Origin of the sequence: Paracerasibacillus soli (assembly GCF_042432965.1) — a bacterium.
Taxonomy (GTDB): Bacteria; Bacillota; Bacilli; order Bacillales; family Amphibacillaceae; genus Paracerasibacillus; species Paracerasibacillus soli.
Genome location: NZ_JBHLWL010000040.1, coordinates 282,270 through 323,444, shown reverse-complemented (window position 1 = coordinate 323,444; position 41,175 = coordinate 282,270). Strand labels below are relative to the sequence as shown.

47 protein-coding genes, 1 pseudogene and 1 other annotated feature are annotated in these 41,175 nt (G+C 36.3%); of the genes and pseudogenes, 24 read left to right on the top strand and 24 right to left on the bottom strand.

The genetic code is table 11. From position 1 onward, the window contains the following. Both ACFFIS_RS12750 and ACFFIS_RS12745 read left to right on the top strand, forming a co-directional pair. On the top strand, window positions 1-527 hold a 527-nt coding region (locus tag ACFFIS_RS12750), incomplete at its 5' end, for an RNA-guided endonuclease InsQ/TnpB family protein (protein ID WP_390187883.1). A 128-nt stretch (window positions 528-655) separates the two neighbouring features. Further along, window positions 656-1,108 (top strand): annotated as a pseudogene (locus ACFFIS_RS12745) (cbb3-type cytochrome c oxidase subunit I); the annotation flags it as partial. Window positions 1,109-1,225: 117 nt separating this feature from the next. Here the strand turns inward: ACFFIS_RS12745 and ACFFIS_RS12740 are convergent. Further along, a complete protein-coding gene (locus ACFFIS_RS12740) occupies window positions 1,226-1,723 on the bottom strand; it encodes a hypothetical protein (protein WP_320378628.1) in 498 nt (165 codons plus the stop codon). A gap of 469 nt (window positions 1,724-2,192) precedes the next feature. Between ACFFIS_RS12740 and ACFFIS_RS12735 the strand changes: the two genes are divergently transcribed. From ACFFIS_RS12735 to ACFFIS_RS12715, 5 genes are all read left to right on the top strand, one after another. Continuing rightward, window positions 2,193-2,339, top strand: coding sequence for a hypothetical protein (locus tag ACFFIS_RS12735; RefSeq protein ID WP_320378629.1), 147 nt, complete (start codon window positions 2,193-2,195; stop codon window positions 2,337-2,339). A gap of 23 nt (window positions 2,340-2,362) precedes the next feature. Further along, entirely contained in the window at window positions 2,363-2,824 is a 462-nt protein-coding gene (locus ACFFIS_RS12730) for a cytochrome c oxidase subunit II (protein WP_320378630.1), read from the top strand. Between the two features lie 15 nt (window positions 2,825-2,839). After that, on the top strand, window positions 2,840-4,516 hold the full coding sequence (locus tag ACFFIS_RS12725; protein WP_320378631.1) for a cbb3-type cytochrome c oxidase subunit I: 1,677 nt from the start codon (window positions 2,840-2,842) through the stop codon (window positions 4,514-4,516). 140 nt (window positions 4,517-4,656) lie between these two features. After that, complete coding sequence (locus tag ACFFIS_RS12720) at window positions 4,657-5,289, top strand: SCO family protein (protein ID WP_320378632.1); 633 nt, start codon at window positions 4,657-4,659, stop codon at window positions 5,287-5,289. A 3-nt stretch (window positions 5,290-5,292) separates the two neighbouring features. Continuing rightward, window positions 5,293-5,850 (top strand): hypothetical protein, encoded by a 558-nt coding sequence (locus ACFFIS_RS12715; RefSeq protein ID WP_320378633.1) that lies wholly within the window; start codon window positions 5,293-5,295, stop codon window positions 5,848-5,850. 130 nt (window positions 5,851-5,980) lie between these two features. Here ACFFIS_RS12715 and ACFFIS_RS12710 read toward each other — a convergent pair whose 3' ends face one another. From ACFFIS_RS12710 to ACFFIS_RS12680, 7 genes are all read right to left on the bottom strand, one after another. Next, window positions 5,981-6,196: a spore germination protein gene (locus ACFFIS_RS12710; RefSeq protein ID WP_390187882.1), complete on the bottom strand. Its 216-nt coding sequence runs from the start codon at window positions 6,194-6,196 to the stop codon at window positions 5,981-5,983. A 92-nt stretch (window positions 6,197-6,288) separates the two neighbouring features. Next, the gene (locus ACFFIS_RS12705; RefSeq protein WP_320378634.1) at window positions 6,289-6,672 is read right to left on the bottom strand and encodes a spore germination protein GerPE; all 384 of its coding nucleotides are present in this window, start codon (window positions 6,670-6,672) and stop codon (window positions 6,289-6,291) included. Window position 6,673: 1 nt separating this feature from the next. Further along, window positions 6,674-6,856, bottom strand: a complete 183-nt coding sequence (locus tag ACFFIS_RS12700) for a spore germination protein GerPD (RefSeq protein ID WP_390187902.1) — start codon at window positions 6,854-6,856, stop codon at window positions 6,674-6,676. Further along, window positions 6,840-7,448 (bottom strand): spore germination protein GerPC, encoded by a 609-nt coding sequence (gene gerPC, locus ACFFIS_RS12695; protein ID WP_390187880.1) that lies wholly within the window; start codon window positions 7,446-7,448, stop codon window positions 6,840-6,842. The genes ACFFIS_RS12700 and gerPC overlap by 17 nt, the downstream gene beginning before the upstream one ends. An 86-nt stretch (window positions 7,449-7,534) precedes the next feature. Continuing rightward, window positions 7,535-7,759 carry a spore germination protein GerPB gene (locus tag ACFFIS_RS12690; RefSeq protein ID WP_320378637.1) on the bottom strand — a complete coding sequence of 75 codons (225 nt, stop codon included), beginning with the start codon at window positions 7,757-7,759 and terminating at the stop codon, window positions 7,535-7,537. 4 nt (window positions 7,760-7,763) lie between these two features. After that, window positions 7,764-7,982, bottom strand: coding sequence for a spore germination protein (locus ACFFIS_RS12685; protein WP_320378638.1), 219 nt, complete (start codon window positions 7,980-7,982; stop codon window positions 7,764-7,766). A 325-nt stretch (window positions 7,983-8,307) separates the two neighbouring features. Further along, the gene (locus tag ACFFIS_RS12680) at window positions 8,308-9,504 is read right to left on the bottom strand and encodes an ornithine--oxo-acid transaminase (RefSeq protein WP_320378639.1); all 1,197 of its coding nucleotides are present in this window, start codon (window positions 9,502-9,504) and stop codon (window positions 8,308-8,310) included. A gap of 178 nt (window positions 9,505-9,682) precedes the next feature. Here ACFFIS_RS12680 and ACFFIS_RS12675 point away from each other — a divergent pair, with 178 nt between their 5' ends. Together ACFFIS_RS12675 and ACFFIS_RS12670 are read left to right on the top strand one after the other, a co-directional pair. Continuing rightward, on the top strand, window positions 9,683-10,063 hold the full coding sequence (locus ACFFIS_RS12675; protein WP_390187879.1) for a YisL family protein: 381 nt from the start codon (window positions 9,683-9,685) through the stop codon (window positions 10,061-10,063). Window positions 10,064-10,257: 194 nt separating this feature from the next. Continuing rightward, window positions 10,258-11,757, top strand: coding sequence for an alpha-amylase family glycosyl hydrolase (locus tag ACFFIS_RS12670; RefSeq protein ID WP_390187877.1), 1,500 nt, complete (start codon window positions 10,258-10,260; stop codon window positions 11,755-11,757). Between the two features lie 58 nt (window positions 11,758-11,815). Here the strand turns inward: ACFFIS_RS12670 and yppF are convergent, their stop codons facing one another. From yppF to ACFFIS_RS12655, 3 genes are all read right to left on the bottom strand, one after another. Further along, complete coding sequence (gene yppF, locus ACFFIS_RS12665) at window positions 11,816-12,004, bottom strand: YppF family protein (RefSeq protein WP_390187876.1); 189 nt, start codon at window positions 12,002-12,004, stop codon at window positions 11,816-11,818. A gap of 246 nt (window positions 12,005-12,250) precedes the next feature. Continuing rightward, entirely contained in the window at window positions 12,251-14,461 is a 2,211-nt protein-coding gene (locus ACFFIS_RS12660; RefSeq protein WP_390187874.1) for a beta-propeller domain-containing protein, read from the bottom strand. Window positions 14,462-14,665: 204 nt separating this feature from the next. Continuing rightward, window positions 14,666-15,526, bottom strand: a complete 861-nt coding sequence (locus ACFFIS_RS12655) for a fatty acid kinase binding subunit FakB (protein WP_320378646.1) — start codon at window positions 15,524-15,526, stop codon at window positions 14,666-14,668. Window positions 15,527-15,649: 123 nt separating this feature from the next. Here ACFFIS_RS12655 and ACFFIS_RS12650 point away from each other — a divergent pair, with 123 nt between their 5' ends. Beyond that, the gene (locus ACFFIS_RS12650) at window positions 15,650-16,495 is read left to right on the top strand and encodes a YitT family protein (protein WP_320378647.1); all 846 of its coding nucleotides are present in this window, start codon (window positions 15,650-15,652) and stop codon (window positions 16,493-16,495) included. Window positions 16,496-16,709: 214 nt separating this feature from the next. Here the strand turns inward: ACFFIS_RS12650 and ACFFIS_RS12645 are convergent, their stop codons facing one another. The 4 genes from ACFFIS_RS12645 to ACFFIS_RS12630 all read right to left on the bottom strand — a co-directional run bounded on the left by ACFFIS_RS12645 (window position 16,710) and on the right by ACFFIS_RS12630 (window position 18,589). Continuing rightward, window positions 16,710-16,973, bottom strand: coding sequence for a NifU N-terminal domain-containing protein (locus ACFFIS_RS12645; protein ID WP_320378648.1), 264 nt, complete (start codon window positions 16,971-16,973; stop codon window positions 16,710-16,712). Between the two features lie 331 nt (window positions 16,974-17,304). Further along, window positions 17,305-17,499 carry a DUF3813 family protein gene (locus tag ACFFIS_RS12640; protein ID WP_390187873.1) on the bottom strand — a complete coding sequence of 65 codons (195 nt, stop codon included), beginning with the start codon at window positions 17,497-17,499 and terminating at the stop codon, window positions 17,305-17,307. Further along, entirely contained in the window at window positions 17,500-17,649 is a 150-nt protein-coding gene (locus ACFFIS_RS12635; protein WP_320378649.1) for a hypothetical protein, read from the bottom strand. A 109-nt stretch (window positions 17,650-17,758) separates the two neighbouring features. After that, entirely contained in the window at window positions 17,759-18,589 is an 831-nt protein-coding gene (locus ACFFIS_RS12630) for a Cof-type HAD-IIB family hydrolase (RefSeq protein WP_320378650.1), read from the bottom strand. A 135-nt stretch (window positions 18,590-18,724) separates the two neighbouring features. Between ACFFIS_RS12630 and ACFFIS_RS12625 the strand changes: the two genes are divergently transcribed. The 4 genes from ACFFIS_RS12625 (at window position 18,725) to moaD (ending at window position 20,717) form a co-directional block, all read left to right on the top strand. Beyond that, window positions 18,725-19,489, top strand: a complete 765-nt coding sequence (locus ACFFIS_RS12625) for a prolyl oligopeptidase family serine peptidase (protein WP_320378651.1) — start codon at window positions 18,725-18,727, stop codon at window positions 19,487-19,489. A gap of 97 nt (window positions 19,490-19,586) precedes the next feature. After that, window positions 19,587-19,898 (top strand): metal-sulfur cluster assembly factor, encoded by a 312-nt coding sequence (locus tag ACFFIS_RS12620; RefSeq protein ID WP_390187872.1) that lies wholly within the window; start codon window positions 19,587-19,589, stop codon window positions 19,896-19,898. A gap of 76 nt (window positions 19,899-19,974) precedes the next feature. Then, window positions 19,975-20,463 (top strand): molybdenum cofactor biosynthesis protein MoaE, encoded by a 489-nt coding sequence (locus ACFFIS_RS12615; RefSeq protein WP_320378653.1) that lies wholly within the window; start codon window positions 19,975-19,977, stop codon window positions 20,461-20,463. Continuing rightward, the gene (gene moaD / locus ACFFIS_RS12610) at window positions 20,460-20,717 is read left to right on the top strand and encodes a molybdopterin converting factor subunit 1 (RefSeq protein WP_320378654.1); all 258 of its coding nucleotides are present in this window, start codon (window positions 20,460-20,462) and stop codon (window positions 20,715-20,717) included. Before ACFFIS_RS12615 ends, moaD begins: the two co-directional genes overlap by 4 nt. Before the next feature lie 127 nt (window positions 20,718-20,844). Here moaD and ACFFIS_RS12605 read toward each other — a convergent pair whose 3' ends face one another. Continuing rightward, window positions 20,845-21,537, bottom strand: a complete 693-nt coding sequence (locus ACFFIS_RS12605; RefSeq protein WP_320378655.1) for a Crp/Fnr family transcriptional regulator — start codon at window positions 21,535-21,537, stop codon at window positions 20,845-20,847. A gap of 190 nt (window positions 21,538-21,727) precedes the next feature. Here ACFFIS_RS12605 and ACFFIS_RS12600 point away from each other — a divergent pair, with 190 nt between their 5' ends. Then, on the top strand, window positions 21,728-21,964 hold the full coding sequence (locus ACFFIS_RS12600; RefSeq protein ID WP_390187868.1) for a DUF2249 domain-containing protein: 237 nt from the start codon (window positions 21,728-21,730) through the stop codon (window positions 21,962-21,964). A gap of 233 nt (window positions 21,965-22,197) precedes the next feature. Here the strand turns inward: ACFFIS_RS12600 and ACFFIS_RS12595 are convergent, their stop codons facing one another. Further along, entirely contained in the window at window positions 22,198-23,001 is an 804-nt protein-coding gene (locus ACFFIS_RS12595; RefSeq protein ID WP_320379760.1) for an undecaprenyl-diphosphate phosphatase, read from the bottom strand. Between the two features lie 100 nt (window positions 23,002-23,101). On the opposite strand from ACFFIS_RS12595, the gene ACFFIS_RS12590 reads away from it, so the two are divergent. After that, window positions 23,102-23,428: a hypothetical protein gene (locus ACFFIS_RS12590; RefSeq protein ID WP_390187866.1), complete on the top strand. Its 327-nt coding sequence runs from the start codon at window positions 23,102-23,104 to the stop codon at window positions 23,426-23,428. Between the two features lie 54 nt (window positions 23,429-23,482). Here the strand turns inward: ACFFIS_RS12590 and ACFFIS_RS12585 are convergent, their stop codons facing one another. After that, window positions 23,483-23,662, bottom strand: a complete 180-nt coding sequence (locus tag ACFFIS_RS12585; protein WP_320378657.1) for a DUF2929 family protein — start codon at window positions 23,660-23,662, stop codon at window positions 23,483-23,485. A 615-nt stretch (window positions 23,663-24,277) separates the two neighbouring features. On the opposite strand from ACFFIS_RS12585, the gene ACFFIS_RS12580 reads away from it, so the two are divergent. The 6 genes from ACFFIS_RS12580 (at window position 24,278) to ACFFIS_RS12555 (ending at window position 30,121) form a co-directional block, all read left to right on the top strand. Beyond that, a complete protein-coding gene (locus ACFFIS_RS12580) occupies window positions 24,278-24,913 on the top strand; it encodes a hypothetical protein (protein ID WP_320378658.1) in 636 nt (211 codons plus the stop codon). Between the two features lie 24 nt (window positions 24,914-24,937). After that, window positions 24,938-25,906: a BMP family ABC transporter substrate-binding protein gene (locus ACFFIS_RS12575; RefSeq protein ID WP_390187864.1), complete on the top strand. Its 969-nt coding sequence runs from the start codon at window positions 24,938-24,940 to the stop codon at window positions 25,904-25,906. Between the two features lie 265 nt (window positions 25,907-26,171). Then, window positions 26,172-27,110, top strand: a complete 939-nt coding sequence (locus ACFFIS_RS12570; protein ID WP_390187863.1) for a beta-ketoacyl-ACP synthase III — start codon at window positions 26,172-26,174, stop codon at window positions 27,108-27,110. 169 nt (window positions 27,111-27,279) lie between these two features. Further along, window positions 27,280-28,521: a beta-ketoacyl-ACP synthase II gene (gene fabF, locus ACFFIS_RS12565; RefSeq protein WP_390187862.1), complete on the top strand. Its 1,242-nt coding sequence runs from the start codon at window positions 27,280-27,282 to the stop codon at window positions 28,519-28,521. Window positions 28,522-28,909: 388 nt separating this feature from the next. Then, the gene (locus tag ACFFIS_RS12560) at window positions 28,910-29,116 is read left to right on the top strand and encodes a YuzI family membrane protein (RefSeq protein WP_320379761.1); all 207 of its coding nucleotides are present in this window, start codon (window positions 28,910-28,912) and stop codon (window positions 29,114-29,116) included. Window positions 29,117-29,353: 237 nt separating this feature from the next. Next, on the top strand, window positions 29,354-30,121 hold the full coding sequence (locus tag ACFFIS_RS12555; protein ID WP_390187861.1) for a YjbA family protein: 768 nt from the start codon (window positions 29,354-29,356) through the stop codon (window positions 30,119-30,121). 132 nt (window positions 30,122-30,253) lie between these two features. Here the strand turns inward: ACFFIS_RS12555 and trpS are convergent, their stop codons facing one another. Together trpS and ACFFIS_RS12545 are read right to left on the bottom strand one after the other, a co-directional pair. Beyond that, the gene (gene trpS, locus ACFFIS_RS12550) at window positions 30,254-31,243 is read right to left on the bottom strand and encodes a tryptophan--tRNA ligase (RefSeq protein ID WP_390187859.1); all 990 of its coding nucleotides are present in this window, start codon (window positions 31,241-31,243) and stop codon (window positions 30,254-30,256) included. Window positions 31,244-31,347: 104 nt separating this feature from the next. After that, window positions 31,348-31,525: a binding site (T-box leader), on the bottom strand. Between the two features lie 1,408 nt (window positions 31,526-32,933). After that, on the bottom strand, window positions 32,934-33,836 hold the full coding sequence (locus ACFFIS_RS12545) for a nuclease-related domain-containing protein (protein ID WP_390187858.1): 903 nt from the start codon (window positions 33,834-33,836) through the stop codon (window positions 32,934-32,936). A gap of 207 nt (window positions 33,837-34,043) precedes the next feature. Between ACFFIS_RS12545 and ACFFIS_RS12540 the strand changes: the two genes are divergently transcribed. Both ACFFIS_RS12540 and ACFFIS_RS12535 read left to right on the top strand, forming a co-directional pair. After that, complete coding sequence (locus tag ACFFIS_RS12540; protein ID WP_320378662.1) at window positions 34,044-34,589, top strand: NADPH-dependent FMN reductase; 546 nt, start codon at window positions 34,044-34,046, stop codon at window positions 34,587-34,589. 218 nt (window positions 34,590-34,807) lie between these two features. After that, window positions 34,808-36,049, top strand: a complete 1,242-nt coding sequence (locus tag ACFFIS_RS12535) for an MFS transporter (protein ID WP_390187856.1) — start codon at window positions 34,808-34,810, stop codon at window positions 36,047-36,049. Window positions 36,050-36,184: 135 nt separating this feature from the next. On the opposite strand, the gene opp4C is transcribed toward ACFFIS_RS12535, so the two are convergent. The 4 genes from opp4C to ACFFIS_RS12515 form a co-directional block, all read right to left on the bottom strand. After that, on the bottom strand, window positions 36,185-37,111 hold the full coding sequence (opp4C, locus tag ACFFIS_RS12530) for an oligopeptide ABC transporter permease (protein WP_320378663.1): 927 nt from the start codon (window positions 37,109-37,111) through the stop codon (window positions 36,185-36,187). Between the two features lie 14 nt (window positions 37,112-37,125). Further along, window positions 37,126-38,094, bottom strand: a complete 969-nt coding sequence (locus ACFFIS_RS12525) for an ABC transporter permease (protein ID WP_390187854.1) — start codon at window positions 38,092-38,094, stop codon at window positions 37,126-37,128. A gap of 102 nt (window positions 38,095-38,196) precedes the next feature. Next, a complete protein-coding gene (locus tag ACFFIS_RS12520) occupies window positions 38,197-40,011 on the bottom strand; it encodes a peptide-binding protein (RefSeq protein WP_390187853.1) in 1,815 nt (604 codons plus the stop codon). A gap of 215 nt (window positions 40,012-40,226) precedes the next feature. After that, on the bottom strand, window positions 40,227-41,175 hold a 949-nt coding region (locus ACFFIS_RS12515), incomplete at its 5' end, for an ABC transporter ATP-binding protein (RefSeq protein WP_390187852.1).

Below are 41,175 nucleotides of genomic sequence, written 5' to 3'. Positions count from 1 at the left end.
TCGATAGCGAGGGTGAGAAAGCCAATTACCCTAAATTTTATCGACAAATGCTTGCTAAATTAGCAATTGAACAACGTAAACTTTCTCGTAAAAAGAAAGGCTCTTCTAATTGGGATAAACAACGTATTCGAGTAGCTAAAATTCAAGAAAAGGTCGTAAATCAACGGAAGAACTTTCTTCATCATAAGTCAAAGGAATTAGTAACTAACTATGATGCTGTTGTGATTGAAGATTTAGATATGAAAGCTATGTCACAAGCACTAAATTTTGGTAAAAGCGTAGCTGATAATGGATGGGGTATGTTCACCTCTTTCTTACAGTACAAACTGAAAGAACAAGGGAAACAACTTATCAAAATCGACAAGTGGTTTCCATCTACAAAAAGCTGTTCAGCATGCGGTTCGATAAAAGAAGTTAAATTATCAGAACGAACCTATCAATGCCCTTGTGGACTAAATATTGATAGAGATTACAATTCAGCACTCAATATCAAAAAAGAAGGCATTCGCTTATTAGCAAGTGCCTAATGAAAATATAAACTCGTGGAACAAGAGGGTTAGCTTGGTCCATTTCGCCAGCTACTAAAAGTGTCGATTACCCAAGAAGCCCCCACTTCAAGCGACCCGTAAGGGTGGTAAGTGGTGGGAGTAGTTCACTTAATCTTCCAGCCGTCAACTACTTTGAGCATGGTCAACAATTAACACCAGCACATGCGCATGCTGCGATGATGGGTGTTTACGGTATGTTCGCTATAGCTGTATTAGTTTATTCATTAAGGAATGTAGTAACACCAGAAAAATGGAATGATACATGGCTAAAATGGTCATTTTGGTTATTAAACATCGGTTTATTTGGAATGGTCTTTGTTTCTTTAACCCCGATTGGATTTATTCAATTGAAAGAAGCATTTGTCCATGGATATTGGGCATCACGTACTCGTGACTTTCTTCAACAAGATGTAATCCAAAATCTATTACTGGTCCGCGCTGTTCCTGACACTATATTTATTATAGGTGTTGTTTTACTCGTCATCTTCTGTATAAAAGTTATGTTTCATCTTAAAAAACCGTCCTATAAAGGCGGAGATAATATTCCAGAAGAAAAGTAAATAGGTAGGAAACTAGTGCAGAGGGTTCAGGTCTTGGGATCTGATCCTTTTTTGTAGTTTCTCAATCTAGTAGTGAGTGAAAGTATAAAGGACAAAATAAAGCACGTTGCACTTCCTCTATTTTAAGCTATGAAAAGTGCCTTTATAACTAAATGCTCCTTTATATATAGTCTGTAATAGAAAGTACCATAATATAAAGTTAGCGAATATAGTCGTATCAATACTCCAACTAGCATTCTTCTTGGAAAAAAGGTTTGGAATTACAAATGTGTTTCCATTTTCAATATAAATTGTTAAAAACTTAAATGGGAAACCATAGGAGTAAGCATATACATTGGAGTGTAAATGTGTTGGAGACACATCTGGAAATAGTATGGATGTGAGAATAATTAGAATAACGGAAGTCCAAAGAACTTTGTTGTGATATACCTTTCCCCATCCTTTTGTTTGATAAAGAACAACGGTTAGGATAAACACAAACATAATTAAAATCCAACTATACGTATCAATATTCATATCAAAAGTTAAAAAAGTAAGGTATGTAATTGTACCGAAAACAACCAAAATACTATAGAAAACTGCGATAAAACGTAATGTTTCTATCACCATTCTCAAGTTTCTCACCTCCTGTAATCGTTTACAATAGATTGGTTCAAAAATAACTAGAGTTACTTTAATATAGTTGAAGTATATTTCTCAGTAAATGAGACAATAGAATTAAAAAAATTCTGTAATTTAAATTATAACATATATCGTAATGAACTTAAAAAACTCCAATCCCTTATAGAACAGATTCCTCCAATTAATACATCGATATTCATTATCCATCATAAGAAAAAAGCGATAATCAACAAAATAAGCCCTTCCCTTCATTTAAGAAGTTCATTGTTTTGTCAAAATTAAATACTTAACTTATTCATTACCCTCTGTAAGTGTTGCTACATAAGGTCTTACTGTTTTTACTATTTCCATGTTGAAGAACGAGACAAGTTTAAAAAATGTAAGTGTGTGATTTAGTTCACTTCATTGATAAGAACGCTCATTTAGACTTAAGGTAGAAAATCATATGAGGAGGTTGAGGAAAATGTCAGTTGACAAAATCAACGATCAGAAACTTACCCACGATGAAGAACATACGGAAAAAGGAGCATTTGTATCAGTTTTACTAGTTGGTGGATTTATAGCAATTTTATACGTTATTATTTTTTGGGTTTTCATGGCTAGAGTATAAGTAGATAAAAAGGAGGAAATGACATGCATCGTTTTGAAAAAATTTGGCTTATTTTAAGTAGCGCACTTATTATCGGCTTTATGTTAGTTACAGGATATCAAGCATTTGCATTAGGGATGGCTCCACCGAGTCATCAGGAAATACTTGATCCACAAAAGGTAGATGAAACGGCACCATTTGATAACCCAGGTGTGAAAAAAATAGGTGAAAATGAATATGAGGTAGTGATGACATTACAAATTTTCAGTTTTACACCTGCAGAAATTGAAGTTCCCGCAGGTTCGACGGTACATTTCATTATGACATCAAAAGACGTTGTACATGGTTTTCAAGTAGCAGGCACAAATCTGAACACGATGGTTATGCCTGGTTACATTCAAAAGGCAACACAAAAGTTTGATAAACCTGGTGAATACTTAGTTTTATGTAATGAGTATTGTGGGGCTGGACACCAATTTATGAGTACGACAATTACAGTAAAATAGAAGGGAAGTGTAATAATGGCAATAGCACAATCTACAAAACATAAAATTAATAAGAGCTTTGGTCTACAACTTGAAGATGCAAGGCTATCCAAGACTTATTTTATCGTGTCATTTACCGCTTTACTATTTGGTGGTTTGTTAGGTTTGTTACAAGGGCTCAATCGTGCTGGTTGGTTAACGTTACCAAGTTGGCTTAATTACTACCAGGTATTAACAGCACATGGATTATTTTTAGTTGTTGTATTTACTGCATTCTTTACAATTGGATATTTTTATGCAGGACTATCCCATACATTAGGTGGATTATTACCAAAGGTTCGCATAATGGGTTGGATTGGTTTTTCATTAAAAATAATAGGATTTATCTTTGCTGTCGTACCAATTTTACAAAATAAAGCATCTGTACTTTATACATTTTACCCACCAATGGCTGCAGCACCTTCATTTTATATTGGTTTAGCTCTGATCGTTGTGGGGATTTGGATCTGTGCATTTGGTGCATTTATCAATGTAGCGCATTGGAGAAAAGCACATAAAGGTGAGCATTTACCAATCTTAGCTTTCTTTGCAACAGGTGTATTCGTCTTATTATTCTTCGGAAGCATACCAGTTGCTGTTGAGGTAATTGTACTCATTATCCCATGGTCATTTGGCTGGGTAGATACTATTAATGTAATGCTTAGTCGGACTTTATTCTGGGCATTTGGTCATACACTAGTAAATATTTGGTATTTAACTGCTGTTTCAGCATGGTATGTTATCGTGCCGAAAGTAATTGGTGGAAGAAGATTTAGTGACTTACTAACGAGAATTGTCGTTATTTTATTAGTTATTTTAAATATTACAGGTGGATTCCACCATCAAATTGTGGACCCTGGGATTTCATTCCCTGTTAAATTCATGCACGTCTTCATGAGTTTATCTATCGGATTCCCATCATTAATGACAGCATATGCAATGTTTTCTGTATTTGAAAAAACAGGTAGAAGAAAAGGTGGCAAAGGTCTATTTGGTTGGTTTAAAGAACTACCGTGGGGCGATGTACGCTTCTTAGCACCAATGATTGCAATGATTGCCTTTATACCTGCCGGTGCAGGCGGTATTGTACAAACAACAAACCAATTGGACCAAGTTGTTCATAATACGATGTGGATTGTTGGTCACTTCCACTTAACAATCGGAATGTCTGTTGTCTTAACATTCTTTGGAATTAGCTATTGGTTAGTCCCTTATATATCAGGACGTGTACTCACACCAAAAATGAATAAATTTGGAGTAGCACAAACGATTGTGTGGACAATAGCAATGTCACTTATGGCAATCTCAATGCACGTAGTTGGTTTGTTTGGGTCACCAAGACGGACGTCCTTTACAACATACGGAGATAACGTAACAGCTTTAGGTTGGAACCCATATTTAGTTATCGCGGGAGTTGGCGCAACATTATTAGTAGTAGGTGTAATCATGCAAGTTTGGGCGGTATTCCATCTCATGTTTCGAGCTCCAAAGGGGGAAGAAGAATTCCCGATTGCAGAAGAAGAGGAAAATGCAACGAAAACACCATATTGGACAGAACGCTGGACACGCTGGATCGTGCTTATGCTAATTATAGTAGGGATGGCCTATATCATTCCATTAGTTGACTTTATTACAAACGCACCTCCAGGATCCCCACCATTCAAAACATGGTGAGAGAAAAGCGGATGCAACGTTTAGCGACGTCGAAGTGTTAATGGAATTGATAAATAATGAAAATGGAACGAGTTGAAATATGTCTCGTTCCTTCTCTATATGGTAGAAAGTCAAGCAATACATGTGAAAGAGGTGGCGTCATGTTTAAGAATAAGCAAACTTTACAAAGTATAATTGTCGTTATCTTATTTGGATTTGTCTTATTTTTTATCGGTACAAATGGCTTTCAAGCTTTTACAGCAGAAGTTGCTAGAACGAATCGTTTGCTTACTGACAAGCCGCAATTCCCGAATGTGACGTTAGAAGATAGTAAAGGACGTACGTATTCATTTGATGAGTTTGCAGGAAAATATGTGTTGCTCACTTTTATTTATACTGCGTGTACGGATGTTTGTCCGAAAATGGAAGTGAATATGGCGGAAGTGTATAAAGGGATACCAAAACAATATTTGGGAAAAGATATTGTCTTTTTAAGTATTAGTTTTGATACAGAGCGAGATGATCCTGCTACTTTAGAAAAATACCGCGCTTACTTTAATAGTGATGGGGAAACATGGCGTATGGCTCGTATCCCTAATGAAGAGGAATTACAAGCTTTATTAAAAGAGTTTGGTATTGTTGTCATTCCAGATGGAAATGGTAATTTCACACATAATACATCATTTTATGTTGTCGATCCAACTGGTACGCTAATCAACGTATTAGATTTTCAAAAGATAGACGCAGCATCTGACGTCGTACAAAGTTTATTGCAACAGAAAGGAGAGGAATGACAGATGGAACAACCTAAATACGGTCTCGCATTATTTATCTTCCTTGCAATTCCTCCTGTTGCTCATTTAATGGAATCGATTATGATTATCCATATGCATATGCAAATGCCACTCATTGTGATAGCCGGAATTCTTATGGCACCCTTTTTTCAAAAAAGATACCCCAATTTTTTTGCTGAATGGAATGAAGATGGGATTCCAGGGATACTATTATTTTTAATAGTATTTGGATTCTGGATGATTCCAAAAACAATGGATGATGCTTTGACAATTGTACCAGTAGAATTATTTAAGTTTTTTAGTTTAGCTATTTTATGTGGAATACCTTTACGGGATAGTTGGAAAAAGTTATCGGATAAAAAGAAAAATATGGTTTTTATTTTATTTATCATATTGTTTAGTTTAATGGGATCTTTATATATGTTTTCGCCAAATCAATTATGTAATAATTACCTGCAGATAGAACAAGTCACATTAGCTTGGGGATTTTTTATTACCGCTGCGGCGTTGCTCATTTATGTTCTGCAACTATTATTAATTAATCCTGATGATTATGAATGAAATTGGATTACTTATTTTGAAAAAGAGATTATGCTCTTTTTGTGTAAAGAGAGAAGTCAAAGGGGCCGGGACATAAGGGTCTGACAATTTTGTTTTGTCCCAGCCGCTACTCATGCTATACATGCGTTTATTACGTATTTCCAGCAATATTTTGATCAAGAAAATCTGGATCAACGGGATTGGTAGAACTAAAACCAGTGTTTGTGCATATAAAATCACCTGTATTAAAAGAACCAGAACCAGCTGCTGTTTTGTCTGAACCTTTAGGAGAAAGATAAAACGAATCGCCAAAATTTACAATACCGTCCACACTATTAATTTTAACTGGACCTACGATAGATGGCATCATGTAACACCTTCTTGTTACATATTTAGAGAATAAGGTAAATCCTCTGTAGATATTTTCATCATATGTGAAAGATACACGATTTGTGCACTTTAAGGATTCTGATGCTTCCTAATTTTACGGATATGTTTGGTGCGTGAATCCGCTTTTACCTCTTGTAAACTTCCTAATTGAAAAATGGATGAGCCATTCACTGCTATTGTAAATATATTTTTAGTACGAATATATGGCTGGTGATGAAACGTATTTTTTTGAACGGATGGTGATTGTTGTATCCATTTCGGCTTTCTTGAAAAAATAGGGTAATCAGCATATGTTACCTCTTTATGGGCGTTAAACACTGCACTTGGTTGTTGTACTGCGATTGCACGTGAAGTTGGATGTGCCTTTTTTGTATCTCCTATTGATAAAATAGAACTAAACGTAACTGAATTTACATCAATGGATTGGATATGCACAGTTCTTTTTGTTTTCAAGCTAACCTCCACCAACAGGTGCAAGTGGTACGATTGGTCCGACATAATATGACTCAGGTGGTGTGTCAAAAAAAGATGAGAGAATAAAATAATCATTATCTCCGATTAAAAAGACGGAAGATGAAGCTACTGATTCCACCTGAATGTCTCCTACTTCTAAATTCCAATTATGCACTTCCATCATCAATGGGAGCATCTCCTTGTTTTGTAATACCTTCTATATATTTTCGTAAAGAATGGTGAATCTCGTTTTTTGTGTTTTCTGTTAGATAAGCTTGTAACTCTTGATTACTTGCAATATTTTGTTTGCGTGCTTTTTGTTCGTAATATGCGATACGTTGTGGTAATTGTTTTTGAATATCCTCAACTAAAGCTGCTTGATGTTTTTCATCAATGGGTTGTTGATATTCATTCGCGAGTTGTTGGATAATTTGCGGACCTGCTTCATTTAAATAAGCTCTTAATTGATGTTGAACATCTTGAGGTAAGGTGCCCATTTGTTTTGAATTGTTGTTTTGTGCTGATGTTGCTGCTTGCAAGTCATCAATGTTCGCTAAATCTTGTGGTGATAGTCCAATTTGTAATGTACCTTCTAAATGTTCAATTTTCAACTGATCAAAATGGTATTCTATTTTATCAACAGCGGGTTGTGTAGGTTGATTTAGTTTATCTTCTAAAGAGTTTATTTGTTGTTCAAGTTTATGAATACGTTCTGTTTGCTCATTATTTTGATGCTGTAGATCATATACGTAGTGGTAAAGCTCATGTATGTTCATTTTTATTCCCCTTTTATAAAATTCCATGTAGGCGAATACCTATCTCATACATTTTATGCAGAATTAGTTGTGATGTGTATATGAAATTATTCCCCCGGCTCAATGAGGGGAACAAGTGGTGTATGGGTTGCTTCTTGCGTAATATCTTCATAAGGTACAGGCTCTGCGAGTTGTGTGAAACCTCCCGTATCGTAAATATCACTTTTTGCTTGTATACTTCCTGTACTACCAATTTGTAATACGGATGAGTTCGCAATGCTGCCGACTTTTAACAAATGAATTTGTATGGATTGGTGAACAATAAAATTCAAAAAATCACGTCCCTGTAATAGGTTGATCAATTGCATCCGCATCAAATACTCTTGTATGTGAGTTAGCTAAATGTACACGGATACCATCACCCGTATTAAAGGATCCACCACCGGCATATGTTTTTGCACTACTATCTGGGGACATTGAATAAACGTCACCAATATTAAATATAGATGAAGATGAAACAGTAATAACTTTTACAGCACCTACCATTGCCGGCAACGATATCCCCTCCTTTTCTCCGTGTTGGGAAATGATTATTCCTAGGCACTTTTAACTTTTCTTTAATAGCTTATGATAATAATTAAAAAAGTTGAAGGATAAAGTGTTAGCGTGAAGAAGTTATAAAAAGATGAGAGTCATGCTAGCGCTTTTATGAGAGAAGTATTTAATATTTACGTATTTTATCTTATCAAACTAAACTAAAGGCTTTTATTCGCTTGATGTAGGAAACGGATGATTGAATCGAATTCGTCTACCCACCCGTGTCGATTTTTCTAAAAGATTGTCCCTACCAAATGCAGTTGCATTTGGTAGGTAGGAAGGATTAATTTTGTAAAACTTCACGGATTCGTTCTAATGCCCAATCTAAATCTTCTTTTTCAATAATGAGTGGTGGTGCAAATCGAATAACATTTTCATGTGTTTCTTTACAGAGCAGCCCTTTTTCTTTTAATGCCTCACAATATGGGCGAGCAGATTCTGTTAATTCTATTCCAATAAATAAGCCGCGACCACGTACTTCTTTAATCTTTTCATTCCGAATCTTTTTTAATTCCTCGACCATGTACGTTCCCAATTCCAAAGAACGATCAGTTAGATTTTCTTCAAGTAATACGTCTAACGATGCAATGGATACTGCGCAAGCAAGAGGGTTTCCACCAAACGTGGATCCGTGGGAACCAGGATTAAAAACACCTAGAATTTCTTTGTTTGCAACAACACAAGATATTGGCATGACACCGCCACCTAATGCTTTTCCTAAAATGAGTACATCTGGGGAAACATCTTCCCAATCACAAGCAAACATTTTTCCACTACGTCCAAGACCTGCTTGGATTTCATCTGCCATATATAAAACATCATTTTCTTTACAAATTTGAAATGCCTCTTTTAAGAAACCTTCTGGTGGGATATTGATACCCGCTTCACCTTGAATTGGTTCAAAAAGAAAGGCTGCTGTATTGTCGCTGATGGCTGCTTTTAATGCATCGAGATCACCAAATGGGATGAGCTTAATACCAGGCAACATTGGACCAAAGCCACGCTTATATTCTGCTTCAGAGGATAGAGAAACTGCAGTCATGGTTCGACCGTGAAAGTTTCCTTCACATGCAATAATTTCAGCTTGGCCTTCTGGTACACCTTTTACGTCATAGGCCCAGCGTCGTGCGGCTTTTATTGCCGTTTCAACTGCTTCTGCGCCCGTATTCATCGGTAATGCCATATCTTTATTTGCGAGTTTACAAATCTTTTCGTACCAAGGACCTAATTGATCATTATGAAAAGCTCGTGATGTCAATGTGATAAGGTCTGCCTGATCTTTTAATGCTTGTATAATTCGCGGATGGCAATGCCCTTGATTCACCGCAGAATAGGCACTTAACATATCCATATACCGATTGCCTTCAGGATCTTCCACCCAAACACCTTTTCCTTTTGCAATTACTACGGGGAGCGGATGATAATTTTTTGCCCCAAATTCTTCCGTTTGACTCATGACTTCTTGACTCGTATGTCTCATGATATTTACCCCCAAGTCTTTTAAAAATAGCGCTTACATTATCATTATAACAGGAAATATGTAATGATGACATATCACATACAAATAGCTTTTCATTTTAAGTGAAAAAAAACATCGGACATGATATGATGTTGAAAGGAATATGATTGATGTAAAACTATGAGGGGATGAGCATACATTGAATACACATTTTCACATAACAGCTTGGGTTTTAGCTGTCATTTTATTAATTGTTGTTGTTGTACTACATAAGCAAGGAAAGGCGAAAGGTGCAAAAATTACCCATATGATCCTTCGTTTAGCTTACTTACTTATTTTAATTAGTGGTGGAATCTTACTGTATAAGTATTTCACAATAGAAGGTATGAAAGCAAGTTTGCGTGGTGAAGTAGTCGTAAAAGCGATTGCAGGTATTTGGGTAATTTATGCAATGGAAATGATTGGTGTAAAAACAGCAAAAGGTAAACCAACAAAAGGTGTCTGGATTCAGCTCATTATTGCATTTTTAATTACGTTAATATTAGGGTTTGGTCGCTTACCATTCGGAATTCTGCCTTAATCGTAACGGAAGTGTATATAATCTAGGGACTATTCTAATATAGAGTAGTCCCTTTATTTTTGTTATTTTTCTAATCGTAATCATGGTTGTTCAAAAATTGGACGTATATGTAAGGGTTCAATCAAACAGCGTAGGGATTGAGATTGACTAATTTTTCATATTCTACAATAATTAAATTGGAATGGGGGATAAGGATGAAAAAAATCTTTTACATATTACTCGTTATACCATTTTTTCTGATGATTTATCCAACGAGCAGTCTTGCTGTTGAAAAAGCATCAATAAATGAAGAAATAATTTACAATATATTTGTTGATCGCTTTAATAATGGTAAAACGGGCAAAAAGAAAGTGGAACTGAATGATCCTTATGCATATCATGGTGGGGATCTAAAGGGAATTACGAAAAAATTAGATGACATAAAACAATTGGGATTTACGACAATTTCATTATCACCAATTATGGCAAATGCAGCTAAAGGTTATCATGGTTATTGGATTGAAGATTACTTTCGTGTTGAAGAAGAGCTTGGTACGATGCAAGACTTGCAACATTTAGTTTCGGAAGCTCATAAAAGAGAGATGAAAGTGGTAGTCGAATTTGTTCCAGGCTTTGTGGCAAAGACAAGTCCACTCGTTTCTGAAAAAGCGGCATGGATGGATACGAGCAAACAATTTGATACAAAGAAAAATCCTTGGTTGGAGAATGTTGTCGCACTTGATACAGGGAATCCTGAAGTAATTTCATATTTGCAAGAAGTAGCAGATTTCTGGGTAGAAGAGGCAAATATTGATGGATATTCTTTATATGCAGCAGATGAGACTTCACCACAATTTCTAAATGCGTTTACATCACATTTGAAAGAGAAGCATCCACAATTTATGATTTTAGCTTCGACCATAACAAATCAAGGTGATGAAAAACTGCGTGAAATTGAGGGCATTGATCTAGTTGATAATAAAGTATTACAACAAGCATTATTTTCTAGTTTTGCAGAAGAAGGGAAACCTGTAGAAGAAATAATTGATAGCTGGGAAAACAATGGTAAACCGTATGGGCTTATTGCCATCGATGATCCATTTTCAAAACGATTTACACACGAATTTTCTGAGCATAGACGAAACATCCTTACAGCTTGGAAGCTTGCATTAACATACATGTATACGACACCAGGTGTACCTATTATTTATCAAGGTTCGGAGATTCCAATGTATGGAAGTGGATATCCTGAAAGTCAACATTTAGTAGAATTAAATAGTGGAGATTCAGACTTAAAAGAATTTTACACAAGAATATCTTCATTACGAACCTCATTCCCAGCGTTACAATATGGGGATTTTGAAAAAGTGGCACAAGATAAAGGAATGAGTGTTTATAAACGTACATATGAAGGCGAGACAATTTATATTGCAATTAATAATGATCCAGAATCGCGTGCAGTATCTATAAAGGGAATAGGTAATGGCTTGCAGTTACGTGGGCTATTAGGTGATAATCTTGCCCGTGAAGATGAGCAAGGTGAATATAAAATAGGAATACCTAGAGAATCAAGTGAAGTATACATTATAGAGGAAAATACAGGGTTAAATTGGGTGTTTATTGCCCCGATACTTGTCGTAATGTTACTTTTCGTAACAGCGATTGTTTATCTTGGTCGTAAAGAAAAGCAACGTAATCACAATAGTGAAAAATAAAGTGCGAATGAAATAAAATCGAGGTCTTTTATTATGATGAAAAGACCTCGGTTTTTATTTAGATAGAATGATCGTAGGCGGAGACTGCACCTCTTTCTGAAAGATAGGAAAAAATATTCCAGTATTCTACAATATCAATTTCTTCCCGAATATACTTTGATAAGTAAAAATCCAATAAGTTGTCCATTGTTTCTGGTGTTTGGTTACGTTCTATTTCATAATTGGAAATGAGCTTATTAATAAACATAAGAACAACCATCCCTTCATCTCTTTCATTTAAATATATGAAGGAAAATTGTATTCATGCTTTTTTTAACTAAACATAGGAATATTTTTACGCAAATTAACTGGCTGGAGATCCCACTACAAAGGATCAAGAGGATTTATAGAAATCAGTAGCTAGTAAAGCAACGACTCGTTCAACTAATAATCAGTAAGGGAAATGTAAAGCCCTCACTGATTATAGTTTCACTTTATGTTTTACACCCGGTTTCTAATATGATGAGTCAAAAGGAACGGATATTTGGTGAACAGTATCCATATTATTCAAATCAAAAACATGTATATCACTTAATGAAAAAGTGTAGAGAAAATCTCCAACTGAAATTGCACGACTTATTTCTTTTTCCCAATCTTGATATATCGTTTTTTCAGTTTGATGTGTAATAAAAGCTTGCTGTATAATGCCATCTTTTGCTGTAATATTTAATAACAGTAGCCCGTCTTTATCAAAAACCTCATCTTCAAAAACTTGGTGCTTATTCGATACTTTCTTTGTTTTATACAAAGTAACTGGAATACCAAATAAACTTTTTTCAGGATGTTTGTATAGTGCCTTATGATTGTAGCTAATAGTAGAATAGGAATTACCATCTCCAACAATTAAATTATTTTTTTCTTGTGGATTTGCTCGGTCACGAACGTCAAACAAAGAAATTTTTACACCCGCCATTTTTACTAGAGGTTCCCTATTCCCTTTTTGCTTGATTAACTCAGTCTGTTGCCCGACTCCGATAAGATGGTGTTGATCTAAAGGATGTAGATAGTCACTGAATCCAGGGATTTCTAATTCTCCAAGTACTGTCGGTTTAGTAGGGTCTTGTAAATCAATGACGAACAATGGGTCAATTTGCTCAAATGTAACCATATAGGCAACATCTTCCATAAATCGTACACTAAATATCTCCTCGCCTGGCGCTAATCCCTCGATAGCACCTAATTGTTTCATATTTAAATCAAATGTATATAAATTGTTTTTGGAAGCTGTACGTTCCCAACTTTGACCTACTGTCGTTGCTACTCGGAAAGTATCCTTTTGTTCATCCATTGCAAATTGGTTCAATAATCGGCCTGGAACGGTTGCTGATGTATTGTAAACAACTTTTCCATCTGAAATGATAAATTGCATAATTTCAGTCTTTGTAATGGGTGGCAAGACTTCTGTCTCCAACATACGCTTTCGCCTTGGTTGTTTATTTGCCTTTTGAACAGCTAGATACAAGTGATCTTTAGACATATACATTTCTGAAGAAGCTCCTAAATAGCTTTCAATGGTTGCTTCCTTTTTTAAATGATCTAAGTGGACGGTGCCAATCGTTAAATAGCTGTTTTCCATACTCTCTGGGAAAAAATAAATTTTTTCAAAATCCACTTTGTTATATGTTTGATTTGTGACAGAATCTTTTACATACGGCCGGGTATCCTTCGTTGTATTTTCTGAAATATGGAAAGAAGGTGTATCATTTACAATTAAGAATAACTCATTATCCTTAATTCGAGATCCTTGATAATCACCTTCCAATGCAATCTCACGGACTTTTTTAGGCTCTTTTGGATTAGAAATATCATAAAAATAAGCTGTGGTGAATAATTGATGAGGTGGATATATAAAACTGTCTGCATGTGATTCCTGCTTCTTCTTTGTTTTTAGGTTTGGATTGATATTTACTTCATAGGAATAGCCAATACTTATTAAAATTTTGTCGTGTATATATAGTTCTATTGGTGAAAAGTCATCTTCCTGAATTGTATAAACTAATTCACTATGTTCTTTGGCTGCAGAAGTAATGATAATATCATCTTCACGAGCAAAGTAAATAAACTCTCCATCTGATTTTATTTTATCGCCTTCATCAATCCCTTCTACTTGTACGTTTGTTTCTGAAGGTGAGTCTGCCCCGCTGCCCGTATCAACATCTGCACTTTCACTTTGACTCATTTTACTTGAATTACTTTCCTCAAACATCGTTACCGTGTCTTGATCTTCCGTACGTTCTTTTAAAAGCGTAGCTAGATGTTTCGCATCTTTAACTTTTGGAAGCTCATCCATAACCTCAAAGGTATGAGAAATCTCTTTAGATAATGGCTTCCCTTTGATTGTTTTTAACTCACTCGAAAGTGTTAATGTATATTTCCCAACTGCATAGCCATCTTCAGGAGCACCAATGGATAGTACTGTATGATTATTTTCCCATTCAAATGTTACTGGTACGGTTTCGCCATCTTCATTTTCTACTTTTGCAAAGTTATTAGCTAGGGAGGAGGGGTCCATTTTCTCTGAAAAGTGAATTTCCCAAGTCTTTGTCGTCATGACATAATGATCAGGGGATTCGATTGACGCATTGATCACACTTATTTGCTTGATAAAAAGGAAAACAATGAAACAAATCGGAATGGCCATGATCCAAATCATATGCTTTTTCACTATTATCACCTCAAATTTATCTGATTTACGAGTAAGACGATAGAAACTACACTTTTGTTTCAAAAAGAAAGTAAAATAAGAGAAAGAGGGGAAGGTATAAAAGATAAAGGAATCGAAGTGGTAGATTATCATTTTAAATCAACATGTTTTTTGTATGTATGGGAATAAAAAAGAGAGACATTTGTCTCCCTTTTTCATGGTATTTTATTTATTTTTATCATTAAGAAAGAATAGTGCAATTGTTCCAGGTCCAGAGTGAGCACCGATGACAGACCCTACCATCTCAATAATAATATCTTTATAACCAAATTTTTCTTTAATTAGCGCGGCAAGTTGTTCCGCTCTTTCAATGTCATCTCCATGGCTGATGGCAATTGTTTGGTTTTGAATGTCAGTGCCACGTTCTGCCATAATTTCAATCATACGTGTTAAAATTCGTTTGGAACCCCGTATTTTTTCTATTGGAATTAACTTACCGTCATCTACATGTAGAATTGGTTTGATTTTTAATAAAGAACCAACGAATGCGGCAGTTTTACTGACACGACCGCCACGATATAAGTATTCCAGGTCATCAACTGTAAAGATATGTTCCATATGAGTGGCATGATATGTAGCCATCTCTAGGATTTCATCAACGCTCGCGCCTTTTTGTGCAAGTTTAGCGGCTCTTATCACTACTAAGCCGTAACCAAGTGAAGCACATTTCGTATCTAGCACATGAATTTGTGCATCTGGATATTGTTCTTTTACTTCGTTAGCCATCATTTTAGCCGTTTGGCATGTGCCGGAAAGCTCTGATGAAAAAGCAAGATACACTAAAGCTTGATTTTTCTTCGCATAAGATGTAAAAATAGTCTTAAACGTTTGTGGTGAAACTTGGGATGTTTTTGTACTCGCGCCTTCTCTCATTGCTTCATATACTTTTTTTGGTGAGATTGTAATGCCATCTTCATAATCTTCCCCATGTAAATGAACTGTTAATGGGACGATATCGATGTTGTATTGTTTTGTTTCTTTGTCTGTCAAATCACAAGCCGAATCTGCGAGAATTTTAATTGTCATACTTTCACCCTCTATATTTTCTTTTATTATTCTAGTTTATAGCTAATTCATAAGTTAGTCAAAGAATTTTCCTTAATATTTTTAAATATTGCAAAAGTAAGGTGTTGGATAAGGAGGTTGTTTATGTTTTTAATGGAAACAAAGCGGTTAGTAGTTGTTGTGATTGGTGCATTGTTAAATGCGCTTGCTTTAAACTTCTTTTTAATTAGTGCCAATGTTTATGCAAGTGGTTTTACTGGCGCAGCCCAGCTTGTGTCTAGTATTAGTGCTGATTTTTTTAATTTACATATTCAAACAGGGATTTTATTGTTACTATTTAACATTCCCGTTTTTATTTTAGGATGGTTGAAAGTTGGTAGAGGATTTACAATATATAGTATTGTTTCTGTTGGATGTATGTCTTTGTTTTTGCAATTCATTCCGGTGATTCAATTATCGAATGATATCATTTTAAATGCAGTATTTGGTGGGGTTATAACTGGTGTTGGCGTAGGTATGACATTAAAATATGGCGCATCTACAGGTGGAATGGATATTGTTGCGATGGTTTTATCTAGAAAAAAGGATAGACCGATTGGTATTTATTTTATGTCTTTAAATGCTATTATTATTGCTACAGCAGGAATATTGTATAAACCTGAAAATGCGTTATACACTTTAGTAAGTTTATATGTGACGACACGTGTAATTGATACGATTCATACACGATTAACGAAAGTGACCGCAATGATTATCACAAAAAACGCAGCGGCATTACAAAAGGCAATTCACCAGAAGTTAGTAAGGGGGATTACAATATTACCCGCGAAAGGGGCATATTCCAATGATGATAAAAATATGCTTTACCTCGTCGTTACACGATATGAATTATATGATTTAGAAAAAATAATTCAGGAAGTAGATCCGCATGCCTTTACAAATATCGTACAAACAGCAAGTGTGTTAGGTTCGTTTCGGAGAAGTGATTGATTTGATCGAAAATAGAAGTATAAACATAAAACATCCCTTCAGTGTCCATATGCTGTCGGGATGTTTTTTTCTCTCTATGGAAATTGGTTAAAAATTCCCTGTGAAAACGATGTATTTACAAGGGAGTTGCAAATAAGCTCAATCACATTCTGAAAGGAACGTGAATTTCCATTTACCTTCCTTAAGATGCCATTTCGAACTTATTTTGTATGTATTAATATCCGTGATTTTGAAAGACTTCTAATACTTTCGGGGTTAAGGTATCCCACTCGACATCAAAGTCTTTGTTTACTGTAATGAAGTTTTGATAGCCAAATACATTTGCAACACCATCAACTTTCATTAAATCATTCATAATTTCATGCTCACTTGTATCACCAGGCATAACGGATATGCTATTCGTTCCTTCAAAGATAACCTTGTCTGTCGTAAATTTAATTGCATTTGGATTTGGTGTACCTTCTGGTCTTACTCCCATCGTCATCCCTCCTCAAATATCCCTATTTATGTCCATATTAGCAGAATTTTGGAGAATAAAAAAGAAAAACCCGTTATTTTGTACATATAAACGATATAAGGACAAAACAAAAGGATCAGAACCCTCTCTATTACGATAAAAAGCTTTATCGTCATGATACGAGGGGTCTGACCCTTGACCTTTGACAAAATATTACGCTTCAAGCAACTCTTTATTTCATTTTTATAAATGAACTAGTAATTACCATCACGTTTACTTTGTCATTGAAGAAGATAACACATTCGTCCTTGTGTGATATAAATAAAAATTGGAATAAAAGTTTGAGCGGAGGTTAGCTCAAGCTTTGGTTCTGCTCCAGCTGCTGTTGTAGTTGTTCCAAATGTTGTTTCTCTTCAGGCGTACATTCAGCTTGTGCAGCTTGAATCGCATCCTGTGCAGCTTGTTTATCTTGTTCAGACACGTTGCCTTGCATATTTGTCATTTGGTTAACAGTATCCATGGCTTTTTGGAATAAGTTTTTTCCCATTTAAAACCCTCCTACAGTATGATCCTCAGCTTCTTCCTCTTTCCGCTCTGCTTCAGAAAAAGTGGAACGGTAAGGAAAGCGTTCAGCATGCTTTTTAACAGAATCTGCACCTTGATGAATAAATCGTTTAGACTTACTCTTTTTCCCCATCGGTGTAACCTCCCACTTTAAAATAAGTGAAAAGTGAACGCTTTGTAACGTTCAATCATAGTATGGGTCAAGTTATCTGTTTTATAGGAGGTAATAAACGGTTAAACTTCTATTTTTCCACATGAATATCCATACTTAAGTAAGTTTGCAGAAACTTACCAACGCCATCAGCCTCATTTGTTTCCGTTATATGGTTTGCTATGGATTGTAATTCTTGAATACCATTGCGCATGGCAACACCTACTCCAGCGTAATCAATCATTTCTAAGTCATTATCTTCATCTCCGAAAGCAATAATCCTTTCGCGTGGGATATCATAATATTTTGCAATCTTTTGTAGACCAACTGCTTTATTTATCCCATTTTTCACGACTTCAATAATATTTAGCGGTGCACCCCAAACCCGGTGTTCAATAATTTCTGCATAATCATTAAGATGTGTGCGAAGTTGAGAGAAATCTTCGTTTGGTTGGATTAATAAGGATGTTGGATCTTCTAACAATTTCCTTTTTAAATCACCAACAGTATATGGTAGCTCAATGGAGTTTTTCATAAAGGTTTTAATAATGCCCTCGTCATACTGGTCAACAAACATATGGTCTTGTACTTCGGCCATAATATTTTTAACGGAAACTTCGTAACAGGCATCGACAATTTCTAATGCGGTTTTATTAGGCATTGGACTGTGCGTTGTCCGCCAAGTTGAGTCTTTGGGGTGATGAATTAAAGCACCATTAAAATTGACCATTGGAGTATTTAATTTCATTTCATGATAATAGTTGATACTTGAACGGTGAGGTCGTCCTGTTGCAATGACAACAATATGACCGTCATGAATTGCATGCTCAATCGTTCTTCTATTGTTCTCGCTTATTTCTTTATCATCTGTTAATAATGTGCCATCTAAATCTAATGCGATTAAATGCTGTTTTTTTCTCATATCCTTCACCTCGTATGCCCTTAAGTTTATAAATTATTCCCGAATAAGTAAAGAGTTTTTACTATGAAGTTTTTGTAAAAGGCATTATCATTTATATATAATGTCTTGAAAATAGATGAATGAGGAGGTAGACGGATGATTGGTATACAAAAGAAGTGGATGGGGAATATCCCAGTCTTAGATGTATGTAGTGTTGAAAATCAACAGGAAGTATTGCCGGTTATCATATATTTTCACGGATTTACAAGTGCAAAAGAACATAATTTGCCACTTGCCTTTTTATTGGCAGAAAAGGGATTTCGAGTTCTACTTCCGGACAGTATATTACATGGTGAGCGTGAGGGACACGAAAAATCAGTGTCCGAAAAACAGATAGCTTTTTGGGATATTGTAATTCAAAATGTTGCCGATTTAAACGTAATTAAAGAGGACTTAGAAAAATCAGGCCTTTTAATTGAAAATCGTATTGGAATTGCAGGAACGAGCATGGGTGGTATTACAACATCAGCGGCTCTAACAAAATACGATTGGATTAAAGTCGCAGCAGTATTGATGGGGTCACCGAAACTTTCAACTTATGCAGAAGTGTTGTTGAAACATTATGAAACGTCAAATGAATGGAATATAACGGAAGATAAAATTCAACAGCTATTTCAACAGATTGATGAAATTGATTTGTCAAAACACCCAGAAGCATTAGAAAATCGGCCTTTATTATTTTGGCACGGAAATGCAGACGCTGTCGTTCCATTTGAACATGCGTACTCATTTTTTACTGAAGTTCAGAATACATATGATAATAAAGAGCATATTCATTTTCTAAAAGAAAAAGGCGTAGGCCATAAGGTAACTCGCTTTGCTATTTTAGAAACAGTAAAATGGTTTGATAAATATTTGTAATCGCGTGAGATGAATAACAGTCGCTTGTGATTAAAATCATTGAAAAAAACGTGGAATATGATTAAATAAAGATAGGAACCTAAAAGGAGGGAAATCCATGGATGAAGCATTAAAGGACAATATACTAGGCGCCCTTGAAAATGTAATTGACCCAGAGTTAGGAATTGACATTATCAATATGGGTTTAGTATATAACGTCGCATTAGATGATAATGGATTATGTACAGTCACGATGACACTCACGACAATGGGCTGCCCATTAGCTGGCCATATTGAAGCCGATGTGCGTCGTGCGTTATCGGATATTCCGGAAATTAAAGATATTGATGTAAACATTGTTTGGGATCCACCATGGGGCAAAGATAAGATGACACGTTATGCTAAAATTGCATTAGGGATTCCAGATTAATATAGCGAATAAATAAAAGGTTGATTCAAGTAGATGAATCGACCTTTTTCAATATAAAGAGAATAGGGGAAGTGTGATGGAAAAGAATTATTGGATTACGGAGGAACCGATACAATTGCAAGATGTAATGGATAAAGTTGTTCGTCGTGAAGCTGGTGCAATTAGTACATTTACAGGTATTGTGCGTGAATTTACAAAGGGGAAACGTACATTATATTTAGAATATCAAGCATACATACCGATGGCCGAAAAAAAATTGGCGCAAATCGGACAAGAAATAGCAGAAAAATGGGGAAATACAAAAACAGCTATTGTGCATCGGATTGGAAAGTTGGATATATCTGAAATTGCGGTGGCAATCGCGGTATCGACACCACATCGTAAAGATGCGTTTGAAGCCAGCGAGTATGCTATTGATCGGATTAAAGAGATTGTGCCAATTTGGAAAAAAGAACATTGGGAAGACGGTACATTATGGATTGGAGATCAACAAGAAACAACCGCATACAAACAAGGAATGCCAGCCAAAGTGCAAATGGAAATGAAACAAGGTGAAAAGGAATGAAACGTATGGAGGGAGAACGAATGGTTGAAGTACTTTTTTTCGCCGAATTACGAGATGTTGTTGGTAAAGATAAATTAACCGTAGCCGCAGATGGAATGACGATAACAGAACTTAAAGAAAAATGGCTGACTTCATATGGGGTAGAAAAGTTTAACGTTGCGATGGTTGCAATTAATGAGGAATATGCCCCTGATGATACGCTGGTGAAAGCTGGCGATGTGATTGCCTTCATCCCCCCAGTAAGTGGAGGCTAAATAACTAGGCTGATATGAAAGAGGTTTAATACCATTTTCATATTAGCCGATTGAGCCGTTGCATACAAGCTAACTGGTGGGGACATGATAGTACGTCTATTTTAAGGTAGGCATTTCTTTATCATTTTTACAGAATTAGTTCATGCAGATTTGGAAAGTCAATGATGATATGTCCGTTTTCATCATTACAAACTAAATCCTGCTTTTTTAATTTAGTTAATGTTCTACTCACGGTTTCACGACTTGTACCAATCATGTTAGCTAATTCACGATTTGTAAACATTGCAGTGAAGCGAAACTTACCTTCCGCTATTTTCTCTCCATGGCTTTGTGATAAACGAAGCAATAATTTAATGATCTGCTCATGGGTACTATCTAATATTTTTTCTTCTAATCTTGTTTGTAAATTTACAATAATATCACCTAAGACTTTAAAAAGTTTGACACAAATTTCAGGATGCGTCACAAGAACATTTTCAAATTGATTAATGGGGATATAAATGAGTATTGCATCTTCTGAAACTTCGGCATGTGCAGGATAGTTATCTTTTCTAAAAAAACCTTGATGTGGGAACATATCTCCAGATTTTAAGACGTTTACAATTTGTTCGCGACCATTCATATCTGTTTTATAAATTTTAATACTTCCTTGGTGGATAAAATAGACATTTGTTAGTAAATCACCTTGTAGGAAAACATGTTGACCTTTTCGATAAGGGCGATGTTGGGCAATATCTAAGATTGGTTCCAATTCACCGGCTGATAAATCTTTAAATAGTGCAAAAGAAGTAAGTAAATCATGGATTGTTTTACGATTCATTAGATGTAAAACCCCTTTCTAGTCGGGAATTTATAGCTAGCTAATCTTATCTTAACATGTTTTCATCAATATCCGTTCTAAAATGATGTGTGATAAAAGTCATACACCATTTGTGTTTACCATCACTGTAAAAGTAATAATGATACGTTATGATCATATGGAAAGGGAGAACAAACAGGAGTGATAAACGATGAACAGAAAATATGTGAAAAAGCTGTACGCACCGAGTATAGAGCCTAAGTTACGCCATCCCTATATCTTGCATAGTTTTGATGGTTTACGGTCTGGAGAATTTATGGAATTAAAAAACGACCATGATCCACTACCATTGCGATATCAATTAGAAATAGAACGTAGAAATCAATTCGTTTGGGAATATGTACAAGAGGGGCCTGAAGAATGGCAAGTGGCAATAGGAAAGAAATGAGATAATTTTAGTTGGGAACGTTAGGGGCGGGCATGTATGAGCCGTTTATCTTTGCTGGAAGCCCCCTACCATCAGAATTGGTCAAAGGATGATAGGGGGAGCATAATCAATATAGGGAAGGTCACTTTATATGATAAAGCTAAAGCAAACTTTATAGATGTTTAAAGATATCAGAAATGATAAAAGCAAAAGAAATTGTCATCTTCTTAATTGTTAATATTGTGGCAGACTTTCTACATGAAAATGATGACAAGTATACCTACAATAAAACAGTAGAAAGAAAAATATTTTAAGTTTCCCTTTCTCATAATATTCATGAACCACTTTAAAGCAAAATAAGAAGCGATAATCGAAGCAATAAAAGCAACCGCATTTGGAATGAACTCAAAGTTAGGGTCTTGTACAATATCTTCGATAGATAAAATGGTTACGCCTAAACTAATTGGTATGTACAAAAGAAATGAAAAACGAAGCGCAGTATCTTGTTTCATGCCCAATAGCATTGCAGCAACAATCGTTGCACCGGAACGGCTTATTCCTGGGATAAGTGCTGTAGCTTGTGCTAGTCCAACAATTATGGCATCTTTAAATGTTAAATCTCCATCTTGTTTTCTTCCGCGTAAATTACGAATAATCCATAGTGCAAGACCGGTAACAAGTAATGTATAGCCTACCATGGTTGCCGTACTATTTTCGCCAATTTTATCTTTTAGTAAAAGACCAATAACACCAGCTGGTATTGTAGCAACAATTAAATAAATCATAAAGATAAAGTCCTGCCGATTTTTTTGTTTCTTCCATGTTATAAAAGCGAAACTTCCTTTTAGCAAACGAAAAATATCATGCCGATAAATTACAAATACTGCAATTAAAGAGCCAAAGTTAACTAAAATTTCAAAGGAAAGTCCTTCTATCATGACATTAAATAAATCTCTAAAAATAACAAGATGACCACTAGAAGAAATTGGGATTGGTTCCGTGACCCCTTGAATGAGTCCTAATATGAGGTATTTCATGATTGTCCATAAATCTGCCAGCATGAGTGCACTTCCTTTCATTTCTTTTAAATTAAACAATAAAAGTATAGTCACCGACCTATATCTAATTGAATAAGTTAGGTGTAGGAGGTTGAGATATATGCGTGAAGACTACAAACATATATATGACGAATGCAAGGAGCATATGCATGCATATGTATTAGTACAGACTACAGATGGAAACGAGTTCGACGGCATTATAACGGGGGTAGATAAGGAATACGTCTATTTTGCAGTACCGAATGACAATCAAATGGAAACCCGTGCTGAAGATGGATCAGACAGACAATTTTGGTTTGGAAATCCTGGATATTTTGGTGGACCAATGTGGGGATATCCAGGGTATTTTGCGCCGCAAAGAAGATTCAGGAGAGTAATTCTTCCATTGGCTGCACTTACTGCAATTTCATTATTGCCGTGGTATTAATATAAAAAAGCTGTTTCCAATAAAGGAAACAGCTTTTTTAAAAAATGTGTCATATTAATTTTCTTGATGATTATCTCGCAAAATGCCGCCAAGAATAAAAATTGCTACTATGAATACTGCTGCCAAAGCAACTGTGCCATTCATTGCAAACCCTTCTCCAGCCATGCTAGATAATACGTATGAAACGACAGTACTTATAATGAAAGCCCAAATAATTGTCATTATGTAACGCATACATACACCTCATTCAACTTTACGATATAGTCTTTTTATATGTCTTTAGTTTACCAAATCAACTTATAAATTAAAAGCATTTCTTCTTTCATTCTTACAATATATATATAAAGACTCGTAGTAGCTTGCTAAGTAATAATGAGCTTTTTCGTGCTAAACATGTAATTTTTTTCACGATATATTGCTAAACGAACCTAGTTATAAAGGTAGTATTGATGCGGAGGTGGTAAAAGGGGTTTGAAGTTATAAATACTTACACCGTCTAGATATGTATCGGGCCAAATAGTTGCTTGTACCGAATGAGCGTAATGAATTTCACGGCACGTAAATCTTATAAATGAGTTTTATCCCGCATTAACTGGCTGTAAGACCCCCACTTCAAGAATTCGAGTATAATCCAAGAAATGTAAGTGGGGGATCAACAGCCAGTAAAAGCCCGATTCTGTTTAACTAACATTCAGTGGGGGAGATAGGGCAGGCTAAGTTTCGTCACGTCCTGTGACAACGCCTGCACTAGCACGTCCTGTGCGTCGGAACCCCCCACTGAATGAAGTTTCACTTTATATAATTGATGGGAAAATAAGACCTAAACTAATATATAGGGAGAGGGATATGATGGCAACACTCGTTGTAAATTGCTTCCACTGGATAGGCTTTCATATTGTAAATGCATTTTTACAAGAAAATGAAAAGGTGATTGGATATGATCAGATAGATGTGGAATCCAAACAGTTTCTGTCTATGTATTTTGGGAGAAATGACAAATTTAAACTTATACAAACAATTAAGGAGGAGCAATTTGAAAATATCATCATAGTAGGTGAACCAAATATAGATATCAGAAGGTTAAAGGTAAAAAACATATGTGTGATTCAAACTGAAGAAAAACAAATAAATCAGTTGCAAGATGTCATAAATTTAAATATACCGTACCTCATTGGGGAATGGATGCCACTGAAGAAGGATGGGATTTTTATTGATGGAAAGTTGTACCAGTATGACAATGAACTGCTTTCTCATGAAGCAATATATATGAAAGATGTTGCGACAATGTTGTTCCATTGGATGAAAAATCCTTTAGTACCTGCAACATTATCAATAAAAAAAGGCAAATATTCCGAGCAATGCAATAAAAAACTTGAAAATTCCATTTTTATCCGTGACAATAGACCTAATAAGGAAAGTGTGTTAACTTTACGTGAACATTATGATCGTTATTCATTTTACTATGATTCACTTTTGGAAGAATAAGAATGTCGAATGGAGTTGGCACCAATGAATCGTAAGTATGCCAGTTATGTAATCATGTTTTTATTCATAACGATGCTAGCAGCGTGTTCGAATGATGGTGGCATAGAAAAAGTTGGAATTTTAACGGAAGGAACATTGGATGAAAAAGTATGGGACCAAAAGGGCTATGATGCTTTACTTCAGCTCAAAGACGAGCATGACTTTAACATATACACAAAAACAAATATAAATAACAAAAATAATACAATCGATGCAGTTGATGAACTGTCTAGGCAAGGTGTGAACTTAATTTTTGGACATAGTAGTAATTATGGGCGTGACTTTGTTGAAATAGCTTCTCATTATCCAGACCTGCATTTTGTATATTTTAATGGCAGTCTGACGAGTGAAAATGTAACAAGTTTAAATTTTGACAGCCATGCAATGGGTTTTTTTGCGGGTATGTTAGCGGCAAAAATGACAAAGACAAATCAAGTCGGTGTGATCGCAGCATATGAATGGCAACCTGAAATTGAAGGCTTTTTTGAAGGGGTAAAATTTGAAAATCCAGATAGTCAAGTACGTGTTGATTATATTTATGATTGGAATGATAAAGATATAGCCGTACACATTTTCGAAAAAATGCGCGAGAAAAATGTGGATGTTTTTTATCCGACGGGTGATTCATACAGTAAAGAAATCATTAGGAAAGCATATGAAGACCATGTTTATGCAATTGGATATTTAGATGATGAAGCAGAGTTATTTCCTAACACGGTGCTTTCCAGTACAGTTCAACACATTGATAAATTATATGAATTTGCCACAAAGCAATTAGCAAACAATAAATTAAATGGAAAGGTATATACGTTTGATTTTCAAGATGACGCGATTACAATGGGAAAATACGGCGAAATGGTACCTACTGAATATAAGGAGTTATTAAATACGGCAATTTTGGAATATAAAGAAACAGGCTTCTTGCCAAATCAATTTATTACCAATGAAAATTGATTGTTTTATCAAACTTGTAATAGAAGGATGGAGGAACTAAACGAATGTTCCTTCATAAATCTACATAAGAAGATGCCAACGTATCATTGCGCACGCCCGGTTAATTTGTACTCCTTCAATATATGTATTGTGGCCTAATGTTTGAATAGGTATCAATTCAAAAAGTTGTTTTTTAATATTTACTCTTGCACAATGAGTGATTTTTGTTTAAAATTAGTACCAAGTCATAATAATTGATATTAATTATGTGTGAGGGGATGTAAATATGAATGTTGGTATACTTGGAACAGGTCATTATGTACCTGAAAAGGTTTTAACAAATAAAGAATTAGAACAAATGGTTGATACAACAGATGAATGGATTAGAACAAGAACTGGTATAGAAGAAAGAAGAATTGCAAGTGAAGAAATTGATTCATCAGACATGGCATATTTTGCAGCTAAAACAGCTTTGGAAAATGCACAAGTTTCTGCGAATGATATAGATTTAATTTTAGTTGCAACAGTTACCCCTGACACACCATTTCCTTCAGTTGCTTGTAAAATTCAAGAAAAATTACAATGTACGAATGCTGCGGCAATGGATGTGAGTGCGGCGTGTGCTGGATTTATGTATGGACTCATTACAGGTCAACAGTTTATTCAAACTGGTACTTACCAACATGTTCTTGTAGTTGGTGTTGAAAAGCTTTCTAAAATTACGGATTGGTCAGATCGAAATACATGTGTTTTATTCGGTGATGGTGCGGGAGCGGTTGTGCTCGGTGAAGTTTCAGATGGAAAAGGTATTCTATCATTTGAACTTGGAGCGGACGGAAGTGGGGGAAAACATCTTTATCAAGACGAAAACGATCATATTATCATGAATGGGCGAGAAGTATTTAAATTTGCTGTGCGACAAATGCCAGAGTCATCTGTTCACGTTATTGATAAGTTAGGCTATAATAAGGGAGATGTAGATTATCTCATTCCACACCAAGCAAATATTCGCATTATGAATGCTGCTAGGGAGCGGTTGGGAATCTCGGAAGACAAAATGGCAACAACTATTAAAAAATATGGCAATAATTCATCTGCATCCATTCCAATGGCACTTTCCGAAAGTGTAAATACAGGTAAAATTAAAGATGATGATTTAGTTGTACTTGTTGGATTTGGTGGCGGTTTAACTTGGGGAGCAGTAGCAATTCGATGGGGAAAATAGTATCCCAAGCGCCATGTAAAACTCCTATGAATCTTATACAACAAGAAAAAAGTGGCAGACGAATAGACATAAAGAAATGTTGGTACAAGGCTTCTAGAAAAATAAAGATTAATTATAAGAGAGTTGAAATCGGTAATATTAGAAAGAGTAGCTATTAGGAGGAAATCAAATGAAAGCAAGAAGGGTTGTTGTAACAGGACTCGGTGCAGTAACTCCAGTAGGAAATGACGTCCAATCGATGTGGGGAAATATCATTGCAGGGAAATCTGGCATTGATTTTGTAACACGTGTCAATAAGGATGAATTTCCAGCTAAAATTGCAGCTGAAGTTAAAGACTTTGATCCATTATTGTATATGGATAAAAAAGATGCACGTAAAATGGATTTGTTTACACAATATGCTGTAGCGGCATCGAAAATGGCAGTAGAAGATGCCAAACTAGTAATTGACGAGAAAAACGCAGATCGCGTTGGGGTATGGATAGGTTCAGGAATTGGCGGAATGCAAACATATGAGGACCAATTTAGAAGATTTATGGATAAAGGTTATCGTAGAGTTAGCCCGTTTTTTGTACCAATGATGATTCCAGATATGGCTGCAGGGCAAGTATCGATACAACTTGGTGCAAAAGGAATAAACTCATGTACAACAACTGCATGTGCTTCTGGCGCAAATTCAATCGGTGATGCATTCCGTGCCGTACAACGTGGAGATGTTGATTACATTATTACAGGTGGAGCGGAAGCACCAATTACAAATATGTCCTTTGCAGGATTTTCGTCTATGAAGGCATTATCATTTAATGAAGACCCAACATCAGCAAGTCGTCCATTTGATAAGAATCGTGATGGTTTTGTCATAGGTGAGGGAGCAGGTATATTAGTGTTAGAAACATTAGAATCTGCACTCGAACGTGGAGCGGATATTTATGCGGAAATTGTTGGATATGGTGCAACGGGTGATGCATTCCATATTACAGCACCAGCTGAAGATGGAGAAGGTGCAGCAAGAGCGATGAAACAAGCGTTGGAAACTGCTGGTATGTCTCCTAATGAAATTGATTATGTAAATGCACATGGAACTAGTACAGAATTAAATGATGCTTATGAGACTTCAGCGATTAAGCAAGTATTTCGTGAACATGCACATAATTTAGCGGTATCATCAACAAAATCGATGACAGGACATTTGCTTGGCGCAGCTGGTGGTATTGAAGCAGTTATTGCGATTAAAACGATTGAAGAAGGAATCATTCCTCCAACAATAAACTACGAAACACCAGATCCGGCCTGTGATCTTGATTATGTAGCGAACGAAGCACGACATCAAAAAGTAAAAGCAGTAATGAGTAATTCACTAGGATTTGGTGGACATAACGCGGCACTTATATTTAAACAGTATACGAATTAAGATTTAAAACCATTCTAGTCTTCAAGCTAGGATGGTTTTTTTATGTGCACGATAATTTGTAGCATGACAATTTCTATTATTTTATGGGGGCTTAGAGAGTGTCCTTGCTAGGTGCCCTTACGACACGACATCCATATCAAAAGTTGATGATAATGCGGAGCACCTCCCAATACTTTACATGTTTGCCGTGTGAAGGTGTGTGCCATGTGAGTATATTTAACGATGTAAGAAACTGTTATGAATGGTTCAATGAAAATTTGAGTAATAAAACAAAATAGGAGAGTTCAACTTCATCCACTCAAACAAGTTGACCATCTACATGAATCATTAATTTTAAAAAAATGCATATTCTTAAGTATACGGATGGACGAGCATGGGTGGTGGAAAAATGGGCTATTTTTTACTTTTTCTAATTGGCTTTGGACTAGCAGTAATGGGCGGGGTAACAATCATTGCTTATATGAACTTTTTACCTGCGGGTGTATCCTGGATGGAGTATTTTCTATATATAAGTGGACGAGTAGAATGCTATTTTTTACCATTGGGTATTATCATGATGACAATTGTTTTACTCCGATACCCTCATAAATCTTAAGAATGCATAAGAATATTTTCCTTGCAACATGGTCATAATGAAGGATAACAAAGGTTGTTCAAGTAAATTATTTATTTGAAAAAAGTATATCAGTTCATGTAATCAACAATGACGTCAGTATAGAAGTATGGGTTGCAAAAATACTTTAAAGTAGGTCTATTTTTATAGCACAAATTGTGAAATACCTATTAATTTACTTGAATAAATAAAGATTCATTCCAAAGAGAGGGTTGTACTATGTTATACTTGCATGATGTTTGGGTGAACTGGTTTGAAGGTGAAGAAAATGGCTATAGTGTATGTTATTTTCATGAATGGCGTAGGGAAGATAAAATTGAACTTCTAGACCAAGTTCCATTGCTATACATATCTCATGAACTTTATCATTACATAGAAAATGATATGCACGAACTGCCGAAGCAACTACTTGATGTGATTTATCGTCGCGCTTTTACACGAAAAGGAACGGAAAGAATTGTTATGGATTATGCATGTGTTATTACAGATGGAAACGACATGATGGCAATTGATACAATCGGTTACCAAATTCCAATTCGAAAAAGTAGATTAATTCCAAGACAAGAGCAATTAGTTTACGATATGGTAAAAAACACAAAAATCTTGAACGTGAAATTTGATACGAAAAAGTATAAAAAAGAATATCATATGTTATCGATGCCACCGGAATTAATGATTGGTTTAACACGAAGAGAGAGACAGTTAAAACAATTGCTCATGATGGCTCTCGACCAATTACGTACGACAAATAATATAGAGGAATTACGGTATTGGTTAACAGAATGGGATCCGAAACAATACCCATTTATTCGTTACATGGATGAAAATAAAGTATGGGAAGAATTGTATCAGGGTACCAAATACGGGTGGACAGAAGCACATGAGGATTTATGTGAGAAGTTAATCCGTGGTCAGCCATTTTTAGAACAGCTATGGGAAATCGAAAATGCATCTGATCCATCAAAACAAAAATCAAAAAATCAGTGAGGCGTTTATTATCCTCACTGATTTTTTTTACGGGAAAAGCTCTGAGACAAATTATTTCATATGGGAAAGACTATATCGAAATATCATCATAATTTTTATTGTAATATTTTTAAAAGGGACTTTTCAAAAGTCTTATTTTCTCACACGTCCAAGGCCCATAGCTTTTTTCGCTTTTTGCATCGTGCGGTTTGCTTTAAGTGATGCTTTCTCCATACCATTATCTAAAATATTGTCTAGTTCAGGTGATTCGAGTAGCTCGTAATATTTATTTTGAATTGGTTCAAGCAGGTTAATTACAGCATGGGCAACATCTTGTTTGAAATCTCCATACCCTTTACCAGCATATTTTTCTTCCAATGTGTCAATTGATTCTCCTGTACAACTAGAGTAAATCGTTAGCAAGTTTGCGATACCAGGCTTATTTTCTTTGTCATATTTCACGACACCTTCAGAATCGGTAACAGCACTTTTAATTTTTTTCTCAATCGTTTTCGGATCATCTAACATGGAAATAAACCCACGAACATTTTCATCCGATTTACTCATTTTTTTCGTTGGTTCTTGTAAGGACATGATACGTGCTCCAACTTTTGGTATATGAGCTTCTGGTATTGTAAAAATATCATTAAAACGGTTATTGAAACGTTGCGCCAAGTCCCTCGTTAATTCTAGATGCTGTTTTTGATCATCCCCGACAGGAACAATATCTGTATTATATAGCAATATATCTGCAGCCATTAGTGTTGGATACGTAAATAAAGCGGAAGATACAGCCGCTTTTCCTTCTGCCTTATCCTTGAATTGTGTCATCCGCTCGAGTTCTCCCATATAGCTAATAGATTGCATCATCCATCCTAGCTCAGCATGCGCCGGAACTTCCGATTGAATAAATAAAGTCGACTTCTCTGGATCAATTCCTACAGCTAAATATAGAGCTGCTAAAGAACGAATATTGTTTCTAAGTTTTAGTCGATCTTGTGGAACCGTAATCGCGTGCTCATCTACAATACAAAAATAACATTCGTGATCATCTTGCAATTGAACAAATTGACGTAATGCTCCTACATAGTTACCTAAAGTAAGTGTTCCACTTGGTTGAATACCAGAAAAAATAACCTTCATTTGACTCACTCCATTTAATTTATTTAATGTTGAATTGAGCAGGTGCTCTAATCGTGAGGGGAAGGCAGGACAAACAAAAAAAGCCCATCCATCCCTCAAACCGTACAAGGGACGAATGAACCGCGGTGCCACCCTAATTATCTTAATCACTAAGATCACTTTAAATGATTTACATAAAGCTCCAAAGTCCAATTCCAATTTACCTTGATGCTTGTTCTCACCATCCACAAGCTCTCTAAAAATCAGGGGGTAATTGTACTACGCCTTCTTCATTGCTAATAATATTATATTGAGTTTTTTATATTATATATAGTCTTTTTGGGAAATGCAAGGGATAAAGTTTGTATAGTCTGTTTGTTGATTGGTTTCAGTCAATGCGAGTGGGAGGAATTGTACGGGATAGGTGCTGTCACGGTAGCTACTCGAGTAAAAGTGCGTGTAATCACCCGAGAGTAGCGTTGTCACGGTAGCTACTCGGGCAAAAGTGCGTGGAATCACCCGAGAGTAGCGCTATCACGGTAGCTACTCGAGTAAAAGTGCGTGGAATCACCCGAGAGGAGCGCTATCACGGTAGCTACTCGAGCAAAAGTGCGTGGAATCACCCGAGAGTAGTGTTGTCACGGTAGATAATCGAGTAAAAGTGTGTAGAATCGCCCGAGAGGAGCGTTGTCACGGTAGCTACTCGGGCAAAAGTGCGTGGAATCACCCGAGAGGAGTGTTGTCACGGTAGTTACTCAAGTAAAAGTGCGTGGAATCACCCGAGAGTAGCGTTGTCACGGTAGCTACTCGGGCAAAAGTGCGTGGAATCACCCGAGAGGAGCGCTATCACGGTAGCTACTCGAGTAAAAGTGCGTGGAATCACCCGAGAGGAGCGCCATCACGGTAGCTACTCGAGCAAAAGTGCGTGGAATCACCCGAGAGTAGTGTTGTCACGGTAGCTACCCAAGTAAAAGTATGCGGAATCGCCCGAGAGGAGCGCTATCACGGTAGCTACTCAAATAAAAGTGTGTGGAATCACCCGAGAGGAGCGCTATCACGGTAGCTACTCGAGTAAAAGTGCGTGGAATCACCCGAGAGTAGCGTTGTCACGGTAGCTACTCGGGCAAAAGTGCGTGGAATCACCCGAGAGTAGTGTTGTCACGGTAGTTACTCAAGTAAAAGTGCGTGGAATCACCCGAGAGTAGCGTTGTCACGGTAGCTACTCGGGCAAAAGTGCGTGGAATCACCCGAGAGGAGCGCCATCACGGTAGCTACTCGAGTAAAAGTGCGTGGAATCACCCGAGAAAGGGCTTGTCACGGCAGATACTCAAGTTAAAGTATGCGGAATCACCCGAGAGTAGTGTTGTCACGGTAGCTACTCGAGCAAAAGTGCGTGGAATCACCCGTGAAAGGGCTTGTCACGGTAGATACTCAAATAAAAGTGCGTGGAATCACCCGAGAGGAGCGCTATCACGGTAGCTACTCGAGTAAAAGTGCGTGGAATCACCCGAGAGTAGTGTTGTCACGGTAGCTACTCGAGCAAAAGTGCGTGGAATCACCCGAGAGGAGCGCTATCACGGTAGATACTCAAGTAAAAGTATACGGAATCGCCCGAGAAAGGCGTAGTCCGGTATAAAAATTAAGGAAGTTTTCGAAATTAAAAAAGCCCTTCACGCAATGATGAAGGGCTAACAAAAAACTTCATACTAGTTTATTCAAAATAAGACCATCGATTGGCGCCTATTTTAGTGAAATTATGCAATAGAATATTTCTAATTCTTCTTTTCGGTACTATTTGGCACCAATCATATATGATGTTGGTTGTCACCTTTTTATCTGGGAATAAGAATCTAAATTCTTTTATGTTTCTTAATACAGCATCGTTAAGCAGTTCTTGATGCTGGCATGTATTGCAGATATATTTCTTTTTAGTAGTTAAAGCTGAAAAAGATCGACATTCTGAACAGGTAATCCCTTTCCTTAGTTGATTATAGTCGTAGGAAGGTAACTTGCTAAATGGTGAATCGGTTATATGTGAGGCTAATAATTGATCAGCAAGCCTCTTGTGATTCTCTGTTAATCTTGAAGGTATTGCATTTAAATGATTCATATATTGATCAAGTTGAGTTGGAAAAATGATTGGTTTGTCCAGGGGAGCCTGGTACAAAGTGAAGTTTGGATTGACGAAAACAACGGATGCGTTAATTTGAAGTTTGTAACCGAGGCTGAGGAGCAGCTGACGTAATAGGGATTCGCTTCGGCTTAATTGATGTAATGGATTGATTGTTTCTATTCTTGGTTTTTTATAGAACTTTTCTTCCTCGTAATAAAAATCTCCTTCTTGATTCTTTACTTCATACACGTTAATTTGCCCTTGCGCAATCATGAGGCTATCAAGTTGAAAAGTATTGTTGTTAAATTTTAGTAGTAAGTCATTTAAAATCAAACATTCACATTGGAGTTTTCCCATATGAGAATCGAATAACATTTCACCTTCATATCCTTTTTTTAGGTTTAAATAATATCGTTTGTTGTCGGTTGGTAAGGTCATCCGCTTGTCTAAAAGTTCCAAGGTTATCAATTCTTTTGATTTTGTTCGGGATTTATAAAACATATATTCATCACAACCTTTTTATTTTTATTTAAAATACTTAGGAATCATCTACATTCCCACAATTCCACAATTCAAACAGGGAAAACGAAGATAAATATGTGAATGGGTTTATAAGAGAAACAAATAATTAAATTTTATATTCGGACAATGTTATACTAATGAACGAGAGTTGAATAAAAAAAGCATGAATAAGAGGGGATATGGAAATTGAAACTAATCGGAATCTCGGGGGAACTAACAGGTTGGAAAGCAACGATGATATTACACCATGTTTTAGAGGCAGCTAAAAAGGTGGAACCAAATTTGGAAACAGAATTAATTGAAATGAAAGAATACGAGATTGAATTTGTGCGGGGAGAACCGTTGGCATATTACAATGATGACACATTTCAAGTTGTTAATAAAATACTAGATGCAGATTTGTTAGTGTTTGGTACACCAATCTATCAGGCATCAATGACGGGTGCATTAAAAAACCTTCTTGACTTTTTTCCCGTGGATGCTTTTAAAAATAAAGTAACAGGGATTGTTACAACGGGCGCAATTGAAAAGCATTTTTTAGTTTCTGAATATCAATTGAGGCCAATCCTTTCCTATCTAAAAGGATTCGTACCAACTAGTAATGTATTTGTACATAATGATGCATTTAATGAGATTAATGAAATAGTAGATAATGATGTTCTAAACCGAGTAAAGCTATTAGCAGAGGAAATGCTCCGTTTACAAAGAAGTGTGGCTAGCAGTGAAGGCTAGGAAAAGTAATTATTTTAATTAATCTATACTGGACGTTGTCTATGTAAAATTGGTAGATTAATTATCCACAAACATTATAACATCCTCATGTTAAAAAATATAATTTTGCTTACTTGATACTTTTTTGTAGTTGATAATATTTAATAAATTGAACGACTAGTAGTTCTGAATACGAAATGTATAATAAAAAGGATAGTAACATAACAAAGAGGGATAACATGGGGACGACAGAAACGGATAAATCAATCACGATTCCAACGAGTAAAACAACGATATATCCTATTCTATATATTATTGGAATATGTCATCTATTAAATGATACGCTACAAGCAGTGATACCAGCAATGTTTCCAATTTTGGAAAATTCACTTGGGTTAACGTTTACCCAATTGGGACTCATTGCTTTTACATTGAATATAGTGTCTTCTGTAATGCAACCTGTAGTCGGTATGTATACAGATAAAAGGCCAATGCCGTATGCCTTACCAATTGGTTTGGCTAGTAGCATGTTTGGTATTATGGGATTAGCTTTTGCAGAAAGCTATTGGTTCATTTTATTTAGTGTCTTTTTTATCGGTTTAGGATCCGCTATTTTTCATCCGGAAGGGTCGCGTGTTGCTTATTTGGCAGCAGGTTCTAGACGTGGTTTGGCACAATCAATTTATCAAGTTGGTGGAAATGCAGGGCAAGCGCTTGCCCCGATTATTACAGCGTTAGTTCTTGTGCCATTAGGCCAATTTGGGGCAATTTGGTTTACTTTAACTGCCTTTTTAGCTGTGGTTCTTTTAACGTATATCGCAAAATGGTACAGTCAACAAATGGGACAAATCGGACAACAGCCTAATCGACCTAAGGAAAGAGCTAAGCAAAACAATAAACAAATGACGAAGGAAATAAGAGGTGCGTTAATTGTGCTTGTATTCGTTGTATTTGCTCGCTCTTGGTATATGAGTGCGATTTCGAATTTCTATGCATTTTACGCCATTGACCGTTATCATGTGTCCATTTCACAAGCACAATTGTATATTTTTACATTTTTAGCAATGGGGGCTATTGGTACATTTTTAGGTGGGCCAATGGCAGATCGTTTTGGTAAGAGAAATGTTATTTTGTTTTCCTTTCTAGCAGCAGTTCCATTTACTATTTTACTTCCTTTTGCAAGTCCAATAGTAGCAATTATTTTATTGGCCCTTGTAGGATTGATTTTGATGACAAACTTTTCGGTGACGGTTGTTTACGCTCAGGAATTGATTCCTGGAAAAATTGGAACGATGTCTGGGCTAATTGTTGGACTGGCATTTGGCATGGGAGCAATAGGTTCTGTTGCATTAGGTACATTAATTGATTTTATTGGAATCAATCCAACGATGATTGTAATGTCTTTTTTACCTTTGTTGGGGCTACTTACTTATTTATTACCTACAGATCAAAAGGTTCGTGCATGGTATGTGGAAAGTTAGATTATACGTTACCCATTACTTAAATAATGAAAGAATGATACCCGTATACGCATGTGGCCACATGTATGTATACGGGTGCTTATTTTAAAACTTATATAAAATGTGAACATCATTGAAACTAAAAAGTTGGGCCGCTCATCTTTGTTTACTTTTTGGATCAAAGGCATCACGGAAACCATCCCCAATAAAGTTAATTGCTAGCACTGTAACGAAAATAGCAATTCCCGGGGGAACCCATGCTTCAGGATGGTTACGAAGAATTCGCACATTCATTGCTTCAGACAGCATATTTCCCCATGTTGGTGTTGGTTGGGGAATACCGAAGCCAATAAAACTTAGGCCGGATTCAATGATAATATAGGATGCCATCATTAAAGTTGCATTGACAATAATTGGCCCAATGGCATTTGGAATAAAATGTTTAAGGATAATTCGAGAGTCACTGGCGCCAATAGCCCGTGCGCCAAGGACAAATTCTTGTTCACGTAAGGATAAATATGTACCCCGGATAATACGGGTTAGATTTGGCCAAGATGTTACGGCTATTATCGTAACAAAGATGGATATCGTCATTTTATCAATAATAGCGATGATTGTCAGTGCTAAGACAAGAAATGGTAACATGAGCATAATATCAGCAGCGCGCATGATAATATTATCAATTTTTCCGCCGTAATAACCAGCGATAGAACCTAGTAAAACACCAATTGTCAACGTAAAAAACATCGCACTAAACCCAACAATTAATGAAATTCTTCCACCGTGTAGCAAACGTGCAAAATTATCTTGCCCTGTTCCATTTGTACCCAAAATATGTTCACTGCTTGGACCTTCTTCAATTAAGAATAAATCTGTTTTTTCTGGATCAAGGTCTGTAAAAACAGGAGCAAGAATACATATTATTACAATTATTAAAAGCGCAACTAGACTAATTACAGCCATTTTATTCTTTAAAAATCGACGTAAAGCCAATTGAAATGGGCTTTGACTTTTGTTTTCCTCTTCTGAATTATGTTGTGGTCCTATCTGTGTTGAAATTGTTTCATGTGGTTTTGGTTGCATCGGATGATTTCACCTCAATCATATCGGATTCTTGGATCAATGATACTGTAGAAAATATCGGCAAGTAAATTGCCAATTAGGATAAGGAGCCCAAGTATCAAGGCAATCGCCATGACAACAGGAAAGTCACGGTTGGTGACAGAACTTATAAATAACGTTCCAAGACCGGGATATTGAAAAATCTGTTCAGTAATGACAGCCCCACTTAACAAAGCGCCTATTTCAAATCCCATTAAAGTAATAATCGGAATGAGTGCATTTCTAAGTGTGTGCTTATATAAAACATTACGATCGGACATTCCTTTTGCTTTTGCCGTACGTATATAGTCGCTGCCAAGAACATCAAGAACCTCTGAACGCATATAACGCATATAAGTTGCCGTACCCGCCAGTCCAATGGTAATTCCGGGTAATATCATATGATGAATACGGTCAGTAAATGCTGCAAAACCAGTCATACCGGGTGCAGATAGTGTGCCTTGTGCAGGAAACCACCCTAATTTAATCGATAGTGCATAAATGACAATGAGTCCAAAAAAGAAATTTGGAATAGCTAGACCAAGAAATCCAAATCCTGTCGCAGTATAGTCTAATAGGGAATATGGTTTTCTGGCAGAATAGATCCCGATTGGAATTGCTACGATGATGGTAATAAAAAGGGCGAAAAGACCTAAATATAGTGTGTTTGCAAAACGTGCCTCGATTAACTCCGCTACAGATCTTCCATTAAATACAAGTGATTTCCCAAAGTCACCTTTGGCGGTGGAACTTAACCAACGCCAATACTGAACAGGGACTGGATCATTTAGTCCCAATGCTTCGCGCTGTTTTTCGTAAACAAGCGGATCAACTTTTGGATCGGCAAGCATTTGACCTGTCAAAGCATCACCGGGCGCAGCTTTAGCAAGCCCAAATACAATAACAGTCAGGGCGAAAAGCATCGGTATAAAGATTAGTATGCGTCGGATGATATATTTGTACATATTATCTCCCCCTGATTTAAATTACAGGATACTTACTAAAAAAAGACGATTAGGCTAAATAAAGGTAGAGCATGCGGTGTAATCCACACGCTCTCCATATGTTTACTCAGCTACCCACCATAAATGAGGATCATGATTGAAACCATATGGCATTGGGTTAATTCCATGGACTCGCTCATTAAACGCATAAATTTTGTTTGTTGCATACAGCAATAGTGCTGGAAGATCATCAGAAAAAAGCGCTTGCCATTCACTGTATTTATCTTCACGATATGACTGTTCAAATGCGTCAGGTGGTGTGATGGCATCCGCAATTAATTGGTCAGATTCCGGATTATTCCAACGGCCAAAGTTATAAGCATCCTTTGTTCTCCATAGTCCGGATGGATCAGGATCACCACTACCAAGGCTCCATCCAATTAAATATAAATCCCAATCTTCAGTATTATTTGTTAAATCTTCAACATATGCCGACATTTCTTTAGGTTGTCTTAAATCAACTTTAATTCCGGCTTCTTCAATCATTTGTGCAACAATTGGTGCTGTTTTTTCACGAAGTTGGTTACCAGTTGGATAATTGATATTGATAACCCATTCCTCGCCATCAGGAGTATCTCGAAACCCATCTCCATTTGCATCAACATAACCTGCTTCATCTAATAAAGCTGCGGCCTTCTCAAGGTCTTGTACGTATTTTGTTCCAGCATTTTCATCATAAGCCCAGAACTGTTGAGCAATTGGAGCATTGATTACAGACCCATGACCAAGTAATAATTTATCAACAATTGCTTCCCGGTCTATCATATAGGCAATTGCTTGACGTACTAGCTTATTATTCATATCCTCATTCGGAACCCAATTATCTGGATTAATTTCTCCGCTATCAGCATCAGCTTGCGTACGGTGATTGTGGATGAATCCCATCAATTGATAGCCAAAATCAGTTTGTTCAATAATCTCGATATGATCGTGTGATGCAACCTCCTCATAATCTGCTGCAGGAACTCCGTTTGGATCAGCGATAAAATCAATTTCACCTTTTTCTAATAGTCCTAAGATGACCGATTGATCTACAATGCGCCACACGATAGAATCTAAATATGGCTCACCTTTCCAGTAATCAGCGTTTTTTTCTAAAACATATTGCTCTCGTTCTAACATTTCTGTAAACTTAAATGGACCTGTACCAATTACTTCACCTGGATCAAGAGTCGCAGGATGTTCAGGGATTTCTCCAATAGGAATATCTGCAAAAATATGTTCAGGAATAATTGGGAAGGACACATCACTTAAAATCGTGACGTTAGGCTCTGCAAACTTAAATGTCACTGTATGATCATCTTCAGCAACCACACCTTCAAAATCATCTGTATCCCCACCAACAAAAGCTTCATATCCAAGTAACTTATCAACATAATCGGTGCGAACTCCACCGGCTTCAATATATCCTGGACTTGCGATAGCTTTGTACGTAAAGACAACATCATCTGCAGTAAAGTCTTCTCCATCATGCCATTTTACGTCTTTCTCCAAATGTAATGTAATTTCTGTTTGGTCATCATTTATCTCCCAGTCATGAGCTAGACCAGTTTCAAATTCTAATTCTTTGTTTTGTGATAATAGTCCTTCATGCGTAAAATCTAAAATATTTGCTTCATATGCTTCTTCGTAAAAAATAGGGTTAAAAACACCAGACGGGGCTGTGTCCATTGCACCTATTAATGTACCACCTTTTTGCGGTTCATCACTTTTAGGATCATTATCTGCATTGTTCTCCTTTTCCTGTGCCTCTGTTTTACCCTTATCTGGATCTTCTTGTCCTTCTTTTTTTGTATCAGTGCTACAAGCTGCTAATACAGTAATAAACATAAACATAAGAATAAATAAAAATAAACCACGTCTCCAATGTTTAAACAACGTATTTCCCCCTTTAACATTTTGTACTACTTCCTTATCTTAAAATAAAGTTTTACCTTTTTAACCACCTCCAAAGCTATGTTTTTCTATTAGACAAAACTTGACTAATATCAAGTACTAATAGCAAAAGGATGATTTTTTTATCCTGTAAAAATCAAAGCTTATCAATTTACTTGCTGATTTAGAGTTTTTGTTGATTGATAAATAAACAAACATTAAGTGTATAAATGACAGGCAACAAAATGTCCGTTTTCTTTTTCTAGCAATTCTGGTCGTTCCATACTACATCGCTCATTGGCAAAGGGGCATCTCGTTCTAAACGTACACCCTGAAGGAGGATTAGCCGGACTTGGCAGGTCACCACTTATCTTGAATATTTCCCTATTTTTCTTGGACTCCATGTCCGTATTGATAACAGGTATTGATGAAAGTAAACCTTGTGTGTATGGGTGAAGCGGATTGTTATATAATGCATTCTTTGGTGCAATTTCAGCTATTCTCCCTAAATACATTACTGCAACCCGATCGCTAATATGTTTAACGACACTTAAGTCATGGGCAATAAATAAATATGTTAGACCAAGGTTTTCTTGTAAATCTTTCATTAAGTTTAAAACTTGTGCCTGGATTGATACGTCGAGAGCTGAAACTGGCTCATCACAAATAACGAATTTTGGTTCAAGTACTAGCGCTCGAGCAATACTAATTCGCTGTCTCTGTCCTCCAGAGAACTCATGAGGGTATTTTTGTAAGTCGGTCTGACGCAGCCCTACCTTTTCAATCATTTCAAGCGCCTTTTGTCTTCTTTCCAATTTGGATAATGATGTTTGGACAAGTAGTGGTTCTTCAACGAGTTCGCCAACACTCATTTTAGAATTTAATGAAGCAAAAGGATCTTGAAAAACAATTTGCATATCTCGACGAATTGGGTTCATTTGTCTTCTTGTTAACGTAGAAATATTATTACCATTAAAGTGGATTTGCCCATCAGTTGGATCAAGTAAACGAAGTATGACACGACCTAAAGTAGACTTACCTGATCCAGACTCACCGACAATACCCAATGTTTCACCTTTATGTATTTGAAAGGAGATATCGTCAACCGCTTTTAACTGGCCAATAGTTCGTTTGAAAATTCCTCCTTTGATAGGGAAATATTTTTTT

Coding starts and splice junctions, on each gene's coding strand:
- moaD (WP_320378654.1), top strand. CDS start 20,460: ATGAAACGTATGGAGGGAGAACGAATGGTTGAAGTACTTTTTTTCGCC.
- yppF (WP_390187876.1), bottom strand. CDS start 12,004: ATGTTTATTAATAAGCTCATTTCCAATTATGAAATAGAACGTAACCAA.
- ACFFIS_RS12625 (WP_320378651.1), top strand. CDS start 18,725: ATGATTGGTATACAAAAGAAGTGGATGGGGAATATCCCAGTCTTAGAT.
- ACFFIS_RS12570 (WP_390187863.1), top strand. CDS start 26,172: ATGAATGTTGGTATACTTGGAACAGGTCATTATGTACCTGAAAAGGTT.
- ACFFIS_RS12525 (WP_390187854.1), bottom strand. CDS start 38,094: ATGTACAAATATATCATCCGACGCATACTAATCTTTATACCGATGCTT.
- ACFFIS_RS12725 (WP_320378631.1), top strand. CDS start 2,840: ATGGCAATAGCACAATCTACAAAACATAAAATTAATAAGAGCTTTGGT.
- ACFFIS_RS12605 (WP_320378655.1), bottom strand. CDS start 21,537: ATGAATCGTAAAACAATCCATGATTTACTTACTTCTTTTGCACTATTT.
- ACFFIS_RS12585 (WP_320378657.1), bottom strand. CDS start 23,662: ATGCGTTACATAATGACAATTATTTGGGCTTTCATTATAAGTACTGTC.
- opp4C (WP_320378663.1), bottom strand. CDS start 37,111: ATGCAACCAAAACCACATGAAACAATTTCAACACAGATAGGACCACAA.
- ACFFIS_RS12640 (WP_390187873.1), bottom strand. CDS start 17,499: ATGGGAAAAAACTTATTCCAAAAAGCCATGGATACTGTTAACCAAATG.
- ACFFIS_RS12620 (WP_390187872.1), top strand. CDS start 19,587: ATGGATGAAGCATTAAAGGACAATATACTAGGCGCCCTTGAAAATGTA.
- ACFFIS_RS12700 (WP_390187902.1), bottom strand. CDS start 6,856: ATGATGGAAGTGCATAATTGGAATTTAGAAGTAGGAGACATTCAGGTG.
- ACFFIS_RS12720 (WP_320378632.1), top strand. CDS start 4,657: ATGTTTAAGAATAAGCAAACTTTACAAAGTATAATTGTCGTTATCTTA.
- ACFFIS_RS12560 (WP_320379761.1), top strand. CDS start 28,910: ATGGGCTATTTTTTACTTTTTCTAATTGGCTTTGGACTAGCAGTAATG.
- trpS (WP_390187859.1), bottom strand. CDS start 31,243: ATGAAGGTTATTTTTTCTGGTATTCAACCAAGTGGAACACTTACTTTA.
- ACFFIS_RS12615 (WP_320378653.1), top strand. CDS start 19,975: ATGGAAAAGAATTATTGGATTACGGAGGAACCGATACAATTGCAAGAT.
- ACFFIS_RS12600 (WP_390187868.1), top strand. CDS start 21,728: ATGAACAGAAAATATGTGAAAAAGCTGTACGCACCGAGTATAGAGCCT.
- ACFFIS_RS12650 (WP_320378647.1), top strand. CDS start 15,650: ATGTTTTTAATGGAAACAAAGCGGTTAGTAGTTGTTGTGATTGGTGCA.
- ACFFIS_RS12590 (WP_390187866.1), top strand. CDS start 23,102: ATGCGTGAAGACTACAAACATATATATGACGAATGCAAGGAGCATATG.
- ACFFIS_RS12715 (WP_320378633.1), top strand. CDS start 5,293: ATGGAACAACCTAAATACGGTCTCGCATTATTTATCTTCCTTGCAATT.
- ACFFIS_RS12670 (WP_390187877.1), top strand. CDS start 10,258: ATGAAAAAAATCTTTTACATATTACTCGTTATACCATTTTTTCTGATG.
- gerPC (WP_390187880.1), bottom strand. CDS start 7,448: ATGAACATACATGAGCTTTACCACTACGTATATGATCTACAGCATCAA.
- ACFFIS_RS12655 (WP_320378646.1), bottom strand. CDS start 15,526: ATGACAATTAAAATTCTCGCAGATTCGGCTTGTGATTTGACAGACAAA.
- fabF (WP_390187862.1), top strand. CDS start 27,280: ATGAAAGCAAGAAGGGTTGTTGTAACAGGACTCGGTGCAGTAACTCCA.
- ACFFIS_RS12735 (WP_320378629.1), top strand. CDS start 2,193: ATGTCAGTTGACAAAATCAACGATCAGAAACTTACCCACGATGAAGAA.
- ACFFIS_RS12680 (WP_320378639.1), bottom strand. CDS start 9,504: ATGAGACATACGAGTCAAGAAGTCATGAGTCAAACGGAAGAATTTGGG.
- ACFFIS_RS12555 (WP_390187861.1), top strand. CDS start 29,354: ATGTTATACTTGCATGATGTTTGGGTGAACTGGTTTGAAGGTGAAGAA.
- ACFFIS_RS12535 (WP_390187856.1), top strand. CDS start 34,808: ATGGGGACGACAGAAACGGATAAATCAATCACGATTCCAACGAGTAAA.
- ACFFIS_RS12730 (WP_320378630.1), top strand. CDS start 2,363: ATGCATCGTTTTGAAAAAATTTGGCTTATTTTAAGTAGCGCACTTATT.
- ACFFIS_RS12575 (WP_390187864.1), top strand. CDS start 24,938: ATGAATCGTAAGTATGCCAGTTATGTAATCATGTTTTTATTCATAACG.
- ACFFIS_RS12630 (WP_320378650.1), bottom strand. CDS start 18,589: ATGAGAAAAAAACAGCATTTAATCGCATTAGATTTAGATGGCACATTA.
- ACFFIS_RS12580 (WP_320378658.1), top strand. CDS start 24,278: ATGGCAACACTCGTTGTAAATTGCTTCCACTGGATAGGCTTTCATATT.
- ACFFIS_RS12645 (WP_320378648.1), bottom strand. CDS start 16,973: ATGGGAGTAAGACCAGAAGGTACACCAAATCCAAATGCAATTAAATTT.
- ACFFIS_RS12635 (WP_320378649.1), bottom strand. CDS start 17,649: ATGGGGAAAAAGAGTAAGTCTAAACGATTTATTCATCAAGGTGCAGAT.
- ACFFIS_RS12710 (WP_390187882.1), bottom strand. CDS start 6,196: ATGCCATCTATCGTAGGTCCAGTTAAAATTAATAGTGTGGACGGTATT.
- ACFFIS_RS12545 (WP_390187858.1), bottom strand. CDS start 33,836: ATGTTTTATAAATCCCGAACAAAATCAAAAGAATTGATAACCTTGGAA.